The sequence below is a fragment of the Pseudoalteromonas sp. S3785 genome (assembly GCF_005887365.1).
Lineage (GTDB): Bacteria > Pseudomonadota > Gammaproteobacteria > Enterobacterales > Alteromonadaceae > Pseudoalteromonas.
This window is the reverse complement of the sequence record NZ_PNCT01000053.1, coordinates 1-57,671: the sequence shown is the minus strand read 5'-3', so window position 1 is coordinate 57,671 and position 57,671 is coordinate 1. Positions and strand designations below refer to the sequence as shown.

The window sequence follows — 57,671 nt, the reverse complement described above, 5'->3', positions numbered from 1 at the left end:
GTATTTCTCACAAAGTACTTTAAACGTTGGTTACTTTAAAATTTTAACGACATTAGCTTTTAGATTGTCACTTGCATCAACGTTCTTTCAACACAGTACTTTTTAAACACGTTTTAAAAAGCCTAAATTTGTTCGTTTTTAAAAGGCTTGTTTGTTTTCCTTTTTGAAAATAAAAACTCATTCAGCCAGCTTTACCGTAGGTTTTAAAAAGTTGCCTAAAACAACATTGGCTAATCCATACTTAAAATACGTTCTGCGGTGTATTCATTAGTAATTAAACCGCTGATCATATTTGATCTCACAGCACCCAGTATCGCAAGTACTTTATCTTCACCGGCAGCTATGGCATAAATTTGTTTATTACCTTCAATTTTTAGTGGCGTACTGGCAACACGTTGGTTTACAGTGCAATCAATTAATTGGCCGCGTTTGTCGTAAACCCAGCTTATCATTTCGCCCACAGCACCTAAATTTTGTAGATCTTTTAGCTCTTGCTCATCAACAAAGCCATCGATATGTAATGGCGATTTTTCGCCTAGGCTACCTACACCCACAAATGTTACATCGGCTTTGGTGGCCAATTTTAAGTTACTGGTAATATTATGTTGTGAATGCAATTGCTGTTTTTCTTCAACACTTCTTGGTAATACAGGAAGCGGCATTGGATAATGCTTTGCATTTATATGCTCGGCCATTCTAACAACTACATCATAAGGTGAAGCCGACCCATCAAGTGCCATGTTACCAAGCATCGCCACTACTTTGTGTTGACTACAATCTAGCGTTGGCAGTTCATCAACGCATGCACGTAATACGCGCCCAGTACCCATAGCTAAAATTTTCGGTGTTTCTGATTTTAAATGGCGTTGTATTTCAGCAGCACCGGCTTGCGCTAAACCCACTGTTGAGTTTGGATCTGAGCCATCGCTAGGCACTACTTCACAAGAGTCTAAGCCAAAACGGCTTTTAATTTTTTCTGCTAAATCCATACATTTAGCAATAGGATGATCGAGCCTTACTTTTATAAGCCCTTGGCTTACAGATAATGCCACCATACGCTGAGCAGATTGACGAGATACGTTGAGTTTTTTAGCAATTTCGTCTTGTGTTTTACCCGCAACATAATAGAGCCACCCTGCTCTAGCTGCGTCATCGAGCTTACGTATTTCTGTATTTGTTAGCTTTGCCACATAAACCTCTTACTGTCAAAGGAGCCATGCCCTTAGGTTTGTGATACATTTATGGTTAAACCGTTTTACAACGTTCAATCATTTTATAATATTTGTAAATATATCATTCATTTATAAAATGCCGAAGTGTCACATTAATTTAATAACCAATACTTTAGGTAAAATTGCTATTTCTAAAGTATTGGCTTAAAACGGCGGATTAAACTGTTGGATTTTTAATCGTTAACCCATTTTTATCAAATCTATGTACCTTGTGCTCAGGCGCGCTTAAATAAATTGTGTCGCCATATTTTAGTGGGCAATCGCCGTCTGCTTTTACTGTAACCGTACTGCCACCTTCAATGGTTACATGTAAAAAGCTTTCAGAACCTAAATGCTCGATTACGCCCACAGTACCTTGCCAAGTGCCTGTCTCAGTTGAAATTTCAAAGTGCTCAGGACGCACACCTAAACTGTGCGTTTGTGCATGGCTATCGTTATCTACTCCAATAAAGTTCATTTTTGGTGAACCAATAAAGCCTGCCACAAATTTATTTACCGGGTGCTGATACAGCTCAAGTGGCGTACCAACTTGCTCAATAATGCCACCATTAAATACTGCAATTCTGTCTGCCATTGTCATCGCTTCAACTTGGTCATGTGTTACATAAATCATTGTTGTAGCTAAGCTTTTGTGTAGCTCTGAAATTTCTAAGCGCATATTTACACGCAACGATGCATCTAAATTTGAAAGCGGTTCGTCAAACAAAAATGCCGACGGTTGCCTTACTATTGCGCGTCCTATTGCTACACGTTGGCGCTGCCCGCCCGATAATTGCCCTGGTTTACGGTCTAGGTAATCGGTTAAATTTAGTATTTTAGCGGCATTTGCTATTTTACTTTCAATTTCAGCAGGGCTTACTTTTGCACGCTTTAGTGGAAACGCAATATTATTGCGTACACTCATGTGCGGGTACAAAGCGTATGATTGAAATACCATAGCTAAACCACGTTTTGCCGGTGGCGTCTGTGTTGCATCTTGCCCGTCAATCTCAATTGTGCCGCTGGTTGTGTCTTCTAATCCGGCAATCATACGTAGTAATGTTGATTTACCACAGCCCGATGGCCCTACAAATACAATAAATTCACCGTCTTTTATCTCTAAATCAAGCGGTTTTATTACGTTAACTTCATCAAAACTTTTAGTTACTTTTTTTAGTGTGATGCTGCCCATGTGTGTTCTCCTACTTTACTGCGCCAAAGCTTAAGCCGCGCACTAATTGTTTTTGACTAAACCAACCAAGAATTAATATTGGCACAATGGCCATGGCAGAAGCTGCCGACAACTTGGCGTAAAATAACCCTTCTGGGCTTGAGTAACTGGCAATAAATGCCGTTAGTGGTGCGGCATTCGCAGCGGTTAAAATGAGTGTCCAAAATGCTTCATTCCATGCCAGAATTACGTTTAACAGTAATGTTGAGGCTATGCCAGGTAGTGCGATTGGCAGTAATACATGAAATATTTCTTCGCCAATAGTTGCGCCATCCATTCGTGACGCTTCTAAAATTTCACCCGGAATTTCTCTAAAGTAGGTGTATAACATCCATACCATAATTGGTAAGTTTATTAAGGTCATAACAATAACTAAGCCCAGTTTTGTATCTAACAAAGCAAAGTCTCTAAAGAGTAAATAAATAGGAATTAACACCCCTACCGGCGGGAGCATTTTTGTAGAAAGCATCCACATAAGTAGGTTTTTAGTCTTTTTCGTTTGCACAAACGCCATTGACCACGCGGCTGGTACCGCTATTAATAAGCCCAATAAACTTGAGCCTAGTGATATAACCACAGAGTTCCAAAAGTGGTCAAAATATGGCGATCGCGCTAACACATCTTGGTAGTTTTCCAGTGTCCAATCAAAAGCAAATAACGCGGGTGTTGCTGATATTGCTTCTGCTTCGGTTTTAAAACTGGTGATTAATGTCCACAAAATTGGGAAAAAAATCATTCCACTGATGGTCCATGCTGCCAGGGTATAAATTAGTTTTGATTTTTTATTTGCTGCACTAGCCATGATTAACCCTCTAAGTTTTTACCAATAAGGCGCATTAAAAATATGGCTACAATATTGGCAATAATTACTGCAACTATACCCCCTGCTGAGCCCCCGCCTACATCAAATTGTAATAACGATTGGGTGTAAATTAAGTAGGTAATGTTGGTTGATGCATACCCAGGCCCGCCACTGGTTGTCACTAAAATTTCTGCAAAAATAGACAGTAAAAATATAGTTTCAATTAAAATAACAGCGGTAACTGCGCGTGATAAATGCGGCAGCACTATGTAAAAAAACTTACTAAAAGGCCCTGCACCATCTAAATCTGCAGCTTCGAGTTGTTCGCGGTCAAGCGATTGAATTGCCGTCAGTAATATCAACGCTGCAAACGGTAACCACTGCCAAGAAACAATAATAATGATTGAAAACAACGGCATTTGTGCAAAAAAGTCGATTGGCTCAAACCCAAGCCATATTGCAAAATGTGCAAATAATCCATTCACAGGGTTCATAAACATGTTTTTCCACACCAAAGCCGATACGGTTGGCATAACAAAAAATGGGGCGAGAACCATAATACGAACATAGTTTCGCCCCCATATTGCTTGGTCGAGGAGAACAGCTAAACCAATACCACCACAAATAGTGATAGCTAATACACCCGTTACTAAATAAAGGGTATTAAAAAAGGATTCAACAAATGCAGGATCTGTTAAAAAAAACTCGTAGTTTAAAAAGCCTACAAATTCACGTTCACCAGGAATAAGTAAGTTGTAATCTACAAATGAGAAATAGAGTGTCATGCACAGCGGCACTATCATCCATCCTAGTAATAAAATTACGCTAGGAAATAGCATTATGCGTGCAAGCGTACGAGACTGTGTAGTTGCCATATCAGTGACCTTCAAAAAGTCAGCATTAACCTTAGTAACAACGACAAACGGCTACTAGATAACATGCTAATGCTGACGAAAAATACGAGGTAAGCGATAAACTTACCCGCCTACTTATTTATTTTGGGTAGCGCGCTTTACGCATTGTGCGCTCAACTAGGCGTTGTGATGTGCTAAGCGCTTGCTCAACAGTCATTTGCCCAGTAAGTGCAGCTGAAAACTGTTGCCCAACAGCCGTGCCAATGCCTTGAAATTCAGGAATTGCTACAAACTGAATGCCAACATAAGGTACGGGTTTTACAGTAGGATTTTTCGGGTCGGCCGAATTAATAGAATCAAGCGTTATTTGTGCAAACGGTGCTGCATTCATGTATTGCTCGTTTTCATAAAGTGATGCGCGAGTACCCGGTGGTACCTTTGCCCAGCCTTTGTTATCGGCAACTAATTGGCTGTATTCTTTTGATGTAGCCCAGCTAATAAATTTCATTGCAGCATCAGATTTTTTACTGCTTGAAGGAATTGCAAGTGTCCATGACCATAGCCAATTACCACGTTTACCAAGGCCATTATCAGGTGCAAGTGCAAAGCCTACTTTATCAGCTACTTCAGAATCTTTTTTATTGGTTACAAATGCGCCAGCAACCGTTGCATCAATCCAAATACCACATTTACCCGTTTGAAATAACGCTAGGTTTTCGTTAAATCCATTCGCTGACGAACCCGCCGGGCCAGACTCTTTCATAATATCTACATAGTACTGGAGTGTAGCCTTCCACTGTGGGGTGTTAAATTGTGGTTTCCAGTTTTCATCAAACCAACGAGCGCCAAACGAATTTGCCATTGAAGTAATTAAAGCCACATTTTCGCCCCAACCTGCCTTCCCACGTAAACAAAGGCCATAAACACCTTCATCTTTATTGGTCATTGCTTTAGCAGCTTTTTGTATAAAGCTCCACGTAGGCGCGTTTGGCATTTCTAAGCCGGCTTTTTCCATTAGATCAGTACGGTACATAACCATAGAGCTTTCGCCATAAAATGGGGCCGCGTATAGTTTGTTATCTATCGTTAAACCACTTCGAATAGCAGGTAGCAAATCATCAACGTCGTAATTTTCACCTAGGTTATCAAGCTCAGTTAGCCAGTTTTGTTTACCCCAAATTGGCACTTCATAGGTGCCAATAGTCATTACGTCGTATTGGCCGCCTTTTGTAGCAACATCGGTTGTTACACGTTGACGTAAAATATTTTCTTCAAGTGTTACCCATTTTAATGAAATATCTGGGTTTTGTTCTTCAAAATGATTGCTTAGCTCTTTCATGGTGATCATGTCACCATTGTTAACAGTGGCAATGGTTATGGTTTCTTTAGCAGCTACGTTAATAGCCATAATTGAACACGCGAGCATTAATAATTTAGTTTTCATCGGGTTAACCCTCATAAATATGTTAAATGACGCTTAAAAAATAACTGTAAAGCGCCTTAGTAAATAAAGCAGTGAGTAATTTCAACGTATTTACAACGCCGAAATTACCTTTAAACCAAACAGTAAGTTAGTAAGCTATTTAAAATTTAACTGAGATTTCTGAGGTGAAACCGTCAAAACCACGGCCAATTTGACCACCTGAGTTTGCGCCTTCTTCTTGGTTTACATACTCAACTTTTAATAGTGTTGAATCAGTAAACCAGTAACCTGCGGCTACTTGTAAGCGCTCAACGGTGTTATCGTTTTGGCTGATTAAATCGGAAGTGTTTTCTGACTCTGCATAGCGCGCGGCTACGTAAAGTTTTTCAGGAATAATGTATTGCTGCGCTTCAACTGCGTAATATTCTACTGAGCTCTCGCCTTTAATTACGCTGTTTGAATCAAATGTGGTGCCGTTTTCGTCTGCTACGCCATTTGTGCCAAAGTAGGTAATACCTGCCACTGCGTTACCTGCAGAGTCTGCAAAGGTGTAATCGTCAGACGATTTACCTAACATTAATATGATGCTGGTTTGATCTGATGGCTGATACGCTAAATTTAATTGAATGATAGACTGATCAAGGCCTGGCATAACACCTACGTGAGTATCACGTTCGCTTGAAGGAGAAGCCGAAAAGTTATAGTTTTCGCCATCACCAAAACGGTAATTTGTTGTAGTAAGTCCATCTAAGCTTGCTACGCCATTTTCAAAACGAAGCTGGTCGCCTTGGTTAGCTTGTAAGTAATTTAAACCAACTTTAAAGCCACCTTCAAACTCTAACGTACCTTGTAAGCGGTAGTTAAAACCTCTATCTTCTTGAAATGCCTCACCAAAACTTGATGTCGTAATATGACCCGCCACGTTGTAAGAACGAAGCACACCACTGTCAAATGTTTCTGTGTAGCTTAATTGTACACCGTTTTCTGCGGTTGCGTAGTCGTTTATGCCGTTACCAATTAAGGCATTACCTTGGTTATCAGCGCCATCTTGAAAACCTTTAAACTGAAATGGAGAGGCACCAATATTACCTAAACGAAGCGTTAGATTTTCGTTTTCGTTTGGTGTGCCGTATAAGCCAAGTAAATCGAATTCGATACCTGCAAAGTCGTTATGGAACGAAAAATCACGGTCGCCGCCGCCAAAATCGTTCGGCTCTTCGGCTATATCAATGTCGGCAGTAATGTATTCATTGATATGAAACTTAAGCATTAAGTTAGCTCTTATACGCCCAAAACCTGATGACTGCTCTTCATCTTCAGGACGAAATGCACCGTCTTTAGCTTGAATAGACTGAAAGTTTTGCATTGCTAGAAAGTTAACGTCAAGGCGGTCAAAGTAATCTGACATATCTGCTTGTGCTGGCGCCGCCAACGCTGCTGCTACTAACGTTAGCGCAAATTTAGCTTTCTTATTATTTAACATAATGAACTCTCTATTTAGTGTGTTGTGTATTTTCAGTGTGCAGCTAAAGCAAATGAGCATTTTACTAAAATGTGTTTTTAAACTTCGCAATGGGCATTGGCTCAGCTAGTGAGCATAATCACAAATGAATAATGTAACGTCAACATCTTTTATTACAAAACATTTACATGAAATCCTATTAATAAAAAATTGCATTTATAAACAAGGGTTTAATAGTTTTGAATTTCAAAATAAAATTACTATTTATGACTAAAGTCTTATTTAAACTGGACTGTAGAGGGCTATCAAAGCGCGTTAATTAACATGTATTAACCAATTTAATGGTTTGGGTGTTTAGGGCGTGTTGACCTTTGGTGGGTGAATTTGCAGCAGTATGTTTGGTTTTTAGGCAAGGCAGAGCCTATGTAGTGTGGTTATCCCCCATGAATAGGCGATAACGCAGCATAAATACCAAACATGCGCTGCCCAAAGGGTTTTTCTAAGGACGATTAACTCTTTGTTGCTCGGTTTTTACTTAGCCCACTAGGTTACAAACCTCGCGCCGCGATTTAATCGCCCCTAAATTGAACAAATTTCAATCCACAAAGATCAACACGCCCTAATTAATGTGGCAGATCTAGGCGCCGTAAAGCGCTAATTGGTTGTTTTTTGATTTACTTTCTTGAGCTTATACAGTGCTTAGCATAAAATTAAATTACTTTAGATGTATTATAAATAGAAGTAATTAACATATGGAATTTGTGCGCCCGCTTGAGCCTATACTTATTATTGATGACGTTAAGGAAATACGTGACTACCTAAACCAAATATTAACGGAGCTAGGCTTTGAAGATATTTTAGAAAGCAACGATTACCTTTCTGCAAAACCCCTTCTTGACAAAAAATCACCCAATGTCATATTTTTGGATGTAGACTTACCTGATTCTGAAAGCTCTGATATTCTAGAACACATTAATGATAGTTACCCTCACGCGCACGTTGTTATGTGCTCGGGTCATAACACCCTTGAAAACGTGCAAAACACATGGGAATTAGGTGCCAAAGGCTTTATAGAAAAACCTTTTAACGCTAAAAAAGTTAATTCTGTTATGAAGCGCCTCGAACTAAGCGAATAAAATAAGGTCAGTATGCAAAACACTGTTTCGGCAATTATCGACGATTTATCGAGTGTTATTTTTGGAAAAAAACAACAAATAAAACTAGCACTCACCTGCTTATTCAGTGAAGGACATTTACTGATAGAAGATTTACCAGGTATGGGTAAAACTACGCTCTCACATGCACTTGCTGCTGTGCTAGGGCTGTCGTATCAGCGTATACAATTTACAAGCGATCTTTTACCTGCCGATATTTTAGGAACTAATGTATTTAACGCTAATGAACATACGTTTACATTTCATAAAGGGCCAATTTTTAGCCAAGTTGTATTAGCAGATGAAATAAACCGCGCGGGCCCTAAAACGCAAAGTGCATTACTTGAGGCAATGGAAGAGCAGCAAGTTACAGTAGATGGCAGTAAGTACACATTACCAAATTCTTTTTTTGTAATTGCCACGCAAAACCCGCTTTATCAATCGGGTACTTACCCACTTCCTGAATCGCAGTTAGATCGATTTTTAATGCGCATAAGTTTAGGTTTCCCTCCTAAAGAGGCTGAAAAACACCTTATTTTAAACATTAAACCGCGAGACTACAGCCAATTACCTCAAAGAATAGACGCTAAGCAGCTACAGCAAATTCAAACCTTAATTAATCAAATTGTGATAAGTAGCCCTGTGGTTGACTACATTATTGAATTAGTAACGCATACTCGTCAAAGCGCCGCATTTGCAGGCTCGCTGTCTCCTCGTGCAAGTATGGCGCTTGCCAAAGCGGCTAAGTCGTGGGCATTTATTGAAGGGCGTGATTTTGTCACCCCTGACGATGTACAAGCTGTATTTGCAAGCGTGTGCCAGCACCGATTAGGACTGCATAACGAATCGGGCGAAGCGCAAGTAAATGAAATTTTAAAAACTGTTGCTGTGCCAGTTTAACGTGTTATTTAAAAAAAAAGCTAAAAAAGTCAGTATATTAGGCGCATTTAAAAAGCGTTTACTTAATAAACTACTTAAAAACAAGCATTCAAAGCAATCCATTACGCTGGCTCATAACAATATTTATGTGGTGCCCTCGCAGCTCGGCTTTTACTTTATTGTTGTCGCAATTTTAAATTTTGTTATGGGGATTAATTATCAAAATAACTTAATTTTGGTGATGGCTTATTTAATGTTTGTGGTGATGATTATTGCCGTACTGCTTGGTTATACAAATGCCAAAGGGCTAAAGGTTGAATATATAAAAAGCGTTGCCAGCTTCTCACCAAATAAAGGATCGGTTAAATTTATTTTAAAAGCCCCAACACTTACGCAATCAGTATCGCTTAGCTACTCAAGTGATTCAAAATACGCAAAGCACTTAGCGCAAGTTACGCCCAAAGACAGCTCGTTAATTATTAACCTACCCTATAATACCCGCGGTAAATATCCCCTTAAACGTTTTAAAATACACAGTAATTACCCATTTGGGCTGGTAAGCGTGTGGAGTTATATACAACCCAATGACTCTGTTTATGTTTACCCTGCGCCAGAGCATGTATTAAACGACACTTACAACAATACGTTTGAACATACAACGCAAACAGGCAGTATTAAAGAGAGCGGCAGCGAAGAGTTTGATGAGCTAATTACGCATTTACCAGAAATGGGACTGCAGCGAATTTCATGGAAACATTACGCTAAATCGCAGCAGTTACTCGTAAAAGAATTTAGTGATTATAAAAAGTCCGATATTGTTTTTGATTTTAACCAGCTAACGGGTAATACCGAGCAACGCTTGAGTCAGCTTTGCTTTTTAGTGTGTAATGCATGCGAAAACAACACACCGTTTACACTCATTTTGCCCTCAGCAAGTTACAAAGCAACCAATGACACGCACGATAAATCACAGTGTTTAGCACTTCTGAGCGAATTCGGCGGAGCAAATAATGGCTGAGCTATTAAATTACCGGGCAATAAATTTAGCAATGAGCTTTATCTATGCCTGTTTGTTTGCGTTTTATTTATCGCATATGCCCATACTGTTTATTGGGGTTTTATCGATGTTATGCCTGTGGAACGTGTACTTAACACTGACTGACACACCCAAACCTAACGCGTGGCTTGCAAATATTTTGGCTGGTTTAGCTTTAATATTAATGATTTACACCCTAGGTATAGGCGATACAGTAATATTGTTTGTTGCTATGTTATTGCTCTCTAGTATTTTTAAACTACTGCAGGCTAAAACAAAAAAGCATTACCATATTATTGTTACACTTACGTTTTTTTCTATTTCATCGGCGTATTTGTTTAACCAAAGCATAATAACTACCTTAACTATGAGCGCCCTATTTTTACTCAACTTTGCGGTATTGAGCTTAATTGAATCTTCTCATAGTTTAAAATTAGCCTCTAAACAAAGTGCTAAGCTGTTATTTATTGCTTTGCCCTTAGCTATATTTTTGTTGTTGTTTTTACCTAAAATGCCCGCTTTTTGGCAATTACCTGGGCCAAAGCTTGCTAAAACAGGCCTCTCTGAACAGGTTGATCCGTTTGATATTGCAAAGTTGTCTAATTCTGATGAACTGGTTTTTAGAGCCCGCTTTGATAATAAAACGTCTGCCTCGCCTTATTATTGGCGCGCACTTGTGCACGACACCTTTGATGGTAAAGCGTGGAAAACATCTGATTTACTAAAATATAATAATCAAAGCGCCGATCCCGATAAAAAAATATTAGTACAAAATACCTATACTATTATTGCCGAGCCTGCTAATCAAAAGTGGCTATATGGGCTTAATTACGCTACCAGTAATAATAAAAATGTTGAAAGTAATGCATTAGGGCTGTTACGAAAAAAGCAATATCAAGCTAAAAGCTTGCAGTATCAGGCATCAAGTGCAGCACTGAGTACAGAGCAGCTATCAAATTGGCAAACCACTTATTACACACGCTTAAATAACCAAACAAACCAACAAGCAGCCAAGCTTGCAGCCACACTTAAACAATCAACAACGTCGCAAATCGACTTTTATAATGCATTGCTTAACTACTTTGCTAAACAAGAATTTAGTTACACGTTAACCCCTGAGCCTATGACGGGTGACAGCACTATTGATCAATTTTTATTTGATAAAAAACGCGGCTTTTGCGGCCATTACGCCAGTGCAGCAGCCTATATTTTTAGAAGCGCCGGTATTCCCGCGCGCTTGGCCAGTGGGTATTTAGGTGGCGAAAAAAATCAATCAAATAACTATTTATCGGTTCGCCAATACGATGCCCACGCCTGGGTTGAAGTGTATATTAATAATCAGTGGCAAATTTTTGATGCCACAGCGGTGGTAGCCCCCGAGCGTTTAAATGGTTCACTTTCACAAAACGAAGAACTCAATGATGAATTTAAAAGTAATCTTGATTTTGGCTTAGTGAGTTTAAGTAACTTTGCAGCCGTTAATTGGTTAAGGCTCAAATTAGAAACCCTTGATTACCAATGGACTAGCTGGGTACTTGGCTTTGACGAAGAAAAACAAAGTAACTTTTTAAAATCACTTTTTGGTAGTAAACACCTTTGGTTGGTACCTTTAGCGGTTATTTTAGGACTTGCTTTTAGCTTTGCTGCTTATTTTATTTATTTAAATTGGCCACGCAATAAAAGTAAGCGCCCGCCGTTAGTTGCAGAATTTGAAGCCATTATGCATTGGGCAAATAAAAACAACATAACGGCGCCTAGACACTATTCTCCTAATCAGCAGCTAATATACTTTGCAGAGCAAAGCCCTGAGGCGGCTGCACCTTTAAGCGAATTTAGCTATTTATTTAATCAAGTGCGCTACGCTAAAAAACCTTTTACTAAAGAACGTAAAAATCAGGCTAAAGATCTGATAAAATTAATTAAATCTTCAAAATAGAGAAAACTATGAATGCGGTTGTTATAGGCGTTATTTTAATGCTTGGGCTCTCCTTAGCCCGTGTAAATGTCATTGTAGCTATGATAATTAGTGCACTTGTAGCCGGTTTAACAGCGGGTTTAGGCATAAAAGAAAGTGTTGATGCATTTAATTCTGGCCTATCTGCCGGCGCTGAAATTGCTTTAAGTTACGCAATGTTAGGTGCCTTTGCAGTGGCTATTTCAAAATCGGGATTAACCCGTATCCTTGCCGAAAAGCTATTAAACAAAGTGAATGCACAAGGTGCAGGCAGCGAAACCTTTTTAAGCTATTTTATTTTATTAATTATATTAGCCTTTGCTGTTTCTTCTCAAAATCTAGTGCCTGTACACATTGCTTTTATCCCTATTTTAATTCCCCCTTTGCTCGTTGTATTTAATCAACTACGCCTGGACCGCCGCGCCATTGCCTGTATATTAACGTTTGGTTTAGCTACCTCTTACATGGTATTGCCTTATGGATTTGGTGGCATTTACTTATATTCTATTTTGCATAAAAACTTAGTTGATAACGGCCTAGAAATTGTAAACACACAAGTGCCTATGGCAATGATTATTCCTGCCTGTGGTATGTTAATTGGTTTAATTATTGCGGTGTTTATAAGTTACGTTAAGCGCCGTGACTACAATGCGCAACCGTTAACAACACAAAGTAAAGCTACCGACATTGAGAAACCAAAAAAAGTGATGATAGTCGGTTTATTTGCTGTGATTTCATCACTAGTTGCACAAAACCTAAGTGGCTCAATGATATTGGGCGGCCTTGTAGGTGTAATGATATTTAGTGTATTTGGCGTTGTTAAGTGGGAAGAAAACGGCGACGTATTTAGTAAAGGAGTCGCCATGATGGCTATGATTGGTTTTATTATGATTTCGGCCCAAGGATTTGCCTCAGTAATGAAAGCAACTGGTGATGTAGCAAGTTTAGTACACAGTGGCGCAGCGTTATTTGATGGCAATAAGCCCCTTGCTGCAGCAGCTATTTTGTTAGTGGGATTATTGATAACAATGGGGATTGGTAGTTCGTTTTCTACAGTGCCCATTATTGCTACCTTATTTGTGCCTTTGTGCTTAGATTTAGGTTTCTCGGTTATGGCAACCGCAGCTTTAGTAGGCACAGCCGGTGCATTAGGTGATGCGGGCTCTCCTGCCTCTGACTCTACACTTGGGCCAACCTCGGGTTTAAATGCCGATGGCCAACATGACCATATAAGAGACTCTGTAATCCCAACCTTTATACATTTTAATATTCCTCTACTTATATTTGGTTGGATTGCGGCTATGGTGCTTTAATACTTTTGCACTTATGGTTTATTGGATAGTTTATTATTTTTAAGGCATGTATTTCATGCCTTTTTTATATCCCTCCTCTTGTGAATATTAAATTTATATATTTTTATAGTTGCTAAGATTGGTTATATATCAAACTTAGTATGATGTGTTCTTTTGCTACAATTAAATAAGCACCTTAATTAGGTGCTTATTTAATTGCGAATTTACGCATCTATGGCTTGTTTTTTGTAGGTAAATTCAACACAATTAACGCTGAAGATAGCTTTTAGAGATTGGTATATTATCCGATGCTCTACTTATCAAAGCCATAAATCATTTTATCGCACACAACCGGTGTGGGTCTGTGGTCATCATCAACGGCTACAAATGTAAAACTACCTGAAATAGCAGAGTGTTTATCATCTTTATGCATGGTTTCAATGCATATATCCACATCTACCTTTAAAGAGGTATTACCCACGTGAACAACTTTAGCAATAAGTTCAGCAAAAGAACCTACTGGAATTGCTTCTTTAAAATCAACCCTATCTGATGAAATAGTCACTAAGGGCTTACGGCAAAAACGAGTAGCAGCAATAAAAGCTACTTCGTCCATCCATGCTAAAGCATCACCACCAAATAATGTATTGTGATGGTTAGTACGCCCAGGAAACACAGTTTTGGTTACCGAGGTGGTTGAGTCTTTAATACGCTTTGCAATAATTGCATCACGGTTTGTTTCTGTCATAGTCTCTACTTTTTATTAGCAAGTTTATCTTGCATCAATAATGCTGGGTCTAGGCGCTCGCCTTCCCAGTTAAAACGCCAATCTAGGTGTGGGCCTGTTACACGCCCTGTTGCACCTATTTCAGCAACTTTATCGCCTTGAGTGATAGTATCGCCTACTTTTACGTCCAACTTACTTAAATGTATATAGGTTGAAGTAACGCCATGTCCGTGGTCTATAATAAGTGTGCCACCTGAGTAATATAAGTCGGGATCAGCAAACACCACGGTGCCGCTAATAGGCGCATATACAGGTGAACCGGTTTTATTAGCAATGTCTAAACCAAAATGTGGGCGTCGAGGTTCGCCATTAAAATAGCGCTGACTGCCATAAACACCGGATATACGACCCTGAGCAGGCTTAAGTACAGGATCTAAAAAGTATTGTAAATCAGAATTAACTGCGCGCGCTTTACGTATTGCTTGCGCTTCACGGCTAATACGTGCGCTTACTTCTTTAGGGGGCGACACATATTTTTTTGCCACACCGGTAATTTTATCAATTTTATAATCACGTTTAGTGATCATTAAATCTTGCGTGTGTGTGTTACCGTTACTATCTACCCACTCAAGGGTGTGCTTTGATTTAGCATCGCGACCAAAACCAAATACAAAATCCCCACTTTGAGTTAACTTTAATGTTTTACCATCTAACGACACGGTTTTTACATTTTCAAGCTTGCCTGTCACTAAGCCGCCTTGAGTGAGGTGCCCTTTTAGCTCAAGCGCTAATGCACTAAAGCTAGTTGTGGTTACAAGCGCTGTTGCTAAAAGAGTTTTAAGCATAACTAATCGATCCCTTTCCTACGCCTTCATAAGCGGTAATTTTTACGTCTTTGTCTGGGTATTCTGCCTTTACTTGCTCTGCTAAGTGTTGAGCAATACATTCTACCGTTGTATCTACGGGTAAAATGTCACAACGAGATTCACTAATAGCCATTTCAAAATAGCCTTGTGCTGCGGTGTAAGCAAAACACACATCATCGCCTTTAGCACTAATGTGTTTAAGTTCGCTTGCAGCGATTTGGTCTTCACGTGTGGCTAAATAAATATCTTGCCATTTTTCAGCCCATTGCTTTTGTAAGCGAGGCATAGACATACCATTTAAACTAATACCTATTTGCGAGCGATGGCCATGAATAATGCGCTGACAGTTACCATCATGCTTTTTAAGGCCATGACTGTAGTGATAATAAAAGCTTTGGCTGTGCTCTGGTTTTAGCGACAATTCAATTTTTTCAATATTACTTGGTAGTTTAGGTAAAATAGTGTCGATTAAAAATTCAGTAACTGATTCAACACTAATTTCTGGTGCATCTATCATGCAATAAGCTTGATGCGGAGCACTCATGGCTAAATGGTGGTTATCACCAAATGTACAATCGAGCGTTTTGTATGTATCAAATTCTTGTACCGTGCCATTTAAACCTTTAGCAATGGCTAGTTTGTGGTCTAAACAGTCGTCAATTATGCCTTTAATTTGCTTTTTAACTAAGCCAAAGTCTAACACCATAGACTCTTCGTTTAGCTTGCCATGCAACGTTAAGTCAACAATCCAGCTCTCGCCAACGGCGCCGCGTTTGTTACATAAGTAAGAAAAATCAATCACTGTTAGTGAGTTAACAAAAAGGATCATAAACTTCCTTTAAACTGGTTATAAGTCAGGGGTAATTATAATGATTTCTGATTATAATTGCGCGGTTTTATGGTCTAAAAAGCAGTCTCCACTACTGATTGGCGATAAATCACGCAAAAAAGTGTCTTTTTTCAACTGCTCCGAGTTGTTTGGCGTACAAGTGTACGCTAAAGTACTTGGCAATTTCTAAGCGAAGATAAGTGTTATGGAACCTAAAAATAGCTATACAAAAGAAGATTTGATCCTATGTGGTCAAGGTGAGATGTTTGGTGAAGGTAACTGCCGTTTACCAAGCGACAACATGTTAATGATGGACCGTATTACTTCAATCACTGCTGATGGCGGCGAGCACGGTAAGGGCCAAATTGTAGCTGAGCTTGATATTGACCCAAGCCTTTGGTTTTTTGACTGCCATTTTAAAGGCGATCCAGTTATGCCAGGCTGCTTAGGCCTAGATGCTATGTGGCAACTGGTTGGCTTTTTCTTGGGCTGGTCTGGTGGCCCCGGTTTAGGCCGTGCGCTTGGTGTAGGTGAAGTTAAATTTACCGGCCAAATTTTACCTACAGCTAAAAAAGTAACGTACCGCCTTGATATGAAACGTGTAATAAAGCGTAAATTATTTATGGGCATGGCTGATGGCACAGTTGAAGTAGACGGCCGCGTTATTTACGAAGCAAAAGATCTAAAAGTGGGCTTATTTCAAGATACGAGCGCATTTTAATATTATATATTTATGCAAAAAAGCCTCCATATGGAGGCCTTTTTACGTTAATTCTTTTGTGATGAATTAGGTTTTGTACATGTTTCGGTTTTCAATTGCTTCGCGCCAACCGCCTAACCATTCAGACTTAGGATCGATTTGCTGATAAGGGCATAGTTCTTTTGAGCGCCCAGCCAAACCTGCTTTAAAACCTTGAGAATGAGCTCTTTCTAAACGATCTCTTTTTTGTCTCTTCATCGGTAATATCCTCACCTTTTTTAATTATAAATTTTGTAGCATTAGTGAAATCTACATTTAATGAATAGTTAATAAAAATGTTAAATTCAAATAGCAAAATTAATTAATTTGTTTGACATTAACTAACCTGCTGATGCAAAAATAATTTAACATTTATAAAAACACAGTGGTCATACCACTTAATTTCTTACTGCTTATTTAATTTACAATACGGCTATCTAACCGCTTAAATGCACTTATGTGCTTAATGTCGGACACACCATTTTTGGCTTAGTTCCCTACAATAATGTAATCATGACAATTTTATTGCACTCTTAATTTTGAATAAAAAACAGTTCAAATGATTTATTTTTGAACAACTGCTATTAGTGCTTGATTAATTAAAGTCGATCGGTCTAATATGGGTTAACACAAAAAAGACTATAAAACCAATTCGCATAATTAAGTGATCAATTTTGAGGATGGATAACTGTGTTGATAGCAAGGCAAAAAATTCGCTATTTAGTTATTCTAAATGAGAATTTTTTAACGCAGATAGCGACACGTTTAGCCCCTGAAAATGATTAAGTATTATTGCTGATTGGTATAAGAGGTTACTAATAATGAATACAACTCAGGCACCTGCACGGCGCGGAAGGCCCCCTAAAATACCTCGCGAAAACGCTGATACGAAAGCGCATCTTATTCGGATTGGCCTAGAAACCTTAACTGAATTTGGTTTTAGCGCAACTGGACTTGATACCATTTTAAAAAAAGCCGGTGTGCCTAAAGGCTCGTTTTATCATTACTTTAAAAGTAAAGAGGCGTTTGGTATTGCTTTAGTAAATGCCTACGATGAATACTTTATCACTAAGCTTAAAAAATACTTAACCGATAGCAGTACCCCGCCGCTTGAACGTTTAATACACTTTACGCAAAGTGCCATAATGGGCATGCAAAAATATCAGTACAAACGCGGTTGTTTAGTCGGAAACTTAAATCAAGAGCTCAACCATTTAAGTGATGAGTTTAAAACCCGCTTGTTACAAAGCTATGTAGCATGGCAGCAGCAAGTTGAGCAGTGTTTAAATGAAGCACAACAACAAGGCACACTTGCTAAATCTGTTAATACAAAGCTTATGAGTGAATATTTTTGGATTGGCTGGGAAGGCGCTGTTATGCGCGCTAAATTAACCCAATCAAGCAAACCCCTTACACTGTATACAGAAATGTTTTTACGCGCATTACTCACCTAATGCGCATTTTATTTAGCCATTAAAAACCGATCGGTCTAAAAGGATATGTTATGAGTAACCCAATTAAAGCTATTGTAATTACGAAAGACGAAAACTACGCTGCCGCGCTTAGTGGTGTGCAGCAAAGTGACCTACCAGATCAAAACGTGCAACTTGATGTACTTTATAGCACGCTCAATTACAAAGATGGGCTAGCCATTACAGGTAAAGGCCCTGTCGTGCGTAGCTTTCCTATGGTGCCCGGCATCGATTTGGTGGGTACAATACGTGGAACAAGTACGGATGAATTTAATGTTGGCGATAATGTAATTTTAAATGGCTTTGGTGTAGGCGAAAAACACTGGGGCGGCCTTGCACAAAAGGCATCGCTTAATAGTGACTGGTTAATCCCCCTCCCTGCAGCGCTTTCGCCAAAACAAGCAATGCAAATTGGCACTGCGGGTTACACAGCAATGCTCAGTGTTATTGCCCTTGAAAAACAAGGTATTACACCAAGTGATGGTGAAATATTAGTGACCGGCGCAAACGGTGGTGTTGGCAGCTTTGCCATTTATTTATTAAATCAGCTGGGTTATAACGTAACCGCTGCAACAGGGAGAATGAAGCAAAGCGATTACTTAAAGGAGCTGGGTGCATCACAAATTATTAGCCGCGATGAGCTTTCAAACCCAGGTAAGCCACTTCAAAAAGAACGTTTTGCTGGCGCTATAGATTCGGTAGGCAGCCACACACTTGCTAATATTTGTGCATCGCTTAAATACGGTGGTGTGGTTACTGCGTGTGGTTTAGCCCAAGGCATGGATTTACCCGCCTCTGTAGCGCCCTTTATTTTACGGGGTGTATCTTTAATTGGTATAGACAGCGTTATGCGCCCTAAAAAAGACAGAATCGAAGCATGGGACAGACTAGCAAGCTTAGTTAAAGCCGATTACCTTGATAAAATTTCAACCGAAATTACACTTGAGCAAGTCATTGAAAATGCCGAGCAACTTATGGACGGTAAAATTCGCGGCCGTGTCGTTGTTAATTGCCAAAGTTAAGCAATTTTATCTATTAAAGCCTCGTTATTAAATTTATAATGACATTTGTATTTTTATTAATGAGGCAACACCTATGAGCAACCAAGATCTTTACAGTAATAACCCACTGCAAGGCGTAAAATTAGAGCAAGTGGTTGAAGAACTGGTTGAGCAATATGGGTGGGAGCTACTGCACGCTTATTTGCAATTAAACTGTTTTAAAAACAACCCAGATATAAAATCGGCGGTTAAATTTTTACGTAAAACACAATGGGCACAAGAAAAGGTAGATAACTTTTACCTATACCGTCTTAAAAACTTGCCTAAACCCGACGATGTACAATATCAATTACCGCCTCGAGATAGAGTTATACCTGCGGATCATAAACCGGGGGAGCCGTGCGAACTAAGCTTTAGTGATGCAAAGCGAATTATGGAAAAAAAGGCCACTAAACAACGCGCCAGAGCACGAAAGCAACGTTCAAACGCCAGTAACCCGTGGGGTAACTAAGTTAACCTCAACTTTGGATAATAAATCTATCTCTAGCAGCTATTTTCAGCGCTAAAAGCGTTGAATTTACTTGCAATAGGCTAGCTATTGACGCATAAATTCGCCTTGTTTTCACCGAAAACCGCTGGCTAGAGAATTAAGCTTAAAGATCATCATGATAAATTATGTTGGTGTATCTCTTAACCAGAGTCCAGGTTAAGTTATATTTTTAAAGCCAATGTATATTGACTTTTTTTAGCGCTGCAATATAAGGGCTTAGTAACCACGTTTGCGCCAAAAGTAATTAACTGAGCCTTGCTCTTCAAGCGCAACTTTAAATGTTTTATCAGCAATAATTTTATTGTTCAGGGTAAGTGTCATCCGCCAATCACCTAATTTATTTTCAATAGGCTCCCACAGCGTATCCCCTAAATAAAACTGCCAGTCATTCTCTTTAATGTATTCAACGCCTGCAAAGGGCGGCATTATTTCACCATTGTTGTCTGGTATATCAGGGTGATAAATACAAAAGTGGAGTTTTTCCCCTTTGGCTTTTTTGATATTAATTATTAAACCAAATTCAACATCAAGCTTAGCAATAACATTGGTTGTAAATTGCTCAATTTGTGGCAGCGTCTTACTTTTACTATCCCATGTAGAATAAATGCCGAAGCTTTGAATTGACACCTCAGGTTTTGATTTTGTCATTACACCATTCTTTATTTTGGGCTGTTAAAACACTGATTTTATAATACTTACATCTTAAGTAAAATCATCCATTAACATACATACTCAATGTTGTTGTATTTTTGCACATTTCTTGCACATTTAAGATTAAAAATAGCGTCAATTAGTACTTAATTGGCTGTGTACAATGAATCACTCACTACCTAATAAAATTAAACTATTAAAAATTTCGTTATTAAGCGCAGCAATTTGCTCTATTGTTGCATGTGGTAGTGATGAGCAAAGCCTAATAACTGCTACCGATGAAAGTACACCTTCAAGCAGTAACAGTACAACAGCAACAGGTAGCAGCTCTACCGAACAAGCGCTATGTGATTACAGTTACAATGAATACAACGACTCTACACCAGTGCAAACCACCAGCTCTGCTGATTGGGCATTCACAGGGACAACACGCGATGTAATCGCTAATGGCATTCCAGATCATGATGTAGGCACGTTCCCTAACCCCGATAATCCAAACACCATTTCTGAACAAACTGTGAGTGAAAGCTTTACGCTAACGCCTATACAAAGCGATACCACAACCTTAATGGGCGGCCCTCGTGGCGTATTAGGCATAGTACTAAATGGCGTTAAAATTGATGCTGGTACAGGCGGCAGCTGCGATAAATGTTCGCTTGGCGATAATAGTGGCAACTGGAGTATTGAAGCTCTAAGCCAAGATACTTTTAGTTTTGGTACAGACGATAACAACGCACATGTCCAGCCCGATGGCACCTATCATTACCATGGCATGCCAGAGGGATTTGTTACCCTTAGAGGCGGCAACAGCTCAACAATGACTCTAATTGTATGGGCGGCTGACGGGTTTCCTATTTATGCGCGTTATGGCTACAGCACCGCTGATGATGCCAGTTCGCCGCTTAAAGTGATGACAGGTAGCTACCAGCATATTAGTACAGTAAGCGATAACCGCCCTTCTATCGAAATTTATCCTCTGGGTACTTTTGCACAAGATTGGGAGTATGTAGCTGGCGCTGGCAATTTAGATGAGTGTAACGGGCGCTTTGGTGTTACCCCTGAATTCCCACAAGGCATATACCATTACTACGCAACCGATACTTACCCGTTTTTTCAGCGCTGTGTGAAAGGCGAACTGTAAATTAGACTATAGGCAAAGTGAGTATGATGAATATACAAAAAAAAGCACTGGTTGCGCTTATATTAGTAGCTAACATGGTTATAGCTCCAGTTGCTTATGCACATTTAATGGTGGCTCAACACGGAACATTAAACGTGATTGATAATCATGCCTTTATAGTTCTCTCGTTGCCTATTTCGGCATTTAATAACCTTGATGACGATTTGAACAAAAAAGTCTCTTTGGATGAATTTAACGCCCATAAAAAGCAAATCCGCAAAATCATAAAGCAAGGCATTTATTTAAACGATCATCTTTATAAGTTTTCCCTAGAGGGCTTATTATTAAATCCTGAAGTGTCGCATGATGATGCTAATAATATTGAGCACATAACGATTACAGGCCGCTATACAGTGCCAGTTATAACTAAGCAGCTTAAATTAAATGTTAGGTTATTTAGTAAAAATTCTGATTTAAACAAATACCACATTACCGCCAATAATAAACAGCAAAAATTGAGTCACCAATTCGCTGTTACACCCCGTACACCTTTTAGCACAGTGTTTTAAACTAACAATTAAGTAGCCAAGGGCAGACTTACTATTAAGCTGCCCTTTTTACTGTGCTAATAATTTGGGGTTTTTAGGATAGAAATTATCTGGTTGTTTTTCGCAAAGCGAAAATTCGCGAGTGTTTTTATAAGGAAGCTTCATAAATCCTGCTACCCCCACATCAGTAATATTCACAGCATACTGCATTAATTTATTAAGTAACCGTTTAAACTCTGCTTCTTTGCTTTCATCTAGTAAGCGATAATAATGATGTATTTTCATTCTATCAGGCAAGGCTTCAAAAATAATACACCCTGTATGATGAATTTGGTTTAACTCAAACACGCATTTAATTACCTTTTTAGGCAATTGCAGCTGCTCATCAGGGTCTTTACCGTCTTCAAAATAAGAATGTGGCCGTGCAATTTCATTGGCTTTCATACTGACAACTTCATAATCAAGCTCAGGAAGATTATCAAACTTAAACGCCCCTGTTCCATCTCGCTCTAATTGAATGGTTTTACGCGCATCAAATAAACAACACTTAAATAAACCTTTTTGACTTATCGCTTGTGCAAGCATCACGGTATTATTAATGGCATCGGTAAAGGCTGTTTTTAAACTTTCATCATGCATAATAAGCGATGACTCAACAAACAACGACTCATCTTTCCAATGAAAACTCAATCCACCCACAACTGGGTATTTAGCTAAGCGACTAATAGAAGCCAAAAAGGCTTTTTCGGTATCCCCGGTATCAAACAAAAACTCTTTATAGTAGCGGTCTAGTTGCGCATCGTTAACATCAAGTAGTTGCTGATTATGATCGGCCTGGCGTAAAAACTGTTTGCGTGAGCTATATACTACGGTGTCGGGCTTATCGCCTTTGCCAAACCAATACGGAATAGCAGGACGCGGCTGCTCTTTTTTAAGCTCAGGCAGATAAGCCTTAGCCATTTTGGTAATGTTACGCATAAAGTAATCGCCTGCACCATCACGAATGGTTTTATTTTTAGACAGCATGCCATCAATAACATTGGCAAGCTCCTTGGGTAAACCAAGCGAGCTTGCAGGAATGGCTTGCGCGCCAAAACGACATGATTGAGCAGAGGCAAGTGCATATAACGTTGAGGCAACACCTTGCTCGTCAAAGCGCGGGGATGACTGCTCACCCGACATTTGCGCATCACCTATAAAATACACATCGCCCATTCTGGCATTAGTAGTGCTTAAATCGCCCGACATTAAATCCATAAAATTACTGGCTATAGGCTCGCCATTACTATCAACCTGTGCGTAAACAGAGCTTCCCCAATCAACTAAAGACAGCGCATCGCTTTGCTCATCCCACACCAAGTTAGAAGGTTTTATATCGCCATGCACTATAGGTTGAGGGGTTAAACCATTTTTATGATTACGAAGATCAATTAATACATTTCGCAGCCGCACCGCTAATTGCATAATATGGGAGGCACTAAAACGCCCTTTTTTTAGCGATACTTTTTCAAGGTCTTCACCAATGGCGCGGGCCATCATTAAAATACCTTGCTTTTTTATACGCTCAAACGCATAAAAGGTTGGCACGAGCGGGTTATTAATTTGCGAGAGCATATACGCTTCGTCTTCTAGGCGGTCGCGCACACTTTGGGCAAGCGTAATACGCGAGAACTTAAACACCCAAGGTAAATTATTTTCGTCAGTGCCAGCAAATACAAACCCAAACGCGCCTGAGCCAATCATCTCAACATTTTTATAGCCAAGTGCGGTCAATTGCTTAATACAAATATTAAGCCATTGACGATGTTTTTTTGCATCCCGGTGAGAGAGCAAATAAATAGACTGCTCTTCGTTAATATAAAAATTACGAATTTCTTTGGCTTTCAATACAGGCTCTTTGTCGTTTTCGTTAATTAGTGAGTTAGCCAGATGATTATTAGTGTTATATAGGCAGATTACAATAGCCCGATAGCTGTTTTTACCTATGCTTATAGGCGAGATCACACACAACATTCACAACAACTAATACACCTTTTTAACAAATACCGCATCCAATTAACCCGCTAAGCCGTATTTAAACTATCAGCTTATTATAGATAGCAATACATAGGGATTTTAGTCATGAAAAATGTAGTCATACTTTCAATAAGCGCGTTTTATTGCACAGCTAGCTACGCAAATATTGAAACCATTACAGTGTATGGGCATAGAGATGGATTAATTGGTAACTCTATAAGTGCCTCGAGCGGCATTATTGGCCAAGGTGAAATACAGCAACGCCCGATGCTCAGAAGCGTTGAAATGTTAGAGCTTATACCGGGTATGGCAGTCACTCAGCACAGTGGCTCTGGAAAAGCGAATCAATATTTTATTAGAGGCTTTAATTTAGATCATGGCACCGACTTTGCCACCAGCATTGAGGGCATGCCTATCAATATGCGAAGCCATGGTCACGGCCAAGGTTATACCGATCTTAATTTTATTATCCCAGAAGCTATTTCAACTATAAATTATCAAAAAGGGTCATACAGTGCGTCACAAGGTGACTTTTCAAGTGCTGGGAGTGCACAGTTTAAATTGGCTGACAATTTAAAGCATCAACAAATCGAGCTTAGCATAGGAGAAGATAATTATAAGCGTGCTGTAGTACTTGGCTCTACAAACCTAAAAACAGGCAGGCTCATTGCAGCAGCTGAATGGCAAGGTTACGACGGCCCATGGGACAAAATAAACGAAGACGTGAATAAAAAAAATGCCCTCTTACGCTATATCGGTAAAGCGTTAAATGGGGAGCTTTCAATAAGTGCAATGGCTTATGACAATACATGGAACTCAGCCGATCAAATTCCTAAGCGGGCTGTAACGCAAGGTTTAATAAATCAATTAGGCTCGCTTGATACAACCCTTGGTGGCAATTCTAGCCGTTACAGTTTATCAACTAACTGGCAAAGCGGGCATGTTCAAGCCAGCGCTTATATTATCAATTACGATTTAAACCTGTATTCTAATTTTAGTTACTTTTTAAATGATCCAATTAATGGCGATCAATTTAATCAGCAAGATAGCCGCAGTATTTATGGCACCCATGTAAGCTATCAATTCGACACGCAAACACCAGCTATAAACATGCAACATACTGCAGGGATTGAGCTTCGCCACGATGACATTGATAACGTAGGGCTGTATAACACAAAAGCCAGAAAACGACTCAGTACAGTAAGGCAAGACGCACTCAAGCAAACTAGTTACTCAACCTATTGGGAGTCTAAATTTTTACTTACACCAAAATTTGAGGCTACCGCGGGTGTAAGGTACGACTATTTTGACACAAACGTTACTAGTATTACTGCTGTAAACTCAGGTAAAACAAACGATGATTTAATTAATTTTAAAGCAAGCTTAAATTACCGTTTCACTGATTTGCTCGCTGCCTATGCTAATTGGGGTCAATCATTTCATTCTAACGATGCACGAGGCTCTACAATTACAATTGACCCAATTACAGAAGAACCGGCACAGCAAGTCGACCTATTAGTAAAAAGTGAAGGCGCTGAAATTGGATTACGCTTTGCTGATGATAAAAAATATAATATATCGGCTGCACTTTGGTGGTTAACCCTCGACTCAGAGCTATTATTTGTGGGGGATGCCGGTAATACAGAGCCAAGTGATGCATCTAAACGTTATGGGTTAGAGCTAAGTGCTTATTATTGGATAAACGACAAGTTTAGTCTTGATTTAGAAACCTCGTTTACGCATTCTCGCTTAGATATTAATGACAAAAATAACTACATAGAAGGGGCTGTGCCGGTAGTAGCAAGTACACGTTTAAACTGGCATATAAGTGATCAATGGCAGTCATCAATTAGAGTACGCCATATTGGTAAACGTACATTAACGGATGACGGTGATAAACGGTCAAACCCATTAACGGTAGTCAATAGTGCTATTAGCTATAAACAAACGCACTGGAAAATCGACCTAGAACTACTCAATTTATTTAACAGTACCGATCACGATATAGATTACTACTACGCTTCGCGCCTACCGGGCGAGCCTGCGCAAGGTGTTGAAGATAACCACTTTCATCCAATTGAACCTCGCACAGCCCGCTTATCAATTAGCTTGTTGTTTTAACCGATCAATATACTGTATATAAATACAGTAACCATATAAATCGCACCTTGTTACAACATTAAGGTGCGTTTCGCTCAGATGGATCTGTCTTAAAGCTTTTAAGCATACTGTGAGGATCGACACGTTTAGTCTGCTGACTGCACGCCTGTGCCCACCACATAAGTTGGCTAAAAGTACGCGAATAATAATTAAACCAAGATTTTTTATCTTCGCTCTCACACGTTGAGCCATCGTTATTTAGTCGCTCTTGCGCCTTAGGTATATGAATCATCGCTGAAACCGGCAAACACCCAAGCTCAGATAAAAAAGTGCGTAAACTAATTGCTGCCCTAAGCCCTCCCCATTGCCCTGCCGAATAGGTGACAATAGCGCTTGGCTTATACGAAAACAACGAGCTACCAAAATGATTTAATAAATCAGCTAATGCTGGGCTCATACTATGATTGTACTCTGGGCTTACCATTATATAGCCATCAGCTTGACTAATTTTATCTGCTAAAGCTGTTAAATGTTCAGGAGCTTGGCTTTTTGCATAGGCAAAATGAGGCTTAAATACATCCTCAGAAGGAAAATCGAGCGCGTCTATAAGCTCAAACTCGTGCTCGCTGTAACGCTCGTTTAAACATTCAAGGCACGACTTAGCCACGCGTTCACCTAACCGAGCTGGCTTAGGTGGCGTGCTATCTCTGATGGTGCCTAAAAAAACTAAAAATTTCATAAATGCCTCTTTATTTAAAAACTTATTACACTTTATGGATTAAGTCTTGTTAGATCAAAAGAAAAGGATCATTTAAATAACAACATATTTTGATTGAACTTTGATGACCTTTGCGGATTAAGATTAGTTCAAACTAGGGGCTATTTAATCGCAGCGTGAAGTGTGAAGCCCAGTGCCCTAAATAACTGCGGCTAAGTTATTCTAATCTCTTATATTCATGTAATAATAAATAAAAACCGCGAAAGGATTTCGAAGCCTGCTCAAACACTTACCTAAATACCAAATAGGTTACTGCAATTTTAACCTTGAAAAGTCTACAGACCCGGCAGGGTTAGCAAATAGCTCACACTTTTAAATGTACCGTTATTTGCTCGTATTACAATCTATGGGTAGGATAGATTATGCACATTGCTGAAATATAAATACAATTTAAGCGTATTGTGTAATTTACCAGCAAGTAAACATTTGGCTCTTTAAATCTATTTATAAGTTGGTATCCTACGCGGCTTTTTGATAACCCTGTTATAAAAATTAGCCAAGGTGGGGCTCTCGCTGCATGGCACATATAGTGGCAGCAATCTAGGTTCAACGTAATAAAACGTTGTTCTAAATTTAAAAGCAAATATTAAGGTAACAGTATGCGATTTGGCCCAGGATTACTTGTAACAGCTGCATTTATTGGCCCCGGAACAATCACCACGGCAAGTGTTGCCGGTGCAAACTTTGGATTTGCATTAATTTGGACATTACTCTTTTCGGTTATGGCCACTATTTTGTTGCAGTCTATGGCTGCTCGATTAGGCGTAGCAACAGGGCAAGATTTAGCGCAAGCGTTACGTGCTCACATTAAAACCCCTTATCTTAAAGCACTTGCTAGCTTTTTAGTAATAAGTGCAATTGGTGTAGGCAGCGCTGCTTATGAAGCCGGAAACCTCAGTGGTGCAAGTATGGGGCTCGTTGGTATTTTCCCAGGGGTAAGTGCACAAATATGGACACCCGTAATTGCTGTATGTAGTGCCATTCTTTTATACAGTGGTAAGCACAAGGTGGTAGAAAACGCATTAATACTGCTGGTGATCCTTATGAGCCTGGTATTTATATCTACATTAATTATGGCTGCGCCACCCATTACTCAGGTACTTACTGGGTTTATACCTACAATGCCAAGTGGCTCAATTACAACAGTACTTGCCCTAATTGGCACAACCATAGTGCCGTATAACTTATTTTTGCACTCTGGTGTTTTAGCAGCGCAAGATCATTCTAAAAGTGATAAAGACACTGTTATTAAACAAACTAATTTAGACACAGGTTTATCTATTACGCTCGGTGGTGTGATCACCCTTGCCATTTTATCAACCGCATCTGTTGCCTTTTATGGCACCGATGCCGGTAAAATTAGTGCAGCAAATATGGCCGTACAACTTGAGCCACTTCTTGGCGAAGCAGCGCACTACTTTTTTGCTATTGGTTTATTTTCTGCAGGGTTAACCAGCGCAATAACAGCCCCACTAGCTGGCGCGTATGCTGTATGTGGCATGCTTGGCTGGTCAAGCGAAATGAGTAACAGCCGTTTTAAAACAGTCGCCATTACTATTTTAGCTTTTGGTGCTTTTGTGGCTTCATTGGGGCTTGACCCTGTTGCGGTGATTATATTTGCACAAGCTGCAAATGGATTACTACTGCCCATAATTACCGCGTATTTGGTGTGGTTAGTTAACCAAAAAACGGTAATGGGCAAATACACCAACTCAACACTTTTAAATGTAGTTATATTACCCGTGCTACTACTTATTTTTTCGTTAAGTTGTTACAAGCTATCAGGGTTGATTTTTTAAAACTAATCAACGTTTAATCATGGGCATGCCCATGGTTAAACATACAACCTTCGCTCCCCTGGCTGCTTTCAACCTGAATGGTGGCATGTTCAATATCAAAGTGGTCATGTAAATGGTGCTGTACTTCAATTAAAAAGTCGTTATTTAATGCGTTGTTCTCTGTTACTAGGTGAACAATAAGCGCAGACTCTGTGGTACTTAGTGGCCACACATGTAAACCATGCACACCTTCAACATGCTCAATGCTTAAAAAATACTGCTTTAGTTTTTCTATACTAATATTTTTAGGGACGGCATCGGTGGCGTAATTGAGCGAGTCTTTAAATAATCCCCATGTGCCAATAAACACAATCACTACAATACTCAAACTTACAACAGGGTCCACCCACTGCCAGTTTTTAAATAAAATAACAATGCCGGCAATAACCACACCTAGAGACACCGCAGCATCGGCCGCCATATGTAAAAAAGCACCTCTAATATTTAAATCGTGCTTTTGCCCTTGTACAAACAACAATGCAGTTAATGTGTTAATAACTACACCAATAAGCGAAACCACAATAATCGTCATGCCGGTAACCGGCTGAGGATTATTAAAACGCTCAATCGCGTGCCAAGCTATGCTGATAAGTGCAGCTATAAGTAAAACAGAGCTCAATAACGATGCTAATACGGTAGATTTTTTATAACCAAAGGTACGTTTGTTAGTTGCCGCTTTATTAGCTAACACATTGGCGCCCCATGCGAGCAATAAACTGACAACATCGCTAAGGTTATGCCCTGCATCGGCTAAAAGCGCTAATGAGTTAGCAAAAAAGCCATAGCCTGCTTCTATTAATACAAAGATAAGATTGAGTAAAACACCGATAGCAAATGCACGGTTATAATGACTAATATGATGGCTGTGATCGTGACTCATACGACTCCTTACATCAGTAAATAACATTAATTATACCAATCCGCATAGGTAAGTGATCTATTTTGAGGATAGATAAACGTGTTGATAGCAAGGCAAAAAATTCGCTATTTAGTTGTTCTAAATGAGAATTTTTTAACGCAGATAGCGACACGTTTAGCCCCGCAAAATGATTAAATATTATTGCGGATTGGTATTATGTATTTGTGCGAAGATATTTAAGCGTACCTAATAAATAAAACAGCCCATAAATACTGCATACAACTGAGCTTATAATCCAAAACTGCATAGAGTTATGATGAATGGCTTGGCTGGTAGTTAAAAAAGGTATGGTTAAACCTGCAATACCGCGCACTAAATAAATTGCAGTGATTAATACCAAAGCCGTTTTTAATAAAGGCAGCTTTAAAATAACACCTGCGCCAGAGAGCGCATACAAGCCCCATATAGCAAGTATGGCTGATATAATTAAAGTAACAAAGGTAGGATACGTACTTCTCTGCTCAGCCAACTGCGCCATGTGTTCGCCAGCACCAAAAAAGCGATACCAATCAGGGCCGCCAAAAATACAGGCAATATGTAAAAGTGACGCTATAAAACTTAAAAGCCCCGCTATAACCAATAGCTTATTAAACTTCATATACTTATAAACCTAAGTTATTGGTTTATATAAGCAACAAAACCAATTAACGCTGCGTAAAAGCCAAAACCAAGTAAACATATTAAGTAAACATTTTTAGCTTTATTTGCCTTAAAGCTCACATAATCTTTAATATCAGCTTTAAACTTACCAAAGGTGAATACGTTTAAAATTGCACAGCCGGTAGAGTACAAAATAAACCCTAAAATGGTTTCTATCATTAGCCATATAAAAATATCTAAAGCAATGCTCATAACACTCATCCATTAAGTAATTTAAAAATAGCGTATCAAATTTAAATTTGTTTATCAGTTTATTTATAGCCTTAAGGTGTAACAATAAATTTCGTAAGCCCTATAAGTTGCCCCGACTCGGTTACCACTTTTACCTGCCATTTACCTTGAGCATTATGCGGAAAATTTACTTTATGCGTCCATGCTCTGTAGCCTTGTTTTCGCCCACCATTAATTTTGAGCGTAATTCTATCAATCTCTTTTTTATTGTGTATCCATACATGAAATATCTTTTCGTTTAAACCTCGTGGCGCTTTTACTGCGGTCCACGTGTACAGCCCTTCACGATGAAGTGTACATAAATCAAGAGTATCAATGCTGCCTAACGGTTTTTTATGCTCTACATCTATCTTGTGTGCCAAGGTAATATCGGTTAAACGCAAGGCTGCCGGCGGTACAAAACTGCGAAGCTGCCAAACTCCAGCACTTATTGCGCATAAAATTAAAACTAAAATAGGAAAACGCCACCAGCGCGCATCAGGCATTAAGTTTGCTAAGCTAGGTAAAGTAATTAGCACAGAGGTTACAAGTGCAATGGCTAAACTTTGGCTCGTGGTTAGGTTTAATAAAATAGGCAAGGTAACAAGTAAAACCACGAATAATGCAAAGTTATGAAATACTGTGAATAGTGTGCGGTTTTTAGCTAATTTTTTATAGTAAAATGGATCTATTACCGATATTAATGCACACAAAACAATCAGCGATGTAAAAAGTGCTTGTGGGTGTTCCCATTGCGTAACCGCTAAAAAAAATGGTAATGCAAAAAATAGGCTTTCTTGCTGCACCATTTGCAGGGCGAAGCGCATTACATTGGGAGATACCGCCACCCCAAAACGCTCTTCTACTTTATCGCGTAGCCAATTATCGATAATCAACCAAAACCAGCTAATAAGTAAAACGATAGCAATAACCTGCGAGAACGACTCTTTTCTATCAACCATTACATAGCTTGCAACACCTGAGCAAAACGCCAATACAGCCAATAGCCCTGGTCGTTTTTGCATTGCCACTATAAATTGTGTAATGAGATTTTTTAGTTTATTCATTTATTTAAACGTCCGTGCATTATCATCTTTATTATTATCAAGTTAGTTAAATCAGTGTAACTAAGCGTAGATGAACAACACATAGATGCCTGCAGGTATTCTTTTAGTTGTTGCATTAAAAATAAACCCCATTTTACCGCTATTATAATGAATAACTGGCTATAACACGCCTTTAAAAATGACAGTAATTTTAAAACGGTAATACTAAGCCCTAATTAAAATAAGGGTTACGGCCATGCCTGAATTTTATTAATGCCCAACATGAATTCACCACAACAAATCCACCTAGACATCTAAACATCTAAAATTTAGATGCTGCGCAATTGTTTTACATGCTCAAACACAGAGATATGTTCTCTCAGTAACAGCATTGATTTTTATAAATGAATCAAACTCATGTTTTATGTGAAATTAAACCGTTTTTATTAAAACACCGATCAGCGTATAAATTATCCATCGGCCAGCGCTTATAAGCATTAAGCCTGTTTATTACAAAACCATCTTTTGAGCACACCAAAGGCTCAGGTTTTAAATATACAAAATGGATAGAGTCACCATGAATAAAAACATTACATTTAATATTAAAAGTCAGCGCCTTGATGAAAACTACCACCCCGCTGAAAACACCCGTATTACCACTAATTTTGCAAACTTAGCACGAGGCGAGCACCGCCAACAAAACTTAAAAAAAGCGCTCAATATGATCAACAACCGCTTTAACACCCTTGCTAATTGGGATAACCCCACCGGTGAGCGCTACAACCTTGAGCTTGAGATTATTTCTGTAGATATTAGTTTAGATGAAAACAGCCAACGCTTTCCTTCTATAGAAATATTAAAAACAAATATTGTTGATAACAAAACAAATAAGCGCATAGAAGGTATTGTTGGTAATAACTTTTCATCGTACGTACGTGACTACGACTTTAGCGTGTTACTTCAGCAACATAATAAAAATAAAGCGCAATTTAGTATTCCTGATAATTTTGGGGAGTTACATGGCAAGTTGTTTCAGTCGTTTGTAAGTTCAAACACCTATAAACAGCACTTTAAAAAGCCACCGGTAATTTGCTTAAGTGTGTCAGATAACAAAACCTATCACCGCACCGCTAACGAGCACCCTATATTAGGCATTGAATACCAACCAAACGAATCCTCGTTAACAGAGCAATACTTTAAAAAAATGGGCTTACAGGTGCGTTACTTTATGCCTGCTAATAGCGCAGCCCCTTTTGCATTGTTTTTTGTTGGTGATTTACTAAACGATTACACCAACCTTGAGCTAATAAGCACCATTAGCACAATGGAAACATTTCAAAAAATTTATCGCCCAGAAATATACAACGCCAATGCCAAAGCGGGTAATGCCTTTAAGCCTAATTTAAAAAATGCCGACCATTCACTCACGCAAATTATTTACGACAGAGATGAACGCAGTAAATTAGCCGCAGAACAAGGTAAATTTGCCGAAGAGCATTTTATAAAACCGTATAAATCGGTACTTGAGCAATTAACAACGGCAAACGTCTAACTTTATTAAAAAACGGTCACTCTTATTATGAAAACATTATTACCTACCTCTACCGCAGGCAGTTTACCAAAGCCCTTATGGCTTGCAGAGCCAGAAACTCTTTGGTCGCCGTGGAAGCTTGAAAACAATGAACTGATTGAAGGCAAAAATGACGCCTTGCGCATTGCACTCCACTCACAACAACTCGCTGGTATTGATATAGTGAGCGATGGCGAGCAAACACGCCAACATTTTGTAACTACATTTATAGAGCACCTTAACGGTGTTGATTTTGAAAAACGAAAAACCGTAAAAATACGCGACCGTTACGATGCAAGTGTACCAAGCGTAGTGGGCCCTGTTAGCCGCCAAAAACCCGTATTTGTAGAAGATGCTAAGTTTTTGCGCTCGCAAACTAACCAACCTATAAAGTGGGCACTACCCGGCCCCATGACCATGATAGATACACTATATGACGACCATTACAAAAGTCGCGAAAAACTAGCGTGGGAATTTGCTAAAATACTCAACCAAGAAGCCAAAGAACTCGAAGCCGCAGGCGTAGATATTATCCAATTTGATGAGCCCGCGTTTAATGTATTTTTTGATGAAGTAAACGACTGGGGCATTGCCTGTTTAGAGCGCGCAATTGAAGGGTTAAAATGCGAAACCGCAGTGCATATTTGTTACGGCTACGGTATAAAAGCTAACACCGATTGGAAAAAAACATTGGGCAATGAATGGCGGCAGTACGAAGAAGCTTTTCCTAAATTACAGCAATCAAATATTGATATTATCTCACTTGAGTGTCATAACTCGCACGTACCTATGGATTTACTCGAACTCATTCGTGGTAAAAAAGTAATGGTAGGCGCTATTGATGTTGCCACCAATGAAATAGAAACACCCGAAGAAGTAGCCGCTACTTTACGCAAAGCCCTGCAGTTTGTAGATGCCGACAAACTCTACCCCTGCACAAACTGCGGCATGGCGCCACTTTCGCGCGAAGTTGCAAACGCTAAGCTTAATGCATTGAGCAAAGGCGCTGAAATAGTAAGAAAAGAACTATTAGGGTAGTAAAGCTTACTTTAAAACCAGCTATGTAATTAAAACCAGCGCACTTATTTAAAAATAAGCGCGCTGGTGGGTATAGCGACTAAAGGGCTTATAAGCTCAAGCGTATATTTAGCAAAGTTGATTCAGAGTGCTACTTAGCTTTACTAAACTAAATTAAAATTTGTATGTAAAATATTGACATTGCAACAGTAATAAACGTAATAAGTCCTAAAACCACAGTCCGCTCAGGAATAGAATGAACTATCAGTGATGGCATTTTTTTTAAAACAGGAAAAGTTGGGAAAAAGAAAAAAGAATGTTTTTCAAAATTTTTATATTTATCCCAAACCTTTGAGAAAAACAGCTTAATACCTGAGAGATACATCACTACAAAGGTAGAAGCCCCAAGCACTTCGACCATGGCCATAAGTTCAATACTTACCATTATTTCTGGCCCAGCTAATAGCATGACTATGATTACCGCCAAAGCTTGCCAAACCCCCTTTGACATCGCTACTTTTATCCTATTAAACACCAAATATTCCTTGTAAAGCTAACGAGCAGTGACGTAGCTGCATAATTGCGAAGAGCCGCTGCGTTACTGTCCCAGTGAACGTGTTTAGCATTTTGTTATATGCCGTTTTTTCTACGTCCATCTTCATAAAGAACAAAACAGTCTGCACTAATTTTACGAGAATGTTTTTGTAATTCGCACTCTAGTAAAGCTCTTTTGTTGGCGAGTTCTTGATTCGGATATCCATACCCATAGCCACTTACCCATGCGCCGTCTTTTTCCACGGCAACTGCATAAGCTTTCTGATTCCTATAATTTAGATATCTTTTTATATCACTATCCATTTCCGTTTTTGTAGCTTCTGGAATTGATGTTGTAGCGCAAGAACAAAGAACAACGATTGATAATGGTATTAGAAAAAGCTTCATTGTTTAAAACTCCCTTTTAGGCATATGATGAGCCTGTAAATTAACTCGTTATTAAATTTGTTTTTATTGATTAACAAACCATAGCTGAGTTCCTATTTTGGTTCAATTGATTACTGTATTTTTACACAGAAGATTGAAGTGTTTGATATTGTTTTAATTGGCGTTTTTAATAATTATTAAATCTCATAATTATTAAATTTGACATCCAATAAATAAGTCAGTGGCATTCTCAAACCTGAATTACACGCATGATAATAACTGCAAGATTGCAGTTTTAATTTTTACTGAGTAATTTTTAATTTATGCGAGTAGCTTTTCGCAATTGTTAATATTTGAACGCCGTTTGCGCTTTAAATTTTCACAGTAACTTGCTTGTGAAGTGGGCTTCCCTACTGCACCATGAAATACGCGCGTAAATTGTGTGGTAAGTTTTAACCAGTTTTCTGGCGATATATTAAGCCTTTCTAACAAAGGAATGGTCATATTATTTATATGCCCAAGCTTATCCTCTCGCATTATTCGCCCTGTTAGCTCAACGAGTTCAAGGTACGATTTAAGCTCAAACGGCAGCCCTTTAGGCATAATCTGACGTGGCATACCTGCAAAACGTAGTAACTGCTTAGGTTGTTTACCTTCTGCCGCGCATGTTAAGCGATTTTGTACACTGGTATGGTCTGACTCTTCTGGTTTGTTAGCCATTTTAGCTCTAATGGGATTTAAATCGACATAGGCCATACACGCTGCAAGTGCTGCTTCATCTAGTAATGCTTGCGATTTGAACCTTCCCTCCCAGAATCGCCCTGTGCAGTTATCTTCTTTATTTGCTCTGCGAGCAATGTTTTCATTTAACAACCGCATAAACCAGCTGATACTTGATAGGCGCTCTCGGTATTGCTTTACTGTTTGATTAAAAAAGATAAGTTCAACTTTACTTAGCTTTTCACCCTGTATGTATTTTTGTGTTAACAATGTTCCTTTACAGAGTTTATGCCAGCGAATAATAATCGCTTTATCATTTAGCCTATTCGCTTTTTTATCATCTACATACAGTACTAAGTGCGTGTGATTACTCATAACGGCATAAGCACACACGTCGATACAAAATACCTTAGCTAATTCAAGCAACTTATCCTCAACCCACCCTCGTCGATGCTCGTAAGATTGACCAGTAAAACGGTCTTCTCCACACAAAAAAGCACGACGAACACACCGTGAAATACAATGGTAGTATTTTGTATCAACCAAACTTACTTGTCGCTTTCTTGCAATTGCCATAAGACACCCTTCTTGTTTTTTACACTGATTAAAACGTAGTCTTCAATTTTAAAAAGAGCAAAATTTAAGATGGGTGTCTATTTTATTTTTTTAATAAAAAAATGATAGCCAAAGGAAAACACTACAACCTGGTTGTCACCGCCATTGCCCGAGAAATGATTGCATACATATGGGCCATTGCAAAAGAAGTGGTACTTACGCCAGTGAACGCAAAATTTAGATTGGCAAGAGTACCCGCATGATAAACGAATTAGAGTTAATGCATGGGATCAAGCATCGGGTGTGGCACAACCACCGACGGCGTTAGGATGGCAATGCAGCTAACGCTGTATTGAACCACGAACATAGACTGAAGACAGGTGCCACGACGGAATAAGTAAGGTCTGCTCTGTTACTAGAAATAGTAATAACCAACGAATATCAGCAAGATAACCGACGACATTACTTGCTTCATCCTATGTATTAACTCGCTCTAATTCGAGCTGAAGTAATTATGGCTTAAGAAGTTAGGCAAGGATCAGTGTGTTTAACTTGACAGTGGGAGTCATACCAACGCCTCGTTAAGAGGCAAATAATATGTTGGCTAAAATTAGCGACGCAGGAGCAAAAGCCAACTGTTATTTGTCCTGCTTAAACGACTTGTTATGTATTACTTACCTCGATTTCCGTAAGCAGCAAATAATATAAATAATAAAAGATTAAAGCCCACAGGGTATAACCCAAACAGAATCCAATCACTCCAATTTATTGGTAAAAAATAGCCAATGGAGCCAGTAAATATACCTATAACTAGGCAACCAATAACACCAAATATGTCGTCTTTATTATCTTCTCGAAATGCGCGAGGTGCCATAATAAGAGCTAATAATATCCAAATGATTGAACCTGCGATAGCCTGTTTAACTTCTTGTTGGACTTTAAAGTCTAAACTTGCGTCTGTACTTTTATTAGAAGTTATCTCAACCAACCCTCTATGAATGTTTTCTAAAGCTTGTTTTGCTACTTTATCTTTATGATCTAACTTATTTGTTTTTTCTAATAAGGCTACCGTACGTTCGTATGTGGTTAATTCGTTATTAAAAGTTTGCGACTCATAAAAAAAGAATGAAAAACCGATAATAACTATCAAAGTGAAAAATATAATCAATCTTCGCCACGAAAAATCAGTAGCAAATTTTTCCATAAAATCAAAAAAAGGTTGAATCATAGCGGCATACTTCCTGTAATACATAACGTCTCAATAAGAGGCTTGAAATGGTTTGCTATAATGTTGAGGAACGAAACAGCAAACTTTTGAAAGTCCTGCTTAATTGACTTGTTATGTTTCTATCTAGACTAGGGTTTTATCTCAATCTCTACGCCTACAAGCTTAGCTACACCAGAGACTATATTGGCCTTAGCAGACGAATTCACTTGTGCTTTTGTGTCGTCCGATGAGAAATAGAAAAGAGTACCTGCTAGAAGAACTGCTGTTAGAGTGTTACCAACAAGACCACTGAACCCACCTGAAAAATGTCTCCTTATCCAGCTACGTTTATCGTGGTTTTTAAGCAGACTAATAAGATTTTTTTCAAACACTTTGGTCATGTCCGCTTCTTTTTCTGTCAGGATTTGCAAGGAAAGTGTGTCCATTATACGTTTAGCTTTATCTTTATATAAAGGGAGGTTTGGTAACTCAGAACAATGCACATGAGAGTCTAAGTCAGTCTGAGAAACATCTTTGTTGTGGAGTTCTTTATATTGCTTTATAAAGTTTTGCTTGCTTTGTTTGTATATGCAATAAGCAATTTGACCTACAAGGTCGTTATCATTATCTACAAGTTGCTCATATACTTTATTATAAGAAGTTTTCACCTTTCTACTAATAAGCCTCTTCCACTGCTTTTTTAGCTTTTGCAAACCTTGCATTTATGCTTTCCTTTGTTTCACCAGAAAATAAAGACTTAGCTAGATTGGAAGTAGGGGTATTTTTCTCGTACCTAGTCATTACTCTTTGAGTAAAATCTTGTTTAGTAGTAAACAAATTACCAAAAATTTTCATAAATAAACCTTTAATATACTGAGAAGTCTTCATCAAAATTCTCCTTATAGACTATTAAAATTATAACTCACACTCGCGTGGTACGCAATGAGTACGATTTAGAAACATAACAACTTTATCAGAGGACACTTTCCTCTTTTTATGAATAATGTATGTCCTCTTAATTATTTTTAATATTAATAACAAATCCTGTAACACATTGCCAGCTTTAAACTTTAAGTCAGGCTGTTCTTTTATTAAAATGCAGAAAAGAGGAAAATGTCCTCATTTCTTGACTTAGGAGGAAAAACGCCAATACTGTATATAAATACAGTTAATTGAGATTTAAAATGAAAACTAAATCCCCTTTTCTTAATAGTATTATCAACTATATGTATAGCCATCACTACGCTAAAAAATCTATTGAAACTTATATATTTTGGATTACTGCGTATATCCATTTTCATAATAAGCGGCACCCTACCAGCATGGGCAATAATGAAGTTGAAATATTTTTAAATTACTTAACAGTCACTAAAAAAGTGGCAGCGAGAACACAAGCAACCGCTTTAAATGCACTTGCTTTTTTATATAAACATATTATAAAAAATGAGCTCTCATTAGATTTAAACTTCGTTAAAAGTAACCGCCAACAGAAACTTCCTGTCGTACTTACACAAACTGAGGTGTCGCTATTTTTTAGAAATATAAATAAACGACATTATTTGATAGCAAGCCTGCTATATGGAAGTGGTTTACGGCTGATGGAGGCAGTAAAAATAAGAGTTCAAGATATTGACTTCGACTATAAAAACATACGCATTTGGAACGGCAAGGGTAATAAAAATCGTATTGTGACACTTGCTGAAGAATTAATACCAATGCTAAGAAATCAAATAATTCAAGTTGATGAATATTTACAGTTAGATTTAAAAAATGATGCGTACGCCGGCGTATGGATGCCTCATCGACTTAGTAAAAAATACCCAAGCGCTAATAAGTCTTTACAATGGCAGTTTCTATTCCCATCACATAAATTAAGTACGGACCCTGAAACAGGAGAAATAAGACGCCATCACTTAGATCATTCAGGGGTAAGAAAGGCAGTTAAACTGTCTTCAACAAAAGCTGAAATTAACAAACACGTTACCCCACATACTTTGCGCCACTCATTTGCTACGCACTTGCTGCAAAGCGGCGCTGATATACGTACAGTACAAACACAGTTAGGTCACAGTGATGTACGTACTACACAGATTTATACGCATGTACTACAACAAGGTGCTAACGGGGTTGTTAGCCCTTTTTCAAGATTACAAACCTCCCCTATTTAAAACAAAAAAGCACAACTCGTTTGAGCTGTGCTTCCAATAATTAAAATGAGAGCTGACAAATTACAAACGAATACCGCCGTCTATTTCAACCACGCGGCCGGTAAAAAAGTCGTTTTCAATTATGTATTGTGCAGTATGGGCAATTTCGTCGCTTTCACCTAAGCGCCCTACGGGCGTGACTGCAAGCATGCGCTGTTTGGCTTCGGGTTTCATGGCGTCGGTCATGGCGGTGCTTATTACACCTGGTGCAATAGCGCCTACTCGTATACCAAAACGGCCAAGCTCTTTAGCCCATGTGGTGGTAAGTGCCACTACGCCAGCTTTTGATGCTGCGTAGTTTGTTTGGCCTATGTTACCTGCGCGCGCTACGCTTGACATATTCACAATCACACCGCCTTTGCCTGATTCAATCATGTGGCTTGCAGCTTCTCGCCCTGCTAAAAATACGCCAGTAAGGTTTACATCAATCACCGATTGAAATTGCTCAAGGGACATTTTTTTAACCACTTTGCCGTCTTTAGCTTTAATAAACATGCCATCGCGTAAAATGCCGGCGTTGTTTATAAGCACACCAATGTGGCCAAAATCACTATTAATGGTATTAAATACGTTTTCTACTTCGCTCTCAACTGTTACGTTTGCGGCGTAGCCTTTAATAGTGCCAGATACACCTTCCAGCTGTGTTAGCTGCTCGCACGCTGTGTTTAATAACTCTTGCGCCATATCTATAAGTGCAATGTTAGCGCCCATAAGGGCAAACTTTTGTGCCATTGCAAAGCCTAAACCTTGTGCACCACCGGTTATTACTACCGTGTTATTTTTAATTTCCACGCCTTGCTCCTACTTAGAAAACAGTTTAAAAATGGCACTAAAATCATCACTGCCTGCACCTTGATGCTGTAGCATAGTGTATAAATTTTTAGCCAGTGACCCCATTGGGGTTGAAGAATTACTTTGCTGCGCGGCTTCCATGGCAAGGCCTAAATCTTTAGCCATTAAATCGACCATAAAGCCGGGTTTGTAATCGTTACTTGCAGGGGCTGTATCCATTACACCTGGGCACGGGTTGTAAAGTTCAAGCGTCCAGTTACGGCCAGAACTTGCGGTCATTATGTCGCTAAGTACTTTAGGATCGAGGCCGTTATTTATACCCATTTGCAGTGCTTCGCTGGTGCCTGCCATTAAAATGCTTAGTAGCATGTTGTTACATATTTTTGCAACTTGCCCTGCGCCAATATCACCTGCATGGAATATGTTTTTACCCATATCATTAAGCACAGGTTGTGCGGTATTAAACGCAGCTTTACTACCCCCTACAATAAACGTAAGCGTGCCAGCCGCTGCGCCTGCAACGCCGCCCGATACCGGTGCATCTACAAAGCTAATACCCTGCTCGCCAAGTGCGCTGCCAACCACACGCGCCGAATCGGCATCTATTGTTGAGCAATCTATCACTAAGGTGTTTTTGCTCAGCACATTAATTAAGCCGCTATCGTCGTTATTGCCTAAATAAAGTGATTTAACATGTTTGCCTGCGGGCAACATACTAATGAGTATATCGGCATTGCTTGCACATGCTTTTGCATTATCAGCTGCGTGTGCACCTTTACTTGCAAGTTCATTTAAGACCGACTGGTTTAAATCGAATGCCGTAACAGTGTGACCGGCTTTAATTAAGTTAGCCGCCATAGGGCCGCCCATATTACCTAAGCCGATAAAACCAATATTGAGTTTAGTCATCGTCTTTCCTTTATGTGTGTGATGGCGTGTGTAAGCCATTGAGTGGGTGGTTTTCGCCAAAGCGATTAGCAAAAAAGCTGTCTATTATTGTTTGTGGTACATCACTCAGTGTTTTGTACTGCCAATTAGGTGCGCCGTCTTTATCTATTAATAGCGCCCTTACACCTTCTTGAAATTCTCCAACTTCGCCAGCGCGTACCGACATACCCAGCTCCATTTTAAAACACGCTAATAAGCTTTTGCCTTTACTGGCTTTTAATTGCTCACTAACCAGAGCACAACTTAGTGGGCAACCATGCTTAAGTGACTTTTGGGCGCGTTGCAGCCATTTATCGTCAGTAGTTAGGCCTAAAATAAAATCAACTTGTTCTTGTAGCGTATTAAATTCAGCTAATTTTTGAATGGTTGCTAAGTTAGCTTTAATATTACCTTTGGGCATTCGCGCAGATTGGTTATCTAAATCGGTTAATAATTTAGTTAAACGCTCATGATTTAAGCTTGGAGTTTTGCCCCACTTAGCAGCTAAAATTTGCGCTAGCATGGCATCGTACTTTGTGCTGTCGATAAAGTGATCGGCAAGCGATACAAAGCGTGCATCTTCACAATTAATAGAGGCCGATGTTAACCCTAAAAATAGGCCCACACCTTGTGGCATTTTATGCAAAAAGTAACTGCCGCCTACATCTGGGTATAAGCCTATGGTTTGCTCTGGCATGGCAATGCGCGATGTTTCAGTTACTACGCGGTGGCTAGCACCAGCCATTAGGCCTAAACCGCCGCCCATTACTATGCCGTTACCCCACACTAGAATTGGTTTATCAAAGGTATGGATAAGGTAATCAAGTTTGTACTCAAGGGTAAAAAACTCTTCAACTAGGCTTGTTGGCTTACCTTGCGCCATTGCATGATGCAGGCTTACTACATCGCCACCGGCGCAAAAGGCTTTATCCCCTGCGCCTTTTAAAATAACCATTGCGATTGCATCATCGTCTTGCCAAGCGCGCAGCTGCGGCTCGAGTAATTTGATCATGTCAAAATTGAGGGCGTTTAATGCTTTAGGTACGTTGAGTGTAATAAGCCCAATTAAGCTACCGTTTTCTGCGATTGCCGTTTCAAATAGCACGGGGTCGTCGGCATTATTTAATAACGTTAAATTACTCATTAGCCATTTACCCAATTAGCGCGGCGTTTTTCTAAAAAGGCATTTACACCTTCTTGCTGATCTTGTGTATCAAACAAACCAACAAATAATTCACGCTCAAGTGGTAATACACTGGCCATAGGTTGATGGCGCCCTTTTTGAATTAGTGTTTTACATACAGCTACCGAGCTTGGGCTTTGCTCGCTTACTTGGTTGGCAAGTTTTAACGCCGCTGCAAAGCTTTCACCTTGTGGTACTACTTCTTCTACTAAGCCTATTTGTAGGGCTTTATCGGCTTTTAAGCGCTCGCCACATAGAATCATGCGTTTTGCCCAGCCTTCACCTACAAGCCATGCTAAATTTTGTGTCCCGCCTGCGCATGGTAATAAGCCCACTTTTGCCTCTGGCAATGCCATTTGTGCTTGCTCTTCTGCTATGCGTATATCACATGCAAGCGCCACTTCTAGCCCGCCGCCCATGGCATAACCATTTATTGCTGCAACCGATACCCCTGTAAAATTAGTCAATGCTTCAAAGGCTTCACCAAACACACGCGACATATCAGCAGCAACGCCTTTATCGCCACTAGCAAATACGTTTAAATCGGCACCGGCGCTAAAAAACTTTTCGCCTTCGCCAGTTAGCACTAAAGCATAAATATTTTTGTTGTTATTAAGCTCGTTAACTTTGTTTTTTAAATCAATTAAGGTGTCTTTTGTCCAGGTATTAGCTGGCGGGTTAGACATAGTTAAAATAGCAACATGGCCTTCGGTTGTTAATTCAATACATGGCTTTGATTGTGACATAACTTGCTCCTTATAAAACGTCGCTTGCAGATTCAGCTAAAATACGGCGCGCTATAATTACGCGCATAATTTCGTTAGTGCCCTCTAAAATTTGATGAACGCGCACATCACGTACATGGCGCTCAAGCGGGTATTCTTTTATGTAACCGTAACCACCATGTACTTGCAGTGCCTCGTTACACACGGTAAAGCCAACATCCGTCGCAAAACGTTTAGCCATGGCGCAGTAGGTGGTTTTTTCACTATCGCCGGTATCAAGTTTAAATGCCGCAAGCCTTACCATTTGCCGTGCAGCGACAAGTTCGGTATTCATATCTGCAATTTTAAATTGCAAAGCCTGAAACGCAGCCAGTGGCTTACCAAATTGAGTGCGCTCTTTTAAGTACTCTTTTGCGGTGTTTAGCGCGGCTTGTGCAGTACCAATTGAGCACGTTGCAATATTAATGCGCCCGCCATCTAAACCTTGCATTGCAAATTTAAAGCCTTCGCCTTCTTTACCTAATAAGTTGTGCGCAGGTATACGCACATTTTCAAAACTAATTAAGCGAGTTGGTTGTGCGTTCCAACCCATTTTTTCTTCTGCTTTGCCGTATTCAACACCTTGTGCATCGGCTGGGACTACAAATGCCGAAATACCCGCAGCGCCTTCGCCACCGGTGCGCGCCATGACCACTAATGCTTCAGTTTCGCCTGCGCCCGATATAAACATTTTTGAGCCGTTAATAACGTACTCATCACCCTCAAGTACGGCTTTTGTTTTTAGTGATGCCGCATCTGAGCCCGAGCCTGGCTCTGTTAAACAATAAGAGGCAAGTAGTTCCCCCATTACTAGTTTTTCTACGTATGTGTCTTTAACTGCGTCGGTACCAAAACTTGCTACCATCCAGGTCGCCATATTATGAATAGTTAACATGGCCGTTGTAGCAGTACAGCCCATAGCAAGCTGCTCAAATATAATGCTTGAATCTAAACGTGATAACCCAAGGCCGCCGGCTTCCTCTGGCGTGTATAAACCACAAAAACCAAGCTCGCCTGCGGCTTTAATTGACTCTTTAGGAAAAATATGCTCGCGATCCCACTTTGCTGCATGTGGGGCAAGTTCTGATTCGGCAAATTGGCGTGCAGTTTCTGCAAAGGCGTGTTGATCTTCTGATAAGTTAAAGTCCATGTTAGACCTCTTTAATTGTGTTGTTAGTGTGCCCTATTGGGATAGGTGTGAAGAGCGGCAAAAGCTGATGTGTGTGTTCTAGTTGCTTGTCAGCGAGTTTAGCCTTTGCGCCCTTCTTTATTATTTTTAAGTGTGTTTATTTTAAATTAATGCTCATGTTTGGACCCGAAGCGATGTCGTCTTCAAACCAACGTGAGGTAATGGTTTTGGTTTCTGTGTAAAAACGTATACCTTGCTTACCATAAGTGTGAGTATCGCCGTAAAACGAACCTTTCCAACCTGTAAACGAGAAAAACGGCAGCGGCACCGGAATAGGTACATTAATACCCACTTGCCCGACTTCTATTTCGTGTTGGAATTTACGAGCGACAGCACCGCTTGATGTAAATAGTGATGTACCGTTACCGTATGGGCTTTCGTTAATAAGGGCAATTGCCTCTTCTAGCGTATCTACAAACATACAGGCAAGCACAGGACCAAAAATTTCTTCTTTGTATAAATCCATTTCTTTTGTTACATCGGTAAATAAGGTTGGGCCAACCCAGTTACCTTGCTCAAAGCCCTCTACTGTGAAGTTTGACCCGTCAATTAAACAAGTAGCGCCTTGCTCTTTACCGCTTGCTATAAGCGATAAAATACGCTCTTTTGCGGCTTTTGATGTTTGTGGGCCGTAGGCAGCGTTTTTATCATCCCACACGCCTGGGCGTACGTTTTCAAACCCTGCTTTTATTTCATCTACCCACTCGCTTGCTTGGCCTACAAACACAGCAACCGAAATACCCATACAGCGCTGGCCTGCGGCACCAACCGATGCGCCAACAAGGTTATTTACAACGTGAGATTTACTCGCATCTGGCATAATAACCATGTGATTTTTTGCACCTACACACGCTTGCACGCGTTTAAGGTTTTGTGTGCCTTTAGAATAAATATACGCACCTACGCCACACGAACCTACAAACGAAATTGCACGTACTGCTTTATCTTCTAGTAGGCGATCTACTTGTGGTTTTGTACCGTGTACAACTTGTAATACGCCTTTTGGTGCGCCGGCTTCAATAAATAGCTCAGCTAAACGCATAGGTGTAAGTGGGTCTTGCTCAGACGGTTTTAAAATAAAGGTGTTACCACACACAATAGCCAGTGGAAACATCCAAAGTGGGATCATCGCCGGAAAGTTAAACGGAGTAACGCCTGCACAAACGCCAAGAGGCTGCATATAAGAGTAAGTATCGATTTTACGGGCAACGTTTTCCATTGTTTCGCCCATCATTAATGATGGTGCGTTAGCTGCTTGTTCTACTACTTCAATACCGCGCCATACATCGCCTTTTGCATCTTCAAATGTTTTACCTAGTTCGTGGCAAATAATGGTCGCAAGCTCATCGTGGTTCTCTTTTAATAGCGCCGCGTATTTCATCATAATGCGTGCACGCTCGGTAATCGGCACATCTTTCCACGTTTTAAACGTTTCAGAGGCCGAGGCAATGGCTGCATCCATTTCTGAGTCGGTAGTGCATGGAACTTGTGCAAGCACTTCTTGGTTTGCTGGGTTAATTACATCAATAAGCTCGTTTGAAGCCGATTGAACAAATTCGCCATTTATAAGTAGTGGAACTTGGTGCATGGGTAAATCCTGTTGTTAGTGTGTTCTTTTAAAAAAATGGCACCGTTTTGTTATTAGTATGAGTACGGTGCATTTTAGTTGCTGTCAGTTAATTAACTGCTTTGTTAGTAAGCCTCTACAGCCATGGCTACGGCTTCGCCGCCACCAATACATAAAGACGCAATTCCTTTTTTAAGGCCACGGTTTTTAAGTGCGTGAATAAGCGTGACTAAAATTCGCGCGCCGCTGGCACCAATTGGGTGTCCAAGTGCACACGCGCCACCATTTACGTTTACTTTGCTCTCATCAAGCTTTAATTCGTTAATGGCAAGCATAGTGACCATGGCAAACGCTTCGTTAATTTCCCAAAGGTCAACATCAGTAGTTGCCCAGCCTGCTTTTTCAAGCACGCTGTTCATTGCGCCCACAGGTGCTACCGTAAATTCACTAGGTTTTTGAGAGTGCGTACTGTGCGCTACAATTTTACAAAGTGGTGTTAAGCCTTGCGCTTTAGCTTTTGATTCGCTCATTAATATAAGTGCTGCACCGCCATCAGAAATTGACGATGAATTAGCCGCCGTAATTGTGCCGTCTTTTTTAAAGGCTGCACGAAGACTAGGAATTTTTTCTGGGCGTGCATTACCCGGCTGCTCGTCAATCGATACGGTTACATCGCCTTTACGGGTTTTGATGGTGTGCGGGGCAATTTCGTTCTCAAAGCTGCCATTTTCAATTGCAGTATTAGCTTTACTTAGCGAGCCTAGTGCAAACGCATCCATTTGCTCACGGCCAATGCCATATTCATCGGCGGTGTCTTGTGCAAAACAGCCCATTGCTTTGTTATCGTAAGCATCTTCTAGGCCGTCGCTCATCATGTGATCTTTAATTTCACCGTGGCCCATTCGCATACCGCCACGCGCTTTAGGGATAAAATACGGTGCGTTGCTCATGCTTTCCATACCGCCGGCAATTGCGCTGCTAATTGAGCCCGCTTTAATTAAGTCGTTTGCTAGCATGGCTGCTTTTAAACCAGAACCACATACTTTATTAATGGTAGTGGCACCGGTACCCAGAGCAAGGCCTGCTTTTAACATGGCTTGGCGAGCAGGCGCTTGGCCAAGGCCCGCTGGCAATACACAGCCCATAATTACTTCATCTATTGCATCATTAGCTAAACCAGTTTGTGCCAGTGCACTTGCAATGGCGGTAGCGCCAAGCTCGGTAGATTGTGCATCGGTTAATGCGCCCATAAAGCCGCCCATAGGCGTACGCTTAGCTGCTACAATTACCACTGATTCTAAAGTCATAACTAACTCCGTTGTATTTTTATGCAAATAGTTGTTAGAATATTTGCTCTATTAATTTAGTATTCATTTATTATTTAATACCCATACACAATACTAACGTTTACGCTAACGTCAACTAAAAACAGCTTATTTTTTAGTTTTAAAAGTGTAAGGTTTATTTTCCAATAGCGAAGATAAGTTACAAGAACAAAAATAACCAATTGAATACTAATAACTTAATTTAACATTTCACCCTATCACTCCATTATAAACTGTTTCATAACATATCGAGCTTTACCTTTACGTAAACTTCACTTATATTGGAGTTATTCGAATGAGGTAAACACAACTATGAAACCAGATAATCAAACAAACTTTGCAAGCTCTGCTAAAGCACCAAGCAGTAACGATCAAACTTTTAGCATTAGTGATTTAGCTAAAGAGTTTGACATTACTACCCGCTCGATTCGTTTTTACGAAGACCAAGGTTTAATTACCCCCGAGCGTAATGGCCAAACCCGTATTTATTCAAAACGCGACAAAGTTCGCTTAAAACTTATTTTACGTGGCAAACGCCTAGGTTTTACGCTGGCCGAAACAGGCCGTTTGTTTGAACTGTACGACGCTGACAAATCAAGCGCTAAACAGCTGGTTACTATGCTCGATTTAATTGCAGAAAAAAAAGCTGACCTTTCTCAGCAAATGGACGACATAAAAGTTGTGCTTATGGAATTAGTTACAGCGGAGCGTCGCTGTAGAGACACGCTTAATAAAATAGACGAGTAGCCTATTTTAAAAATAAAAACACACTGATAACACACAAACAGGAATGAATCATGAGCACTATTTCACTTTATAAAGAGATGAACTTTGGCCTAGGCGAAACCGCCGATATGATCCGCGACCACGTCAATAGCTTTGCGAGCCAAGAAATAGCACCGCTTGCAGAACAAACCGACATGGAAAACGCGTTTCCTAATCAGCTTTGGCCACAAATGGGCGAAATGGGTGTACTGGGCATGACCGTTCCTGAAGAGTTTGGCGGGGCTGGCTTAGGGTATTTAGAGCATGTAATCGCCATGGAAGAAATTAGCCGTGCGAGTGCTTCAATTGGCTTAAGCTATGGTGCACATTCTAACTTGTGTGTTAACCAAATTAACCGTAACGGTAACCAAGCACAAAAAGAAAAATACCTACCTAAACTGATCAGCGGCGAACACATTGGTGCCCTTGCCATGAGTGAACCTAATGCAGGCTCTGACGTGGTGTCGATGAAACTAAAAGCCGAGAAAAAAGGCGATAAGTACATTTTAAATGGCAATAAAATGTGGATCACCAACGGCCCCGACGCACACACGTTTGTTATTTACGCAAAAACAGATTTAGAAGCTGGTGCTAAAGGCATCACCGCATTTATTGTAGAAAAAGGGTTTGCTGGTTTTTCTACTGCGCAAAAGCTCGACAAGCTAGGTATGCGTGGCTCAAACACCTGTGAATTGGTGTTTGAAAACTGCGAAGTACCCGAAGAAAACATTTTAGGTAACCTAAACGAAGGCGTTAAAGTACTTATGAGCGGCCTTGATTACGAACGAGTAGTACTTGCTGCAGGCCCGCTTGGTATTATGCAAGCCTGTATGGATATAGTTGTACCTTATATTCATGAGCGTAAACAGTTTGACACCCCTATTGGCCAATTTCAGTTAATTCAAGGCAAAGTAGCTGACATGTATACGCAGATGAACGCAGCACGCTCATATGTTTATACCGTTGCAAAAGCCTGCGACCGCGGCGAAACCACCCGTAAAGATGCTGCCGGCGCTATTTTATACGCTGCTGAACTTGCCACTAAAATGGCCCTTGATGCCATTCAAATATTAGGTGGTAACGGCTACATAAATGAATACGCTACCGGGCGCTTACTCCGTGATGCCAAATTATACGAAATTGGCGCAGGTACATCAGAAATACGCCGTATGCTTATTGGTCGCGAACTATTCACTGAAAGCCGCTAAGGATTAAATTATGACGATATTAAAATCGAGCGTTAATCCTCACGATCCTACTTTTGTGCAAAATCATAAAAACATGGCGGCTTTAGTTGATGATTTACACAGTAAAGTTGCAACAATTAGTTTAGGCGGTGGAGCTGCACTCAAAGAGCGCCACGAAGGCCGAGGTAAATTATTTGTACGCGACCGCATCAGCACTTTATTAGATGAAGGCTCACCGTTTTTAGAAATCTCGCAATTTGCAGCCTATGGTGTGTACGAGCAAGAAATTGCCTGTGCAGGTGTAGTTGCCGGTATTGGCCGTGTTAAAGGTATTGAATGCATGATCATTGCAAACGATGCCACAGTAAAAGGCGGTACGTATTTTCCGCTGACTGTGAAAAAGCACTTACGCGCACAAGATATAGCCGAGCGCTGCCACTTACCATGTATTTACTTGGTAGACTCTGGCGGTGCTAACCTGCCTGAGCAAGACGATGTATTTCCCGATAAATTACATTTTGGCCGAATTTTTTACAACCAAGCCAGAATGTCGGGTAAAGGCATTCCTCAAATTGCTGTAGTAATGGGTTTATGTACTGCTGGTGGTGCCTACGTACCCGCTATGGCTGATGAAAGCATAATTGTAAAAGAGCAAGGCACAATATTTTTAGCCGGCCCGCCGCTTGTAAAAGCTGCCACAGGTGAAGTTGTCAGCGCCGAAGAATTAGGCGGCGCAGATGTGCACTGTAAAACATCAGGGGTGGCCGATCACTATGCAGAAAATGACGAGCATGCGCTTTCTATCGCTCGCCAATGTATTGAGCGTATTAATTATACGCGCCCTACAGCGCCGTTACTTAAACAAGAGGTAGAGGATGTAAAACCACCAAGATACGATATAAACGAGCTTTACGGCATTGTAGGCACCGATCTTAAAAAACCATTTGATGTGCGTGAAGTTATTGCCCGTACGGTTGATGATTCATCGTTTGATGAATTTAAACGCTACTTTGGTGAAACACTAGTAACGGGCTTTGCCAGTATTTATGGTAACCCTGTAGGTATAGTGGCTAATAACGGCATTTTATTTAGTGAGTCGGCGCAAAAAGGCGCGCATTTTATTCAATTATGTGCACAGCGCAATATTCCTTTAGTGTTTTTACAAAATATTACCGGCTTTATGGTAGGTAAAAAATACGAATCCGAAGGCATAGCAAAACACGGTGCTAAAATGGTGATGGCAGTATCGTGTGCCGATGTACCTAAATTTACAGTATTAATTGGTGGCTCTTACGGCGCGGGTAACTACGGTATGTGTGGCCGTGCATTTGAACCTACCATGATGTGGATGTGGCCTAATGCCCGTATTTCTGTAATGGGTGGCGAGCAAGCCGCGGGTGTAATGGCACAAGTTAAGCAAGATGGCTTAGCACGTAAAGGCCATAGCATGAGCGAGCAAGAAGTTAACGATTTTAAAAAGCCAATTATTGACCAATACGAAGAGCAAGGCCACCCGTATTATGCAAGCGCGCGCTTGTGGGACGACGGCATAATTGACCCTGCAGATACCCGTAATGTATTAGGCCTTGCTTTAAGTGCAGCTAAAAATGCACCACAGCAAGACTCTAAGTTTGGCGTATTTAGAATGTAACCGGAGCGCAAAATGTCAGTAACACTACAAATAACAAAATCTAATGTGGCTGTACTTGTTTTAAGCCGAGTTGAAAAACGTAATGCTTTTAATAGTGAAGTAATACATGAGCTAATTCAGTGCATAGAGCATGCAAATACGCTGGATATTCGCGCTTTGGTTTTAAAAACTGAGGGTAAACATTTTTCAGCAGGCGCCGACTTAGCCTGGATGAAATCTATGGCTGATAACAATTACGCCGATAACCTTGCCGATTCTATGCAGCTTGCTAAATTAATGCAGGTATTAGCGACCTCTCCTCACCCTACTGTATGTGCAGTGCAAGGCGCGGCATTTGGTGGCGCTTTGGGCTTAATTGCCTGTTGCGATATTGCTCTGAGTAAAGACGATGCCCAATTTTGCTTAAGCGAAGTAAAACTAGGCCTTATTCCTGCGGTAATTAGTCCGTATGTAATTAAAGCAATTGGTGAGCGCGCGGCAAGGCGCTACTTTTTAACTGCCGAGGTGTTTGATGCCCACACAGCAAAGCAACTTGGTTTGGTTCATCAGGTTACCGGTAATTTAGACTGTGCGCTTGACAACCTTCTGCAAACATTAATCGATAATGGCCCTGTCGCTGTAAAAGCCGCTAAATCGTTAATTAATGATGTAGCAAATAAGCCTATTAATGATGAACTTATTGAGCTTACGGCCGAACGTATCGCAAACATTCGGGTATCGGACGAAGGCCAAGAAGGACTCAGTGCCTTTTTTGATAAACGCCCTCCCGCTTGGCAACTGTAGGATTAACTATGAACACACACACATTAAAAAAGATACTCATTGCCAACCGCGGTGAAATTGCGTGCCGAATAATGCGCACTGCAAAACAAATGGGCCTAATAACGGTGGCCGTTTATTCTGATGCCGATAAACACGCACAACATGTAAAAATGGCGGATGAGGCCTACCATATTGGCCCAGCGCCAAGCAAAGATTCATACCTTGTAACAGATAAAATTATACATATTGCGAAAACAAGCGGGGCCGATTGTATCCACCCTGGCTATGGTTTTTTATCTGAAAACAGCGAGTTTGCTAAAGCCTGTGAAGCCAACAATATTGCATTTATTGGCCCATTGGCTAGCAGCATAGAAGCCATGGGTTCTAAAACTCGCGCTAAAGAAATTATGGCCACTGCCAATGTGCCATTAGTGCCAGGTTACTATGGTGATAATCAAGACCCTGCTTTTTTACAATCTGAAGCTGAAAAGATTGGCTACCCCGTACTCATAAAAGCGGCCTTTGGCGGCGGCGGTAAAGGTATGCGTGTTGTTGAGCAAGCTAAAGACTTTATAAGTGCACTAGAAGGCGCACAGCGTGAAGCAATAGCTGGTTTTGGTAACGACTTAGTACTGCTTGAGCGCTATGTTAACCAGCCTCGCCACGTTGAAGTACAAGTTTTTGCCGATAACCACGGTAACTGTGTGTATTTAGGGGATCGGGATTGCTCATTACAGCGCCGCCATCAAAAAGTAATTGAAGAAGCCCCAGCGCCAGGTTTAAGCGATGAACTGCGCAAAGAAATGGGGGAAGCCGCAGTACGCTGTGCCCTTGCAATAAACTACCGAGGTGCAGGTACGGTTGAGTTTTTACTGTGTGGCGATGAGTTCTTTTTTATGGAAATGAATACGCGTCTGCAAGTAGAGCACCCAGTAACAGAAATGGTCACCGGCGTAGATTTAGTTAATTGGCAAATTAATATTGCGGCTGGGCAAACTCTGCCGTTAACGCAATCTGACATACAACTACAAGGCCACAGCTTTGAAGCGCGAATTTACGCAGAAGACCCAAGTAACGAGTTTATTCCTTGCTCTGGCGTAATCGAATCATTAAATACACCGCTTAACAACGAGTTTGTACGTATAGATACTGGCATTGCACAAGGTGATGAAATAAGCCCGTATTACGACCCGATGATTGCAAAACTTATTGTGCATGATGATAATCGCGAGCAAGCATTAGGGCGTTTACGCCAAGCACTTAAGCAATTTCACTTAGCGGGTTTTAGCACGAACATTGGCTTTTTACATAATTTAGCAAGCCACCCTAGGTTTGCTGAAGGTGCGCCAAGTACTCACTTTATTGCCGAGCAAGGCGATGCATTGGTAAGTGTTGATAGCGCCGCGCTTGAAAAAGCACAACTCATTGCAGCTTTTGCCTACCTTGAAACGCTTAGCGCTAAAAACGAAGCTGTTCAAAGTGCAAGCCCGTGGCAGCAACTGAGTGGCTTTACGCTTAACGCCCCACAAAAAGTAGATGTTCCATTTAAAGACTTAACCATCAGTGGTGTTAAAACTAAAACGGGTTATGTTGTAACGCATAATGAAAAGTCGTTCGATATAGCAGGCTCTGTAAACCAAAACGTATGTAATGTGTTTATTGATGGGGAAAAATTTACCGCCCATGTTAGCCACTTTGATAGCAGTATTAGCGTGATGTTTGCTTCGCTACAAATTAAGCTTGCTTTAAACACTAAACATTACATTAGTAGCCATGAAAACGACGCCCTGCCCCTTGCGGCGCCACTTAATGGTACTGTGGTTAAGCATTTAGTTGATGTAGGCAGCACCATCACCAAAGGCGATGCCGTAGTGATTATTGAAGCCATGAAAATGGAATATACACTCAATGCACCGCACGATGGTATTTTACAAAGCTACTGCTTTGATGAAGGTGAATTAGTTTCGCACGGCGCTTTATTAGCAATTGTAGAAGACACCACGGCGCAGGAGGCATCGTAATGGCGGCCTTCCCCAGCGAAGTTAAAATTGTTGAAGTAGGTGCGCGTGATGGCCTACAAAACGAAAAATCGGTTACTGCATCTGACAAAATTTCATTAATAAATGCACTTAGTGATGCTGGCTTAAAAAATATCGAAGCCGGCGCCTTTGTATCGCCTAAGTGGGTGCCACAAATGGCCGATTCAGCCGAAGTAATAACGGCGCTTAATTTACCCCATGCAAATTTAAGTGCGCTTACACCCAACTTAAAAGGTGCCCAAGCGGCCCATGCCGTTGGCATAAAAGAATTTGCCATATTTACCGCTGCAAGCGAATCGTTTTGCCAAAAAAATATAAATTGCAGTATTGAACAAAGTATTGAGCGCTTTAGCGAGGTTATGGCCTTTGCAAAAGCCAATAACATACGTGTACGCGGTTATGTGAGTTGCGTGCTCGGTTGCCCTTATGAGGGGGAAATAGACCCGCATAAAGTACTTAGCGTTTCGCAAAAGCTTTTAGATTTAGGCTGCTACGAAATAAGCCTTGGCGATACCATAGGTGTTGGCACTGCAAACAAAGTTACTACGCTTTTAACACTTTTACTTGATCATATTGAAAAATCGAAACTGGCGGTGCATTTTCATGACACGTACGGGCAAGCGCTCACAAATATTTACGCAGCGTTAAGCTTAGGTATAGCAACGGTTGATGCAGCTGTAGCTGGCCTTGGCGGCTGCCCTTATGCCAAGGGCGCGTCAGGAAATGTTGCCACCGAAGATGTGGTTTACTTACTCAACGGGCTTGGCATCGAGCATGGAATTGATTTACAAAGGTTAAGTAGCGCTGGTTGGAAAATTACGCAAGCACTTGGCAAAACGCCTGTAAGCAAAGTTTCAATTGCATTAGGCAACACACAAAAATAATAGCTTAACTCGCCAATTGGCAGTTAATACAATGAGGAGAGACTCATGGCCGGTTTTGATAAAGTGGTTTCTAGTTACGAAGCTGCAATGGCAGGTTTAAAAGATGGCGATACCATAATTGCTGGCGGTTTTGGCTTATGTGGTATCCCAGAGGGCTTAATTAAACAAATTAAGCAAATGAATACCAAAGAGCTAACCGTGGTTTCTAACAATTGCGGTGTGGATGACTTTGGATTAGGAATTTTACTAAAAGATAAACAAATTAAAAAAGTAATCGCCTCATATGTAGGTGAAAATGCCTTGTTTGAGCAGCAATTATTAAATGGTGAAATAGATGTAGAGCTTACCCCGCAAGGTACACTTGCAGAAAAAATGCGCGCCGGTGGTGCCGGTATCCCTGCATTTTATACTGCAACAGGTTACGGTACGCCTGTTGCTGAGGGTAAAGATGTTAAAGAGTTTAACGGCCGCCCTTATATTTTAGAAGAGTCCATCACGGGTGAATTTGCTATTGTAAAAGCATGGAAAGCAGACCGATATGGTAATTTAGTATTTAGGCACACTGCCATGAACTTTAACCCTATGGCGGCAACAGCAGGTAAAATTACCGTTGCTGAAGTAGAGGAAATTGTAGAGCCAGGCGAACTAGAACCAAGTCAAATTCATACCCCTGGTATTTTTGTAAACCGCGTTATTAAAGGTAACTTTGAAAAACGCATTGAACGTGTAACAACACGAGATTAAGCAGGAGCAGACGTTATGGCATTATCACGTGAACAAGTTGCAATGCGTGTTGCACAAGAACTACAAGACGGTTACTACGTTAATTTAGGCATAGGAATTCCGACACTCGTCGCAAACTTTGTACCAGAAGGTATAGAAGTTATGTTACAGTCCGAAAATGGGCTTTTAGGGATGGGACCATATCCCACTGAAGCCGAACTAGACGCCGATATGATAAACGCGGGTAAAGAAACCGTGACAGCTGCAACAGGCGCAGCCATATTTAATAGTGCAGATAGTTTTGCCATGATACGGGGTGGTCATGTAGACTTAACAGTTCTGGGTGCATTTGAAGTTGACCAAAGTGGCAACATTGCCTCGTGGATGATCCCAAAAAAGCTAATTAAAGGTATGGGCGGCGCAATGGATTTAGTTGCAGGGGCAAAGAATATTATTGTTACTATGACCCATGCCAGTAAACATGGTGAGTCTAAACTGCTTGAGAAATGCGCTTTACCGCTAACAGGCGTTAACTGCGTAAAAAAAATAGTAACAGATTTAGCCGTACTTGAAGTTAAAGACGGCGCTTTTCATTTACTTGAGCGCGCACCAGGCGTATCGGTAGATGAAATTATTAGTAAAACAGCAGGTAAATTACTTGTTGACGGTGAAGTGCCAGAAATGGTTTTTTAACGCTTCACCATGTACCGACCTCATTCCCAGTGCCAATGGCGCTGAGTTACCCAAAATCCCTCGCTAGAGGGATTTTTTTTGCCCGCTTTTAATTTTTTTCACTTTTAATACAGTTGTAGTAAATATTATCTATAATACAAATAACTTTAAATGTAAGCGCTTAAATTTTTTGCACTAATTTGTAGATAGTCTGCACCTTTTTTGTGAACTAGCGCTATATTTAAAATTAAACTATTGATATTATTAATTTAAATTATTGGTTCGATTATTGCCTAATAAAGGCGTCTTTAATTAATTAAACGATTTTTGGAAAACATGCAAACTCCTATTCGAGGCCTCCGCTCTTTTTGCTTTGCAGCAAAAAGCTTAAGTTTTAAACATGCAGCTAAAGAGCTGTACCTTACCCCCTCTGCGGTAAGCCATCAGATTAAACAGCTTGAAGAACAGCTTGGTATTGAGCTATTTCAGCGACAAACTCGTTCCATTAGTTTAACCGCTGCAGGTAAAAACTTTTTTGATGCTATTTCACCCATTATTTATACACTTGAAAACACCATCAACGAATTTAGTCAGTTACAGCAAAATACTAATATAACCATTACGCTGCCTGAGTTTTTTGCCAGTGAACTACTCATGCCTAAGCTTAGTGAGTGGACCTCAGAGCATCCAAATATAAACCTGCAAATGGATACGCTTAAAACCCGTAAAGAGCTAACCCGGCACAGCGATTTATCGATTGTTTTATCATCTAGTAAGCCTACAGAAGGCCTGACTACAGAATTATTTAATCTTGAATATATTCCTGCGTGTAACGAAGCACTGTTAAAACAGTGGAAAGACGATCATTGCCAAGCATTAAATCAAGTCCCCCTAATTCTGCATAAAGCAAGACCATGGGCATGGCACCAATGGGCTGAAAAAGCGGGCATAGATGACTTTTCTCCTACACAAATTATCCAAATTGATAGTATGTTTGGGGTCGCTCGCGCTGCCCAGCAAGGTATAGGTATTTCACTTATACCGCTACCTATCAGCCAAAGCTGGTTTGATGAAAAATGGCTTTATAAATTGTTTCAGCAGCCCCTTACAACTAAAGATAAATACTACTTAGTGCAGCACGAAGCTAATACGCCCAACCCAGCACTGGATTTATTTGCTAAGTGGGTGGTATCTACATTTAGCAACATTCAAGGTTAGTGTTGAAATAATATACGCCATGGTATTTTTGTTTGGTTACTCCCCTACTTTTAGTGTGCAGCACTTAGCATGTACTAAGGCTGCACATAGTAAACTTTAGTCCTTCATTATTTTTTACGCTTACCCATAGCGTTTAATCATTTATTATTAATTATATTTTTTTATTTAATCTCTTACTTTTTACTGCAAGCGAGCTGTTGAAAATTAACTTATCAAAAATCAACAGCATAGAGGAAAAGCCTAGACTAAAGTCTATAGCTTAATTTTTTTCACTTATTGGTTTTATTTTTATCGTTTGTCTGACAAATACGATTATTTTAAAGTTAACCCATCAAAAGCAAACAGCTAGACATGTTTACTAATTAGATAGTATTTACTGTTTTGCACCAAATAAATGCAACCTTTTTAGATGTGATAGCTCTAATAAGGTAAGAAAAGAATCTTATATTGTGTGTGTA

Annotated in this window: 55 protein-coding genes and 1 pseudogene; 26 read left to right on the top strand and 30 right to left on the bottom strand. The window is 40.1% G+C overall.

Annotated features, from left to right (window positions below; genetic code table 11):
- Positions 1–230: 230 nt before the first annotated feature.
- From CWC17_RS13835 to CWC17_RS13810, 6 genes are all read right to left on the bottom strand, one after another.
- Positions 231–1,190, bottom strand: coding sequence for a sugar-binding transcriptional regulator (locus CWC17_RS13835; protein WP_138613487.1), 960 nt, complete (start codon positions 1,188–1,190; stop codon positions 231–233).
- Between the two features lie 199 nt (positions 1,191–1,389).
- Positions 1,390–2,403 (bottom strand): ABC transporter ATP-binding protein, encoded by a 1,014-nt coding sequence (locus CWC17_RS13830; RefSeq protein WP_138613485.1) that lies wholly within the window; start codon positions 2,401–2,403, stop codon positions 1,390–1,392.
- Positions 2,404–2,413: 10 nt separating this feature from the next.
- A complete protein-coding gene (locus CWC17_RS13825; protein WP_004586533.1) occupies positions 2,414–3,244 on the bottom strand; it encodes a carbohydrate ABC transporter permease in 831 nt (276 codons plus the stop codon).
- A 2-nt stretch (positions 3,245–3,246) separates the two neighbouring features.
- Positions 3,247–4,119, bottom strand: a complete 873-nt coding sequence (locus tag CWC17_RS13820; protein WP_024033631.1) for a carbohydrate ABC transporter permease — start codon at positions 4,117–4,119, stop codon at positions 3,247–3,249.
- A 118-nt stretch (positions 4,120–4,237) separates the two neighbouring features.
- On the bottom strand, positions 4,238–5,542 hold the full coding sequence (locus CWC17_RS13815; protein ID WP_138613483.1) for an ABC transporter substrate-binding protein: 1,305 nt from the start codon (positions 5,540–5,542) through the stop codon (positions 4,238–4,240).
- A 139-nt stretch (positions 5,543–5,681) separates the two neighbouring features.
- Positions 5,682–7,004, bottom strand: a complete 1,323-nt coding sequence (locus tag CWC17_RS13810) for a hypothetical protein (protein ID WP_138541057.1) — start codon at positions 7,002–7,004, stop codon at positions 5,682–5,684.
- A gap of 731 nt (positions 7,005–7,735) precedes the next feature.
- Between CWC17_RS13810 and CWC17_RS13805 the strand changes: the two genes are divergently transcribed.
- Genes CWC17_RS13805 through CWC17_RS13785 form a run of 5 tightly spaced genes read left to right on the top strand, consistent with a single transcriptional unit; the run spans position 7,736 to position 13,319 of the window.
- On the top strand, positions 7,736–8,119 hold the full coding sequence (locus tag CWC17_RS13805; RefSeq protein ID WP_029772290.1) for a response regulator: 384 nt from the start codon (positions 7,736–7,738) through the stop codon (positions 8,117–8,119).
- A gap of 12 nt (positions 8,120–8,131) precedes the next feature.
- On the top strand, positions 8,132–9,037 hold the full coding sequence (locus CWC17_RS13800) for an AAA family ATPase (protein WP_138541056.1): 906 nt from the start codon (positions 8,132–8,134) through the stop codon (positions 9,035–9,037).
- The gene (locus tag CWC17_RS13795) at positions 9,021–10,034 is read left to right on the top strand and encodes a DUF58 domain-containing protein (RefSeq protein WP_138541055.1); all 1,014 of its coding nucleotides are present in this window, start codon (positions 9,021–9,023) and stop codon (positions 10,032–10,034) included. Before CWC17_RS13800 ends, CWC17_RS13795 begins: the two co-directional genes overlap by 17 nt.
- The gene (locus CWC17_RS13790; RefSeq protein ID WP_138613481.1) at positions 10,027–11,988 is read left to right on the top strand and encodes a transglutaminase TgpA family protein; all 1,962 of its coding nucleotides are present in this window, start codon (positions 10,027–10,029) and stop codon (positions 11,986–11,988) included. The genes CWC17_RS13795 and CWC17_RS13790 overlap by 8 nt, the downstream gene beginning before the upstream one ends.
- Before the next feature lie 8 nt (positions 11,989–11,996).
- Entirely contained in the window at positions 11,997–13,319 is a 1,323-nt protein-coding gene (locus CWC17_RS13785) for a Na+/H+ antiporter family protein (protein WP_138613479.1), read from the top strand.
- A gap of 292 nt (positions 13,320–13,611) precedes the next feature.
- Here CWC17_RS13785 and CWC17_RS13780 read toward each other — a convergent pair whose 3' ends face one another.
- From CWC17_RS13780 to CWC17_RS13770, 3 genes are read right to left on the bottom strand one after another with little or no spacing between them, the layout of a single operon-like run.
- Entirely contained in the window at positions 13,612–14,046 is a 435-nt protein-coding gene (locus tag CWC17_RS13780; protein ID WP_055014783.1) for an acyl-CoA thioesterase, read from the bottom strand.
- Between the two features lie 5 nt (positions 14,047–14,051).
- A complete protein-coding gene (locus CWC17_RS13775; protein ID WP_138541051.1) occupies positions 14,052–14,870 on the bottom strand; it encodes a M23 family metallopeptidase in 819 nt (272 codons plus the stop codon).
- Positions 14,863–15,720 carry a 6-carboxytetrahydropterin synthase gene (locus tag CWC17_RS13770; RefSeq protein WP_138541050.1) on the bottom strand — a complete coding sequence of 286 codons (858 nt, stop codon included), beginning with the start codon at positions 15,718–15,720 and terminating at the stop codon, positions 14,863–14,865. The genes CWC17_RS13775 and CWC17_RS13770 overlap by 8 nt, the downstream gene beginning before the upstream one ends.
- A 205-nt stretch (positions 15,721–15,925) precedes the next feature.
- Here CWC17_RS13770 and fabA point away from each other — a divergent pair, with 205 nt between their 5' ends.
- Positions 15,926–16,441, top strand: coding sequence for a bifunctional 3-hydroxydecanoyl-ACP dehydratase/trans-2-decenoyl-ACP isomerase (fabA, locus tag CWC17_RS13765; protein WP_004586523.1), 516 nt, complete (start codon positions 15,926–15,928; stop codon positions 16,439–16,441).
- A gap of 66 nt (positions 16,442–16,507) precedes the next feature.
- On the opposite strand, the gene rmf is transcribed toward fabA, so the two are convergent.
- Complete coding sequence (gene rmf, locus CWC17_RS13760) at positions 16,508–16,678, bottom strand: ribosome modulation factor (RefSeq protein WP_004586522.1); 171 nt, start codon at positions 16,676–16,678, stop codon at positions 16,508–16,510.
- Between the two features lie 602 nt (positions 16,679–17,280).
- On the opposite strand from rmf, the gene acuR reads away from it, so the two are divergent.
- The 3 genes from acuR to CWC17_RS13745 all read left to right on the top strand — a co-directional run bounded on the left by acuR (position 17,281) and on the right by CWC17_RS13745 (position 19,443).
- Positions 17,281–17,913 (top strand): acrylate utilization transcriptional regulator AcuR, encoded by a 633-nt coding sequence (gene acuR, locus CWC17_RS13755; RefSeq protein ID WP_138613477.1) that lies wholly within the window; start codon positions 17,281–17,283, stop codon positions 17,911–17,913.
- Between the two features lie 50 nt (positions 17,914–17,963).
- Positions 17,964–18,953 (top strand): acrylyl-CoA reductase (NADPH), encoded by a 990-nt coding sequence (gene acuI, locus CWC17_RS13750; protein ID WP_138613475.1) that lies wholly within the window; start codon positions 17,964–17,966, stop codon positions 18,951–18,953.
- A 73-nt stretch (positions 18,954–19,026) separates the two neighbouring features.
- Entirely contained in the window at positions 19,027–19,443 is a 417-nt protein-coding gene (locus CWC17_RS13745; RefSeq protein WP_055014778.1) for a VF530 family protein, read from the top strand.
- Positions 19,444–19,698: 255 nt separating this feature from the next.
- On the opposite strand, the gene CWC17_RS13740 is transcribed toward CWC17_RS13745, so the two are convergent.
- Entirely contained in the window at positions 19,699–20,130 is a 432-nt protein-coding gene (locus CWC17_RS13740; RefSeq protein ID WP_138613473.1) for a DUF3859 domain-containing protein, read from the bottom strand.
- A 166-nt stretch (positions 20,131–20,296) separates the two neighbouring features.
- Here CWC17_RS13740 and CWC17_RS13735 point away from each other — a divergent pair, with 166 nt between their 5' ends.
- Positions 20,297–21,274 (top strand): YHYH protein, encoded by a 978-nt coding sequence (locus CWC17_RS13735; protein ID WP_138613471.1) that lies wholly within the window; start codon positions 20,297–20,299, stop codon positions 21,272–21,274.
- Positions 21,275–21,297: 23 nt separating this feature from the next.
- Positions 21,298–21,822, top strand: coding sequence for a hypothetical protein (locus tag CWC17_RS13730; protein WP_138541046.1), 525 nt, complete (start codon positions 21,298–21,300; stop codon positions 21,820–21,822).
- A gap of 48 nt (positions 21,823–21,870) precedes the next feature.
- On the opposite strand, the gene CWC17_RS13725 is transcribed toward CWC17_RS13730, so the two are convergent.
- The gene (locus tag CWC17_RS13725; protein WP_138613469.1) at positions 21,871–23,688 is read right to left on the bottom strand and encodes a protein kinase domain-containing protein; all 1,818 of its coding nucleotides are present in this window, start codon (positions 23,686–23,688) and stop codon (positions 21,871–21,873) included.
- Between the two features lie 234 nt (positions 23,689–23,922).
- Here CWC17_RS13725 and CWC17_RS13720 point away from each other — a divergent pair, with 234 nt between their 5' ends.
- On the top strand, positions 23,923–25,938 hold the full coding sequence (locus tag CWC17_RS13720) for a TonB-dependent receptor (RefSeq protein WP_138613467.1): 2,016 nt from the start codon (positions 23,923–23,925) through the stop codon (positions 25,936–25,938).
- Between the two features lie 58 nt (positions 25,939–25,996).
- On the opposite strand, the gene CWC17_RS13715 is transcribed toward CWC17_RS13720, so the two are convergent.
- Positions 25,997–26,656 carry an NADPH-dependent FMN reductase gene (locus CWC17_RS13715; protein WP_138613465.1) on the bottom strand — a complete coding sequence of 220 codons (660 nt, stop codon included), beginning with the start codon at positions 26,654–26,656 and terminating at the stop codon, positions 25,997–25,999.
- A 638-nt stretch (positions 26,657–27,294) separates the two neighbouring features.
- Between CWC17_RS13715 and CWC17_RS13710 the strand changes: the two genes are divergently transcribed.
- The gene (locus tag CWC17_RS13710) at positions 27,295–28,494 is read left to right on the top strand and encodes an Nramp family divalent metal transporter (protein ID WP_138613463.1); all 1,200 of its coding nucleotides are present in this window, start codon (positions 27,295–27,297) and stop codon (positions 28,492–28,494) included.
- A gap of 13 nt (positions 28,495–28,507) precedes the next feature.
- Here the strand turns inward: CWC17_RS13710 and CWC17_RS13705 are convergent, their stop codons facing one another.
- The 4 genes from CWC17_RS13705 to CWC17_RS13690 form a co-directional block, all read right to left on the bottom strand.
- On the bottom strand, positions 28,508–29,413 hold the full coding sequence (locus CWC17_RS13705; RefSeq protein ID WP_138613461.1) for a cation diffusion facilitator family transporter: 906 nt from the start codon (positions 29,411–29,413) through the stop codon (positions 28,508–28,510).
- Positions 29,414–29,606: 193 nt separating this feature from the next.
- On the bottom strand, positions 29,607–30,050 hold the full coding sequence (locus tag CWC17_RS13700) for a hypothetical protein (RefSeq protein WP_138613459.1): 444 nt from the start codon (positions 30,048–30,050) through the stop codon (positions 29,607–29,609).
- A 17-nt stretch (positions 30,051–30,067) separates the two neighbouring features.
- On the bottom strand, positions 30,068–30,304 hold the full coding sequence (locus CWC17_RS13695; protein ID WP_138613457.1) for a hypothetical protein: 237 nt from the start codon (positions 30,302–30,304) through the stop codon (positions 30,068–30,070).
- Positions 30,305–30,375: 71 nt separating this feature from the next.
- The gene (locus CWC17_RS13690; RefSeq protein WP_138613455.1) at positions 30,376–31,389 is read right to left on the bottom strand and encodes a DUF5924 family protein; all 1,014 of its coding nucleotides are present in this window, start codon (positions 31,387–31,389) and stop codon (positions 30,376–30,378) included.
- A gap of 556 nt (positions 31,390–31,945) precedes the next feature.
- Between CWC17_RS13690 and CWC17_RS13685 the strand changes: the two genes are divergently transcribed.
- Positions 31,946–32,920, top strand: coding sequence for a DUF1852 domain-containing protein (locus CWC17_RS13685; RefSeq protein ID WP_138613453.1), 975 nt, complete (start codon positions 31,946–31,948; stop codon positions 32,918–32,920).
- A gap of 27 nt (positions 32,921–32,947) precedes the next feature.
- Positions 32,948–33,976, top strand: a complete 1,029-nt coding sequence (locus CWC17_RS13680) for a methionine synthase (protein WP_138613451.1) — start codon at positions 32,948–32,950, stop codon at positions 33,974–33,976.
- A gap of 148 nt (positions 33,977–34,124) precedes the next feature.
- Here the strand turns inward: CWC17_RS13680 and CWC17_RS13675 are convergent, their stop codons facing one another.
- The 3 genes from CWC17_RS13675 to CWC17_RS13665 all read right to left on the bottom strand — a co-directional run bounded on the left by CWC17_RS13675 (position 34,125) and on the right by CWC17_RS13665 (position 36,172).
- Complete coding sequence (locus CWC17_RS13675) at positions 34,125–34,490, bottom strand: hypothetical protein (protein WP_138613449.1); 366 nt, start codon at positions 34,488–34,490, stop codon at positions 34,125–34,127.
- 95 nt (positions 34,491–34,585) lie between these two features.
- Positions 34,586–34,897 carry a hypothetical protein gene (locus tag CWC17_RS13670; RefSeq protein ID WP_055014764.1) on the bottom strand — a complete coding sequence of 104 codons (312 nt, stop codon included), beginning with the start codon at positions 34,895–34,897 and terminating at the stop codon, positions 34,586–34,588.
- A gap of 300 nt (positions 34,898–35,197) precedes the next feature.
- On the bottom strand, positions 35,198–36,172 hold the full coding sequence (locus CWC17_RS13665; protein ID WP_138613447.1) for a transposase: 975 nt from the start codon (positions 36,170–36,172) through the stop codon (positions 35,198–35,200).
- 98 nt (positions 36,173–36,270) lie between these two features.
- Here CWC17_RS13665 and CWC17_RS13660 point away from each other — a divergent pair.
- Positions 36,271–36,414, top strand: a pseudogene (locus CWC17_RS13660) (IS110 family transposase); the annotation flags it as partial.
- Between the two features lie 407 nt (positions 36,415–36,821).
- On the opposite strand, the gene CWC17_RS13655 reads toward CWC17_RS13660, so the two are convergent.
- The 3 genes from CWC17_RS13655 to CWC17_RS13645 form a co-directional block, all read right to left on the bottom strand.
- On the bottom strand, positions 36,822–37,379 hold the full coding sequence (locus CWC17_RS13655) for a hypothetical protein (protein ID WP_138613445.1): 558 nt from the start codon (positions 37,377–37,379) through the stop codon (positions 36,822–36,824).
- Between the two features lie 128 nt (positions 37,380–37,507).
- Positions 37,508–38,080 carry a hypothetical protein gene (locus CWC17_RS13650; protein ID WP_138613443.1) on the bottom strand — a complete coding sequence of 191 codons (573 nt, stop codon included), beginning with the start codon at positions 38,078–38,080 and terminating at the stop codon, positions 37,508–37,510.
- On the bottom strand, positions 38,034–38,246 hold the full coding sequence (locus CWC17_RS13645; RefSeq protein WP_138613441.1) for a hypothetical protein: 213 nt from the start codon (positions 38,244–38,246) through the stop codon (positions 38,034–38,036). The genes CWC17_RS13650 and CWC17_RS13645 overlap by 47 nt, the downstream gene beginning before the upstream one ends.
- A gap of 296 nt (positions 38,247–38,542) precedes the next feature.
- Between CWC17_RS13645 and CWC17_RS13640 the strand changes: the two genes are divergently transcribed.
- Positions 38,543–39,526, top strand: a complete 984-nt coding sequence (locus CWC17_RS13640; RefSeq protein WP_138613439.1) for an integron integrase — start codon at positions 38,543–38,545, stop codon at positions 39,524–39,526.
- Between the two features lie 60 nt (positions 39,527–39,586).
- Here CWC17_RS13640 and CWC17_RS13635 read toward each other — a convergent pair whose 3' ends face one another.
- The 7 genes from CWC17_RS13635 to CWC17_RS13605 all read right to left on the bottom strand — a co-directional run bounded on the left by CWC17_RS13635 (position 39,587) and on the right by CWC17_RS13605 (position 47,294).
- Entirely contained in the window at positions 39,587–40,357 is a 771-nt protein-coding gene (locus CWC17_RS13635; RefSeq protein ID WP_138613437.1) for an SDR family oxidoreductase, read from the bottom strand.
- Positions 40,358–40,366: 9 nt separating this feature from the next.
- Complete coding sequence (gene mmsB, locus CWC17_RS13630) at positions 40,367–41,266, bottom strand: 3-hydroxyisobutyrate dehydrogenase (RefSeq protein ID WP_249935929.1); 900 nt, start codon at positions 41,264–41,266, stop codon at positions 40,367–40,369.
- A gap of 10 nt (positions 41,267–41,276) precedes the next feature.
- Positions 41,277–42,428: an enoyl-CoA hydratase/isomerase family protein gene (locus CWC17_RS13625; RefSeq protein ID WP_138613433.1), complete on the bottom strand. Its 1,152-nt coding sequence runs from the start codon at positions 42,426–42,428 to the stop codon at positions 41,277–41,279.
- On the bottom strand, positions 42,428–43,213 hold the full coding sequence (locus CWC17_RS13620) for an enoyl-CoA hydratase (RefSeq protein WP_138613431.1): 786 nt from the start codon (positions 43,211–43,213) through the stop codon (positions 42,428–42,430). Before CWC17_RS13620 ends, CWC17_RS13625 begins: the two co-directional genes overlap by 1 nt.
- Before the next feature lie 10 nt (positions 43,214–43,223).
- Positions 43,224–44,381 (bottom strand): acyl-CoA dehydrogenase family protein, encoded by a 1,158-nt coding sequence (locus CWC17_RS13615; protein ID WP_138613429.1) that lies wholly within the window; start codon positions 44,379–44,381, stop codon positions 43,224–43,226.
- Between the two features lie 136 nt (positions 44,382–44,517).
- Positions 44,518–46,008 carry a CoA-acylating methylmalonate-semialdehyde dehydrogenase gene (locus CWC17_RS13610; RefSeq protein WP_138613427.1) on the bottom strand — a complete coding sequence of 497 codons (1,491 nt, stop codon included), beginning with the start codon at positions 46,006–46,008 and terminating at the stop codon, positions 44,518–44,520.
- 104 nt (positions 46,009–46,112) lie between these two features.
- A complete protein-coding gene (locus tag CWC17_RS13605) occupies positions 46,113–47,294 on the bottom strand; it encodes a thiolase family protein (RefSeq protein ID WP_138613425.1) in 1,182 nt (393 codons plus the stop codon).
- Positions 47,295–47,624: 330 nt separating this feature from the next.
- On the opposite strand from CWC17_RS13605, the gene CWC17_RS13600 reads away from it, so the two are divergent.
- The 9 genes from CWC17_RS13600 (at position 47,625) to CWC17_RS13560 (ending at position 57,213) form a co-directional block, all read left to right on the top strand.
- Positions 47,625–48,059 (top strand): MerR family transcriptional regulator, encoded by a 435-nt coding sequence (locus CWC17_RS13600; RefSeq protein ID WP_055016029.1) that lies wholly within the window; start codon positions 47,625–47,627, stop codon positions 48,057–48,059.
- 50 nt (positions 48,060–48,109) lie between these two features.
- Positions 48,110–49,285, top strand: coding sequence for an isovaleryl-CoA dehydrogenase (locus tag CWC17_RS13595; RefSeq protein ID WP_055016030.1), 1,176 nt, complete (start codon positions 48,110–48,112; stop codon positions 49,283–49,285).
- A 10-nt stretch (positions 49,286–49,295) separates the two neighbouring features.
- Positions 49,296–50,915, top strand: coding sequence for a carboxyl transferase domain-containing protein (locus CWC17_RS13590; protein WP_138613423.1), 1,620 nt, complete (start codon positions 49,296–49,298; stop codon positions 50,913–50,915).
- 12 nt (positions 50,916–50,927) lie between these two features.
- On the top strand, positions 50,928–51,698 hold the full coding sequence (locus tag CWC17_RS13585; protein ID WP_138541892.1) for an enoyl-CoA hydratase/isomerase family protein: 771 nt from the start codon (positions 50,928–50,930) through the stop codon (positions 51,696–51,698).
- Between the two features lie 8 nt (positions 51,699–51,706).
- Positions 51,707–53,698 (top strand): acetyl/propionyl/methylcrotonyl-CoA carboxylase subunit alpha, encoded by a 1,992-nt coding sequence (locus tag CWC17_RS13580; protein WP_138613421.1) that lies wholly within the window; start codon positions 51,707–51,709, stop codon positions 53,696–53,698.
- Positions 53,698–54,600: a hydroxymethylglutaryl-CoA lyase gene (locus CWC17_RS13575; protein WP_138613419.1), complete on the top strand. Its 903-nt coding sequence runs from the start codon at positions 53,698–53,700 to the stop codon at positions 54,598–54,600. The genes CWC17_RS13580 and CWC17_RS13575 overlap by 1 nt, the downstream gene beginning before the upstream one ends.
- Before the next feature lie 45 nt (positions 54,601–54,645).
- On the top strand, positions 54,646–55,344 hold the full coding sequence (locus CWC17_RS13570; RefSeq protein ID WP_055016035.1) for a CoA transferase subunit A: 699 nt from the start codon (positions 54,646–54,648) through the stop codon (positions 55,342–55,344).
- Between the two features lie 15 nt (positions 55,345–55,359).
- Entirely contained in the window at positions 55,360–56,016 is a 657-nt protein-coding gene (locus CWC17_RS13565) for a CoA transferase subunit B (RefSeq protein WP_055016036.1), read from the top strand.
- A 315-nt stretch (positions 56,017–56,331) separates the two neighbouring features.
- A complete protein-coding gene (locus CWC17_RS13560; protein WP_055016037.1) occupies positions 56,332–57,213 on the top strand; it encodes a LysR family transcriptional regulator in 882 nt (293 codons plus the stop codon).
- Positions 57,214–57,671 lie beyond the last annotated feature (458 nt).

Bases quoted from the DNA above. Each gene is read 5' to 3' on its own strand.
- CWC17_RS13830 (WP_138613485.1), bottom strand. From the start codon at position 2,403: ATGGGCAGCATCACACTAAAAAAAGTAACTAAAAGTTTTGATGAAGTT.
- CWC17_RS13825 (WP_004586533.1), bottom strand. From the start codon at position 3,244: ATGGCTAGTGCAGCAAATAAAAAATCAAAACTAATTTATACCCTGGCA.
- CWC17_RS13820 (WP_024033631.1), bottom strand. From the start codon at position 4,119: ATGGCAACTACACAGTCTCGTACGCTTGCACGCATAATGCTATTTCCT.
- CWC17_RS13815 (WP_138613483.1), bottom strand. From the start codon at position 5,542: ATGAAAACTAAATTATTAATGCTCGCGTGTTCAATTATGGCTATTAAC.
- CWC17_RS13810 (WP_138541057.1), bottom strand. From the start codon at position 7,004: ATGTTAAATAATAAGAAAGCTAAATTTGCGCTAACGTTAGTAGCAGCA.
- CWC17_RS13805 (WP_029772290.1), top strand. From the start codon at position 7,736: ATGGAATTTGTGCGCCCGCTTGAGCCTATACTTATTATTGATGACGTT.
- CWC17_RS13800 (WP_138541056.1), top strand. From the start codon at position 8,132: ATGCAAAACACTGTTTCGGCAATTATCGACGATTTATCGAGTGTTATT.
- CWC17_RS13790 (WP_138613481.1), top strand. From the start codon at position 10,027: ATGGCTGAGCTATTAAATTACCGGGCAATAAATTTAGCAATGAGCTTT.
- CWC17_RS13785 (WP_138613479.1), top strand. From the start codon at position 11,997: ATGAATGCGGTTGTTATAGGCGTTATTTTAATGCTTGGGCTCTCCTTA.
- CWC17_RS13780 (WP_055014783.1), bottom strand. From the start codon at position 14,046: ATGACAGAAACAAACCGTGATGCAATTATTGCAAAGCGTATTAAAGAC.
- CWC17_RS13775 (WP_138541051.1), bottom strand. From the start codon at position 14,870: ATGCTTAAAACTCTTTTAGCAACAGCGCTTGTAACCACAACTAGCTTT.
- CWC17_RS13770 (WP_138541050.1), bottom strand. From the start codon at position 15,720: ATGATCCTTTTTGTTAACTCACTAACAGTGATTGATTTTTCTTACTTA.
- fabA (WP_004586523.1), top strand. From the start codon at position 15,926: ATGGAACCTAAAAATAGCTATACAAAAGAAGATTTGATCCTATGTGGT.
- rmf (WP_004586522.1), bottom strand. From the start codon at position 16,678: ATGAAGAGACAAAAAAGAGATCGTTTAGAAAGAGCTCATTCTCAAGGT.
- acuR (WP_138613477.1), top strand. From the start codon at position 17,281: ATGAATACAACTCAGGCACCTGCACGGCGCGGAAGGCCCCCTAAAATA.
- acuI (WP_138613475.1), top strand. From the start codon at position 17,964: ATGAGTAACCCAATTAAAGCTATTGTAATTACGAAAGACGAAAACTAC.
- CWC17_RS13745 (WP_055014778.1), top strand. From the start codon at position 19,027: ATGAGCAACCAAGATCTTTACAGTAATAACCCACTGCAAGGCGTAAAA.
- CWC17_RS13740 (WP_138613473.1), bottom strand. From the start codon at position 20,130: ATGACAAAATCAAAACCTGAGGTGTCAATTCAAAGCTTCGGCATTTAT.
- CWC17_RS13735 (WP_138613471.1), top strand. From the start codon at position 20,297: ATGAATCACTCACTACCTAATAAAATTAAACTATTAAAAATTTCGTTA.
- CWC17_RS13730 (WP_138541046.1), top strand. From the start codon at position 21,298: ATGATGAATATACAAAAAAAAGCACTGGTTGCGCTTATATTAGTAGCT.
- CWC17_RS13720 (WP_138613467.1), top strand. From the start codon at position 23,923: ATGAAAAATGTAGTCATACTTTCAATAAGCGCGTTTTATTGCACAGCT.
- CWC17_RS13715 (WP_138613465.1), bottom strand. From the start codon at position 26,656: ATGAAATTTTTAGTTTTTTTAGGCACCATCAGAGATAGCACGCCACCT.
- CWC17_RS13710 (WP_138613463.1), top strand. From the start codon at position 27,295: ATGCGATTTGGCCCAGGATTACTTGTAACAGCTGCATTTATTGGCCCC.
- CWC17_RS13705 (WP_138613461.1), bottom strand. From the start codon at position 29,413: ATGAGTCACGATCACAGCCATCATATTAGTCATTATAACCGTGCATTT.
- CWC17_RS13700 (WP_138613459.1), bottom strand. From the start codon at position 30,050: ATGAAGTTTAATAAGCTATTGGTTATAGCGGGGCTTTTAAGTTTTATA.
- CWC17_RS13695 (WP_138613457.1), bottom strand. From the start codon at position 30,304: ATGAGCATTGCTTTAGATATTTTTATATGGCTAATGATAGAAACCATT.
- CWC17_RS13690 (WP_138613455.1), bottom strand. From the start codon at position 31,389: ATGAATAAACTAAAAAATCTCATTACACAATTTATAGTGGCAATGCAA.
- CWC17_RS13685 (WP_138613453.1), top strand. From the start codon at position 31,946: ATGAATAAAAACATTACATTTAATATTAAAAGTCAGCGCCTTGATGAA.
- CWC17_RS13680 (WP_138613451.1), top strand. From the start codon at position 32,948: ATGAAAACATTATTACCTACCTCTACCGCAGGCAGTTTACCAAAGCCC.
- CWC17_RS13670 (WP_055014764.1), bottom strand. From the start codon at position 34,897: ATGAAGCTTTTTCTAATACCATTATCAATCGTTGTTCTTTGTTCTTGC.
- CWC17_RS13665 (WP_138613447.1), bottom strand. From the start codon at position 36,172: ATGGCAATTGCAAGAAAGCGACAAGTAAGTTTGGTTGATACAAAATAC.
- CWC17_RS13655 (WP_138613445.1), bottom strand. From the start codon at position 37,379: ATGATTCAACCTTTTTTTGATTTTATGGAAAAATTTGCTACTGATTTT.
- CWC17_RS13650 (WP_138613443.1), bottom strand. From the start codon at position 38,080: ATGCAAGGTTTGCAAAAGCTAAAAAAGCAGTGGAAGAGGCTTATTAGT.
- CWC17_RS13645 (WP_138613441.1), bottom strand. From the start codon at position 38,246: ATGAAGACTTCTCAGTATATTAAAGGTTTATTTATGAAAATTTTTGGT.
- CWC17_RS13640 (WP_138613439.1), top strand. From the start codon at position 38,543: ATGAAAACTAAATCCCCTTTTCTTAATAGTATTATCAACTATATGTAT.
- mmsB (WP_249935929.1), bottom strand. From the start codon at position 41,266: ATGACTAAACTCAATATTGGTTTTATCGGCTTAGGTAATATGGGCGGC.
- CWC17_RS13625 (WP_138613433.1), bottom strand. From the start codon at position 42,428: ATGAGTAATTTAACGTTATTAAATAATGCCGACGACCCCGTGCTATTT.
- CWC17_RS13620 (WP_138613431.1), bottom strand. From the start codon at position 43,213: ATGTCACAATCAAAGCCATGTATTGAATTAACAACCGAAGGCCATGTT.
- CWC17_RS13615 (WP_138613429.1), bottom strand. From the start codon at position 44,381: ATGGACTTTAACTTATCAGAAGATCAACACGCCTTTGCAGAAACTGCA.
- CWC17_RS13610 (WP_138613427.1), bottom strand. From the start codon at position 46,008: ATGCACCAAGTTCCACTACTTATAAATGGCGAATTTGTTCAATCGGCT.
- CWC17_RS13605 (WP_138613425.1), bottom strand. From the start codon at position 47,294: ATGACTTTAGAATCAGTGGTAATTGTAGCAGCTAAGCGTACGCCTATG.
- CWC17_RS13600 (WP_055016029.1), top strand. From the start codon at position 47,625: ATGAAACCAGATAATCAAACAAACTTTGCAAGCTCTGCTAAAGCACCA.
- CWC17_RS13595 (WP_055016030.1), top strand. From the start codon at position 48,110: ATGAGCACTATTTCACTTTATAAAGAGATGAACTTTGGCCTAGGCGAA.
- CWC17_RS13590 (WP_138613423.1), top strand. From the start codon at position 49,296: ATGACGATATTAAAATCGAGCGTTAATCCTCACGATCCTACTTTTGTG.
- CWC17_RS13585 (WP_138541892.1), top strand. From the start codon at position 50,928: ATGTCAGTAACACTACAAATAACAAAATCTAATGTGGCTGTACTTGTT.
- CWC17_RS13580 (WP_138613421.1), top strand. From the start codon at position 51,707: ATGAACACACACACATTAAAAAAGATACTCATTGCCAACCGCGGTGAA.
- CWC17_RS13575 (WP_138613419.1), top strand. From the start codon at position 53,698: ATGGCGGCCTTCCCCAGCGAAGTTAAAATTGTTGAAGTAGGTGCGCGT.
- CWC17_RS13570 (WP_055016035.1), top strand. From the start codon at position 54,646: ATGGCCGGTTTTGATAAAGTGGTTTCTAGTTACGAAGCTGCAATGGCA.
- CWC17_RS13565 (WP_055016036.1), top strand. From the start codon at position 55,360: ATGGCATTATCACGTGAACAAGTTGCAATGCGTGTTGCACAAGAACTA.
- CWC17_RS13560 (WP_055016037.1), top strand. From the start codon at position 56,332: ATGCAAACTCCTATTCGAGGCCTCCGCTCTTTTTGCTTTGCAGCAAAA.